At 47.3% G+C, this 46,590-nt stretch carries 37 protein-coding genes; 18 read left to right on the forward strand and 19 right to left on the reverse strand.

The features are described from left to right. Positions 1-140: 140 nt before the first annotated feature. Complete coding sequence (locus M3P05_RS17470) at positions 141-428, reverse strand: hypothetical protein (protein WP_249701351.1); 288 nt, start codon at positions 426-428, stop codon at positions 141-143. Between the two features lie 384 nt (positions 429-812). On the opposite strand from M3P05_RS17470, the gene M3P05_RS17475 reads away from it, so the two are divergent. Continuing rightward, the gene (locus M3P05_RS17475) at positions 813-1,178 is read left to right on the forward strand and encodes a DUF4870 domain-containing protein (RefSeq protein ID WP_249701352.1); all 366 of its coding nucleotides are present in this window, start codon (positions 813-815) and stop codon (positions 1,176-1,178) included. 65 nt (positions 1,179-1,243) lie between these two features. Here the strand turns inward: M3P05_RS17475 and M3P05_RS17480 are convergent, their stop codons facing one another. Beyond that, positions 1,244-1,996, reverse strand: coding sequence for a phosphatase (locus M3P05_RS17480; RefSeq protein ID WP_249701353.1), 753 nt, complete (start codon positions 1,994-1,996; stop codon positions 1,244-1,246). Between the two features lie 24 nt (positions 1,997-2,020). Continuing rightward, positions 2,021-2,842, reverse strand: a complete 822-nt coding sequence (locus M3P05_RS17485) for a pyridoxal phosphatase (protein WP_249701354.1) — start codon at positions 2,840-2,842, stop codon at positions 2,021-2,023. Positions 2,843-2,968: 126 nt separating this feature from the next. On the opposite strand from M3P05_RS17485, the gene M3P05_RS17490 reads away from it, so the two are divergent. From M3P05_RS17490 to M3P05_RS17495, 3 genes are all read left to right on the forward strand, one after another. After that, positions 2,969-4,024, forward strand: coding sequence for a LacI family DNA-binding transcriptional regulator (locus M3P05_RS17490; RefSeq protein ID WP_249701355.1), 1,056 nt, complete (start codon positions 2,969-2,971; stop codon positions 4,022-4,024). After that, a complete protein-coding gene (locus M3P05_RS21330) occupies positions 3,984-4,136 on the forward strand; it encodes a transposase-like zinc-binding domain-containing protein (protein WP_456299644.1) in 153 nt (50 codons plus the stop codon). Before M3P05_RS17490 ends, M3P05_RS21330 begins: the two co-directional genes overlap by 41 nt. Positions 4,137-4,241: 105 nt before the next feature. Continuing rightward, positions 4,242-6,563, forward strand: coding sequence for a molybdopterin-dependent oxidoreductase (locus M3P05_RS17495; protein WP_249701356.1), 2,322 nt, complete (start codon positions 4,242-4,244; stop codon positions 6,561-6,563). Positions 6,564-6,609: 46 nt separating this feature from the next. Here M3P05_RS17495 and M3P05_RS17500 read toward each other — a convergent pair whose 3' ends face one another. Further along, entirely contained in the window at positions 6,610-8,241 is a 1,632-nt protein-coding gene (locus tag M3P05_RS17500) for a hypothetical protein (protein WP_249701357.1), read from the reverse strand. Between the two features lie 164 nt (positions 8,242-8,405). Between M3P05_RS17500 and M3P05_RS17505 the strand changes: the two genes are divergently transcribed. Together M3P05_RS17505 and M3P05_RS17510 are read left to right on the forward strand one after the other, a co-directional pair. After that, on the forward strand, positions 8,406-9,605 hold the full coding sequence (locus M3P05_RS17505; protein WP_249701358.1) for a protein kinase domain-containing protein: 1,200 nt from the start codon (positions 8,406-8,408) through the stop codon (positions 9,603-9,605). Between the two features lie 131 nt (positions 9,606-9,736). Further along, the gene (locus tag M3P05_RS17510) at positions 9,737-10,561 is read left to right on the forward strand and encodes a hypothetical protein (RefSeq protein ID WP_249701359.1); all 825 of its coding nucleotides are present in this window, start codon (positions 9,737-9,739) and stop codon (positions 10,559-10,561) included. 110 nt (positions 10,562-10,671) lie between these two features. Here M3P05_RS17510 and M3P05_RS17515 read toward each other — a convergent pair whose 3' ends face one another. The 3 genes from M3P05_RS17515 to M3P05_RS17525 form a co-directional block, all read right to left on the reverse strand. Beyond that, the gene (locus M3P05_RS17515; protein WP_249701360.1) at positions 10,672-13,515 is read right to left on the reverse strand and encodes an FAD-binding and (Fe-S)-binding domain-containing protein; all 2,844 of its coding nucleotides are present in this window, start codon (positions 13,513-13,515) and stop codon (positions 10,672-10,674) included. 90 nt (positions 13,516-13,605) lie between these two features. Continuing rightward, positions 13,606-14,172: a hypothetical protein gene (locus M3P05_RS17520; protein ID WP_249701362.1), complete on the reverse strand. Its 567-nt coding sequence runs from the start codon at positions 14,170-14,172 to the stop codon at positions 13,606-13,608. 71 nt (positions 14,173-14,243) lie between these two features. After that, a complete protein-coding gene (locus M3P05_RS17525; protein WP_249701364.1) occupies positions 14,244-15,935 on the reverse strand; it encodes an L-lactate permease in 1,692 nt (563 codons plus the stop codon). Positions 15,936-16,166: 231 nt separating this feature from the next. Between M3P05_RS17525 and M3P05_RS17530 the strand changes: the two genes are divergently transcribed. The 4 genes from M3P05_RS17530 (at position 16,167) to M3P05_RS17545 (ending at position 20,126) form a co-directional block, all read left to right on the forward strand. Continuing rightward, entirely contained in the window at positions 16,167-16,916 is a 750-nt protein-coding gene (locus M3P05_RS17530; protein WP_249701366.1) for an FCD domain-containing protein, read from the forward strand. 421 nt (positions 16,917-17,337) lie between these two features. Continuing rightward, positions 17,338-17,526, forward strand: a complete 189-nt coding sequence (locus tag M3P05_RS17535; protein ID WP_249701368.1) for a hypothetical protein — start codon at positions 17,338-17,340, stop codon at positions 17,524-17,526. Between the two features lie 459 nt (positions 17,527-17,985). Next, positions 17,986-18,657 (forward strand): DUF47 domain-containing protein, encoded by a 672-nt coding sequence (locus M3P05_RS17540; RefSeq protein WP_249701369.1) that lies wholly within the window; start codon positions 17,986-17,988, stop codon positions 18,655-18,657. After that, on the forward strand, positions 18,657-20,126 hold the full coding sequence (locus M3P05_RS17545; RefSeq protein WP_249701370.1) for an inorganic phosphate transporter: 1,470 nt from the start codon (positions 18,657-18,659) through the stop codon (positions 20,124-20,126). Before M3P05_RS17540 ends, M3P05_RS17545 begins: the two co-directional genes overlap by 1 nt. Before the next feature lie 43 nt (positions 20,127-20,169). Here the strand turns inward: M3P05_RS17545 and M3P05_RS17550 are convergent, their stop codons facing one another. The 5 genes from M3P05_RS17550 to M3P05_RS17570 form a co-directional block, all read right to left on the reverse strand. After that, positions 20,170-21,777 carry an ABC transporter ATP-binding protein gene (locus M3P05_RS17550; protein WP_249701371.1) on the reverse strand — a complete coding sequence of 536 codons (1,608 nt, stop codon included), beginning with the start codon at positions 21,775-21,777 and terminating at the stop codon, positions 20,170-20,172. A gap of 2 nt (positions 21,778-21,779) precedes the next feature. Further along, positions 21,780-23,153, reverse strand: coding sequence for an ABC transporter permease (locus M3P05_RS17555; protein ID WP_249701372.1), 1,374 nt, complete (start codon positions 23,151-23,153; stop codon positions 21,780-21,782). Continuing rightward, a complete protein-coding gene (locus M3P05_RS17560; protein ID WP_249701373.1) occupies positions 23,153-24,130 on the reverse strand; it encodes an ABC transporter permease in 978 nt (325 codons plus the stop codon). The genes M3P05_RS17555 and M3P05_RS17560 overlap by 1 nt, the downstream gene beginning before the upstream one ends. 3 nt (positions 24,131-24,133) lie before the next feature. Next, positions 24,134-26,320: an ABC transporter substrate-binding protein gene (locus M3P05_RS17565; protein ID WP_249701374.1), complete on the reverse strand. Its 2,187-nt coding sequence runs from the start codon at positions 26,318-26,320 to the stop codon at positions 24,134-24,136. Positions 26,321-26,612: 292 nt separating this feature from the next. After that, positions 26,613-28,481 (reverse strand): WH2 domain-containing protein, encoded by a 1,869-nt coding sequence (locus M3P05_RS17570; protein ID WP_249701375.1) that lies wholly within the window; start codon positions 28,479-28,481, stop codon positions 26,613-26,615. A gap of 421 nt (positions 28,482-28,902) precedes the next feature. On the opposite strand from M3P05_RS17570, the gene M3P05_RS17575 reads away from it, so the two are divergent. The 3 genes from M3P05_RS17575 to M3P05_RS17585 all read left to right on the forward strand — a co-directional run bounded on the left by M3P05_RS17575 (position 28,903) and on the right by M3P05_RS17585 (position 30,314). After that, positions 28,903-29,601, forward strand: a complete 699-nt coding sequence (locus M3P05_RS17575) for a wax ester/triacylglycerol synthase domain-containing protein (RefSeq protein WP_249701376.1) — start codon at positions 28,903-28,905, stop codon at positions 29,599-29,601. 20 nt (positions 29,602-29,621) lie between these two features. After that, positions 29,622-29,849: a WS/DGAT domain-containing protein gene (locus M3P05_RS17580; RefSeq protein WP_249701377.1), complete on the forward strand. Its 228-nt coding sequence runs from the start codon at positions 29,622-29,624 to the stop codon at positions 29,847-29,849. Between the two features lie 96 nt (positions 29,850-29,945). Then, positions 29,946-30,314: a phasin family protein gene (locus M3P05_RS17585; protein WP_249701378.1), complete on the forward strand. Its 369-nt coding sequence runs from the start codon at positions 29,946-29,948 to the stop codon at positions 30,312-30,314. A gap of 114 nt (positions 30,315-30,428) precedes the next feature. Here M3P05_RS17585 and M3P05_RS17590 read toward each other — a convergent pair whose 3' ends face one another. Further along, complete coding sequence (locus M3P05_RS17590) at positions 30,429-32,150, reverse strand: AMP-binding protein (protein ID WP_249701379.1); 1,722 nt, start codon at positions 32,148-32,150, stop codon at positions 30,429-30,431. Positions 32,151-32,323: 173 nt separating this feature from the next. Then, the gene (locus M3P05_RS17595; RefSeq protein ID WP_249701380.1) at positions 32,324-33,346 is read right to left on the reverse strand and encodes a DUF2804 domain-containing protein; all 1,023 of its coding nucleotides are present in this window, start codon (positions 33,344-33,346) and stop codon (positions 32,324-32,326) included. Between the two features lie 570 nt (positions 33,347-33,916). Between M3P05_RS17595 and M3P05_RS17600 the strand changes: the two genes are divergently transcribed. Further along, on the forward strand, positions 33,917-35,557 hold the full coding sequence (locus tag M3P05_RS17600; RefSeq protein WP_249701382.1) for a WS/DGAT/MGAT family O-acyltransferase: 1,641 nt from the start codon (positions 33,917-33,919) through the stop codon (positions 35,555-35,557). A 137-nt stretch (positions 35,558-35,694) separates the two neighbouring features. On the opposite strand, the gene M3P05_RS17605 is transcribed toward M3P05_RS17600, so the two are convergent. Then, positions 35,695-36,204, reverse strand: a complete 510-nt coding sequence (locus M3P05_RS17605; protein ID WP_249701383.1) for a DUF2505 domain-containing protein — start codon at positions 36,202-36,204, stop codon at positions 35,695-35,697. 290 nt (positions 36,205-36,494) lie between these two features. Here M3P05_RS17605 and M3P05_RS17610 point away from each other — a divergent pair, with 290 nt between their 5' ends. Beyond that, entirely contained in the window at positions 36,495-36,875 is a 381-nt protein-coding gene (locus M3P05_RS17610) for a phasin family protein (protein WP_249701384.1), read from the forward strand. Between the two features lie 113 nt (positions 36,876-36,988). Here the strand turns inward: M3P05_RS17610 and M3P05_RS17615 are convergent, their stop codons facing one another. After that, positions 36,989-38,455, reverse strand: coding sequence for a wax ester/triacylglycerol synthase family O-acyltransferase (locus M3P05_RS17615; RefSeq protein WP_249701385.1), 1,467 nt, complete (start codon positions 38,453-38,455; stop codon positions 36,989-36,991). A 146-nt stretch (positions 38,456-38,601) separates the two neighbouring features. Further along, complete coding sequence (locus tag M3P05_RS17620) at positions 38,602-39,366, reverse strand: esterase/lipase family protein (protein ID WP_249701386.1); 765 nt, start codon at positions 39,364-39,366, stop codon at positions 38,602-38,604. 690 nt (positions 39,367-40,056) lie between these two features. Here M3P05_RS17620 and M3P05_RS17625 point away from each other — a divergent pair. Both M3P05_RS17625 and M3P05_RS17630 read left to right on the forward strand, forming a co-directional pair. Further along, a complete protein-coding gene (locus tag M3P05_RS17625; protein ID WP_249701387.1) occupies positions 40,057-42,990 on the forward strand; it encodes a hypothetical protein in 2,934 nt (977 codons plus the stop codon). A 205-nt stretch (positions 42,991-43,195) separates the two neighbouring features. Further along, positions 43,196-43,393 (forward strand): hypothetical protein, encoded by a 198-nt coding sequence (locus M3P05_RS17630; protein ID WP_249701389.1) that lies wholly within the window; start codon positions 43,196-43,198, stop codon positions 43,391-43,393. Positions 43,394-43,476: 83 nt separating this feature from the next. On the opposite strand, the gene M3P05_RS17635 is transcribed toward M3P05_RS17630, so the two are convergent. Together M3P05_RS17635 and M3P05_RS17640 are read right to left on the reverse strand one after the other, a co-directional pair. Next, positions 43,477-44,901: an ATP-binding protein gene (locus tag M3P05_RS17635; RefSeq protein WP_249701390.1), complete on the reverse strand. Its 1,425-nt coding sequence runs from the start codon at positions 44,899-44,901 to the stop codon at positions 43,477-43,479. A gap of 5 nt (positions 44,902-44,906) precedes the next feature. Continuing rightward, on the reverse strand, positions 44,907-45,629 hold the full coding sequence (locus M3P05_RS17640; RefSeq protein ID WP_249701391.1) for a response regulator: 723 nt from the start codon (positions 45,627-45,629) through the stop codon (positions 44,907-44,909). 268 nt (positions 45,630-45,897) lie between these two features. Here M3P05_RS17640 and M3P05_RS17645 point away from each other — a divergent pair, with 268 nt between their 5' ends. Then, positions 45,898-46,332: a hypothetical protein gene (locus M3P05_RS17645; protein ID WP_249701392.1), complete on the forward strand. Its 435-nt coding sequence runs from the start codon at positions 45,898-45,900 to the stop codon at positions 46,330-46,332. Positions 46,333-46,590: the final 258 nt, after the last annotated feature.

Consider the following 46,590-nt stretch of genomic DNA (forward strand, 5'->3'; position numbering starts at 1 on the left):
CTGATAAATCGAAACCAAAATTTCGATTTCAATGGAAGAAGACAATCCGGGCCTGAAAGCCTGGTGAGGATAGTGCCCGGATTTGCAGAATTAATGAAGACTCTTAACGACAGTTATTAATAACTCCTCTTAATAGAGAGCTACTCTGTACTCATAATTGGATAAAGAAAACAGGACACCACAACGACACGACGATAACTGGCCATATCCAGGTTTGCCAGGGTCTGGGGAAGGTTCAGTTGCACCGAACCCTTTTCAGCCATAGTTCTGATTACAGCCCGTGAATTGATGGATATTTTTACCGGATAATCAGGAAGGGCTTCACGTATATGTTCTGCCAGCAGCTCATAACGATCATGCTCTACGGCTGAACCACTGCAAGCCAGAGCAATAGCGGTATCTTGGTCAAAGTGCTGAAAATGAGGCATTTGTATATTCCACACCATAGGAAAGCATGAAATATAGAACTGACTCAGGCCTTTGTGCCAAAGAGATACCCCAGAGATTTACTTTCTGGAAAATGCTCTATCTCAAATAAGGAATGTCACACCTGAAATATAATTATCTCTTAATTTTTCACCTCCCTGAGGGATCAGGTAGATCCACATTCACAGATAAACTCAAAATGAACATCAAGTCCATTATTGAAGACACTGATACTAAGGCAGGTCGCATCTGCATTATCTAAAGCCAGGGAAATGGAAGACAGTTCCCACCATTAGTCTGTAAAAATTCGCTCTTTGACCTGAGCAGCTTTTCAGGCGTAAAATTGATCAGCTTGATTTACAAAATAAGAACAAAGCGGTCAAACAATGAACAATAATATTGCTGAGCAGGATGTTGCCAATCCTCCTGCAGAGATTCCCCAGGATTCCAAAAATCTGGCGCTGTTAAGCTGGGTCGGGACAATCTTCTTCGGATTTATTCCAGGGTTAATTCTGTACCTGTTAAAAAAAGATGATGGGTACGTTACAGATCAGGCAAAAGAAGCTCTTAACTGGTCAATTACAGTTCTTCTTGCGACGGTAGCAGCTTTTATTCTCACCTTTATTGTTATTGGAGCCCTGCTGTTCCCGGTTATCGGAATACTGAATCTGGTGTTCTGTATTATGGGTGCTGTTGCAGTGTCCAAAGGCCAGCCTTTCAGGGTTCCCTTTACCCTGCGTTTGCTGAAGTAAGTCATTCTATGGCTGGCCAGAATTTTTTCAGGTCAGCCATAACACAATTAGCTCAATCCAGCACCTCAACTAAAAAGTTGCTTCAGCTCTTTATCAAAAAGAGGTTTTCTGCCTCTTTGCTTCAGAAAATCCATAAACAGCTGTGGGTGAGAAGTCACTACTCGCTCCTGCGGGAAACCAACCCTATCAAGTACATCGGAACATGGTTCCAGAGCACCAACATCAAACGCGATATGGGAATCACTGCCGGTCGTTATATAGGCACCATAGTCACGGGCGCACTCGGCAATAGCTTCACATCGGGAAGCACTGCCGACACGGGACTGTTTGAACGATGATGCGTTCAACTCAATCAGTACATTATGGGCTGCGGCTGCTTTGATAACTTCTTCAAAATCAAAGTCAAAGTTCGGGTTACCAGGGTGGCCGATAGCATCGATCTTGCCATTCTTGATCGCATTCATCAGTGCCCGTGTATGACTGTCTTTACTGGTAGGGGGAAACACAGGTTCATGAAAACTACCAATCACCCACTCCATTGACCGCAGGTGCATATCGTTCAGATCAATGTCACCAGCTTCATTCAGAATATTGGCTTCAGCTCCACGCAGAACAGCAACCCCTTCAATAAAGCGTGGGATCACTTTCATATTGACGAAGAACCACTCGTGGGGAGAACCCGGCATGGCCGGGGCGTGGTCCGTCATGGCAAACATTTTCAGGCCACGCTGGGCTGCGACTTTGGCAATTTCCCAGACAGTGCTGTAGGCATGTCCGCTGGCAGTAGTATGGTTATGTGTATCGACTAGTAGTTGCATTATCACTCAGCTTGTATTGGCAGACTACAGAAGGAACTCTTCCACAATCCGTTCAATACTGTTCTCATCATTGGTGCCGATCACCAGATCAGCTTCACTTTCAACATAGCTCAGGCCTTTCATCGCCACTCCAAGGCCAGCAGCCCTGAGCATACTGATATCATTTTCGTTATCACCGACAGCCACGACTTCGCTCATATCGATGCCACACAGATCTGCAATCTTCTGCAGCGAATTACCCTTGGTATTGCCACTGTTGCAGATATCCACCCGGTCGATCCATGAGTACTCACTGCTGACAGCAACAACATCGTTCACACGACGAACACCTTCACGCAGAGTATCCGGATCGGAATGCGTGTAAATAATTTTGAAGATTTGATTGGCGTTTTCAGCCTCTTCACGCAGATTATTGATACGAACAACGGGCCGCAGATGTTCAGGCAAAGAGTCAGCCCAGGATTTCATTTTGCCAATGTAAGGAATCATTTCACCCATGGTCATGGCATCTGGCACATAGAGAGCCATACTGATGCCCAGTTCATCGCCAATATCCAGCATAGCCGTGGCCTGTTCAAGGCTGAGAGGGTTGGCGTTAAACACTTTCTGCTCAGCCATATCGAAGGAATATGTGCCATTGCAGCAGATCATTGGCGTATCCAACTGGAGCTGAACATGGTAAGGCCGTGCCGCGAGATGATGACGTCCGGTCGCAAGCACAATTTTGATGCCATTCTCTTTTGCTTTCTGCAGAGCTTTGAGAGAACTTTCAAGGATCAGGTGCTGGCTGTTAAGGAGGGTACCATCCATATCCAGAGCCAGAAGACGGTAGCTTTGTTGTTTCATTGTTTCCTGCTTTACATTTTTGCGGAAATTTCTTCCTGTTGCCCGCTATTGAGCGGTCACTCGCCCAGAAATAAAATACCTGCTGTATTCACATATTGTTTAATATCCAGCCCAGTATGGTGATGAATGGCTAAATCGATCCATGATATAGCACAGCTTGCCGGTGTATCTGTCACCACTGTCAGGCTGGTGATTAACGGCCAGCATAAGAAGTACCGTATTGGTGAAAAAACCCGGCTGAAGGTTCAGGCCATTATTGATAAGCATGGCTACTATATCAACCAGACAGCCCGCAGTCTCAAGCTTCAGAAAACCCATACTATTGGCCTGCTGGTTCCCCGGCTGACCAACCCCTTCTTCTCCACCCTGGCGCAGGAACTGGAGCGCCTGTGTCGTGAACATAAGTTCCAGTTAATTACCGTCTGTTCAAATGATGATGAGCAGGTCGAACAGGAAGTCACCGACAACCTGCTGGCCCGGGGGGTTGATGCCCTACTGGTGACATCGGTCTCCAAAGAACAGCAGCACAAGCTGGCCACCAGTAAACGTCGCTGCCCTACTTTGTTTATTGACCGTGATTTTCGGGTGGAGAATATTCCACTGGTTATGACAGATAACTATCATGGCGGTCGTCTGCTGGGGCAGGCGCTGGCTTCAACCACCCTGTCGTCCAATATTTTCTTCCTGGGTGGTAACGCGAACCTGCCGACTATTCAGGATCGTCTTGCCGGTTTTAAAGATGGCTTGCAGGAAAGTGGCATTACCTTGCCTGAAAATCAGATTCTCTGGGCTCAAAAAGGCTGGCGGGAAGACAGCTATGAGCTGATGGCAAAACTGATACAGAGTACAACCCTGACCTATCAGACACTGGTCACTGATTCCATTCCGGTTTTGGAAGGAACACTTCAGTGTTTGAAAGATAAGTTGGGTGTAATTCCAGCGGGTTTAAAAATCGGCACCTTCGATGATCACACTCTGCTGGAAGTTCTGGTCAACCCGGTTATCTCCATTCGTCAGGATGCCCATACTCTGGCCGATAAGGCTTTTCATTGTCTGGAAGCCATGTTGAACGGTACACAGAAGACGCCGGTTCGTCATGTTATTCCACCTCAGTTGATTATCAGAAATTGCCGCAGAGAAATTGTTACAGAACCACTTCTGGACAAGCTGCACCAGCTCTAACATCAAAAAATCAGGCCTCCGCCGGAGTGGAGAACAACGTTACTCCTGCAAAAATATCGTCATCGGAATGCTGATTAACAAGATCAAATTCGGCAGGGATATTTACGCATGAAACACACATTTGACCCACTACCCATAATATTTATCATTATGAAATTCCTCTCAAAACGCCCCGATTTCATTTAAAATGCCCCTTCAGCTTCAAGGGAGTCTGATAATGACAAAAGAAATAACAGTGCCCTGCCCTAAAGAAAACTGGAAACCTTCAGCCTGCATGCTCTGCTCGGTTAACTGCGGCATTCAGGTTTTGGAGAAAGATGGCCAGTTTCTTAAAATCCGTGGTGATAAAGCCCATGGTTCATCTCAGGGATATCTTTGCCAGAAAGCGGGGCAGCTGAATCATTACCAGAACCACAAAGGCCGACTGACTCACCCCCTCAAAAAACAGCCCGATGGCAGCTTTGATAAAATCAGCTGGGAACAGGCCATCAGTGAAATTGCAGGGAAATTTAAAAGTATTCACAAGAAACATGGCGGACAAGCCATCGCTTATTACGGAGGCGGCGGGCAGGGAAACCATTTGGGAGGAGCTTACAGCTCGGCTTTCCGTGAAGCTCTGGATATTGAATATGTTTATACTGCCCTGGCTCAGGAAAAAACCGGAGACTTTTGGGTAAACGGCAAACTGTTTGGCCGCCAGAGCTGTTTTGTATCCGAAGGAATGGACGACGCTGATTATATTATTGTGCTGGGTGCCAACCCCTGGATTGCCCATGGTCTTCCCCAAACCCGTACCGTACTACATGAGATTCGTAAAAACAGCAACCGAACTCTGGTTGTGGTGGACCCCAGAGTTTCTGAAACCGCCGGAATGGCAGACATTCATCTTCAGGTAAAACCGGGGCGGGACGCATTTCTTCTTTCAGCTATTATCGCCATTATTATTCGTGACGGACTGACTGACCAGGCGTTTCTGCAGCTTCATACTACCGGCTACCAGCAGGTCAAAAAAGTTTTTGAAAAGATAGATATTGACGCCTACTGCCAGCATGCCGGTATTCATATTGAGCAGGCAGAACAGGTTGCCCATGGTTTTGCCAAAGCAGAGAAAGCCACGGTTCGTGCCGACCTTGGCATTCAGCAAAGCCTGCACAGCACACTGAATTCATACCTTGAAAAACTGCTCTATCTGTTGACCGGCAATTTCAACCGGAAGGGGAGTAACTTTCTCGCTCCTCTTTTCGCACCATTGATTGCACATTCGCCCGACCCGGAAGAGGGTGGTTTAACTACAAGGGTGACAGGAGCGCGGGCAATTTCAAAGATATTCCCTCCCAATGTTCTCCCCCTTGAAATCAACAATAATCATTCAGATAGAATCCGAGCAGTCTGGGTGGACAGCGGCAACCCGGCCCTGACCGGTGCCGACACCCATGCCTACAGGGAAGCTTTTGAAAAATTGGATCTGCTGGTGGTTGTTGATGTGGCCTTCACCGAGACAGCAGAACTGGCTGATTATGTATTGCCAGCTCCATCCCAGTTTGAAAAAGCTGAAGCCTCTTTCTTTACCTTTAGCCATGATTTCAGGGGAAAACCCACAACATTCTTCCATTTGCGTAAGCCGGTAACTGAAGCAAAAGGAAATACCCTGCCAGAGCCGGAAATCTATCGCCGTATGTGCGTTGCCCTTGGCGCTGTTCCCGAGCGTTTCCCTCTGCTGGAGAAGCTCGCCCGGCTCTATTTACAATATCCTGCAACACGTGTTTTCCCCCTGGCTATTGCAGCTTACTTCAAAACTTCACCAAAAATGATTCCATATGCCTCCGCCATTCTTTACAGCACTCTGGGAAAGGCTCTGCCGAAAGGAATGGAGACTGCCGCGATTGTATGGGCCATCAGTCAGTTCTTTGTGCAGCGCTGGCCCTCGCAAGTACGGGCAACAGGCCTGAAAGGCAGTGGGCTGGAGCTGGGCTACAGGCTCTTTAAACGGTTTATTGAATCACCATCAGCGGCTCCCATTGCCTCCTTCTCCCACGATTCAGATACCTGGAAGCTGCTTCGCCACAAAGACAGGAAGGTTCATCTGGCTATTCCTGAGTTGATTCAACAGCTGCTGGCTCTTCCTGACGAACTTAACCAGGAACAGGATAATGAATATCCCTTTACCCTGATGGCCGGAGAGCGTCGTTCCTGGAATGCCAACCAGATTTACCGTAACCCTGACTGGCGCAAGAAAGATAAAGAGGGCACGATGCGCATCCACCCCCAAGATGCAGAACAGCTGCAGGTTCAGGATGGCAGCCTGCTGTTTTGCCAATCAAGAAGAGCCCGCATTCAGGTTACCGTACAGGTAGATGATACCGTACAGCCAGGGATGGTTACCCTTCCCCATGGTTATGGTATGAAGTACCAGAATAAAAGTGGTGACTGGAAGCAGAACGGCCCTGCAATCAACATGCTAACAGACTCCCTGCATGCTGATGAAATTGCCAAAACACCTTTTCATAAGACCGTACCAGTAAAGCTGATTCCAAATTAAAACCATGGCCCGGTGAAGCCTGTAGTTCTACAGGCTTACAACACCACTATTTGCGTGATTTGGCGCTAGGGCTTTGAAGCAACATAGGTGAACCATCTGGATTTTTTTTGATGAAGCCAAGGCTAATGGTATCACTTTTTCCAGTTTGCACGTTTATATACTCTTCGGTACTAACGTCACCGCCAGCCGCCCCTGTTGATGCTGTAGATGTTGAACTTACAGAAGAACTGACAGACATACTGCTGAGCTGTTGGGCCAGCGATGCAGCATCTGTAGAGCGAGGCTGTTTATCTTTATTCCACAAATGATAAGGGCCTGGCAAGTTAACTGCGGTAGCAATACGATCAGACATATCTGGATCGGGCAGAGCGGCAAGAACCTTTCCAACCTCAGTATAGCGTTTCAGCCTTACCATTTTATCCAGCAGCCCCAGATAGCCTCCAACGTCTTTATTAGCGAGGGTGGCAAGCAGTGCCTGCTTTTTATCGACAGAAGTTGATTTGCCTCCAATTGTCTGAGACTCGTACTGGCTCAAAACCCTCCAGATCTTTAATGCAACCATTACAGTCCCAATATCAGATTTATCTGAAAAATCACTGAGGCCTCTCTCAACAGCTATCTTCAAACTATCTCTATGCTCAAAGCTGACTTCAGCTTTTTCGCAAAGATTCCTGAGGTATGGATGCAAACCTTTTTCTTTTGCAATACATACAGATAAATCAGTGGAAATAATTTCGTCACTAGTCAGTCCAACAAATTCTCCAAGTTTGATGGCCTGCTCATTATCAGGAAATTGCTGCAGGATTCCTATTGCTATGTGTTTCCAGGGTATGACTCTTTTTATACCAATAAAAACTGCAAGGTAGCCTCCACATCCATCGTTTCTAAGCAATGCCAGCATTTCTGTATTTTCATCCCTAAATGTTACTTTTTCATTTATGCTACCCCTGAATTGATGATTTAACATATTCTTCGCGCTAAGCGTAGGGGTTATTCTTCTATATACAGGTAAATCCCAAAATCCAAACTTTTCAAAGGCAGTTTTAATACTCTCAAGAAGCATAAGATCCTTTTCCAGGCTCCACCCAAAAGTTTGATTGGCATTGGCGAGCTGGCTATCGGCAAATGGCTCTTGCTGGAAGTATTGTGTACCCCACCCTCGCTTAGTCAACCCTTCCACCATTTCCACATGGTGATGTTTTAGATGCTTTTGAACCAGATACACGAAATAACGGTGACCAGGATGCTCTCCTTGTTTTCGACGTCCTGGCTTTGCAATAGTTTCTAAAATGCCATTATATAAACGAAGATAGGGATAGGATTCCTCATCCTTATTTTGCTTATCAAGAATCTCTGTGCACACCAAAAAGCCTGGGGCATTCATAGAATCCCCAGCACACTCTTCAATTTCGAGAGCTGCTAAAAGATTTTGTTGCTGGCCGTCGGCTGCCCCTGCCTGTGCATTATTCTCTCTCACTTTTCTTATTTCATTCCATATAATCCAGGAGTGATGCCCTTCCATCACAAGAAGTTGACGCACTTGTTGATTAACAACCTGACTGTATAATTTTTCATAATTTGCAAGGCTGGCAGAAGGACAGAGAACCAAAACCGCGAGAAAACAAGAACAAAATAAACCCTCATTCTTTTTCTTCATAATTCGCATAAAGGGAAACATAAACACACCTTCTGGAATCTTGGGCATGCAGTATAGGTAGAGAAATGGCTTCAGGCAGGAAACCCGGAAATGTCAGTCACTCTGACAGCCTTGATAGAACTCCCCTCAACGTGAATTGTCTCAATAGAGTACGAACCCAAAGAGAATTTAGCGTGTATTGACCAATGGATATTTCACCCCCTTTAACACCGGCAGTGCTGCCAGCTCCTCTACCAGCCATCCCTCCATCAATGGAGTCGAGGTCTGATGAGACGCTCCCGCAAGTTAATCCTTCAATGTGTTCAGCCAAAACAGCCGTTGTGCCAATGGTTTATGTGCCTGTTGAAACACCGGTCTGGATCAAGGGGTATTCAAGTCCTCTATCTGCTCGATGTGTTGAAAACTACCTGAATGACACGCTAACAATGACATACGTTAATAGAATTGATGAGGGTGGTTTTTCAAAGATTTCTGCGTGGCAGGGGCCAGATGGCCACATTTATGCGGTGAAAATCATCGATTCTAAACATCGAGAAAAAACAAGCATGAAAGGTGAGCTTAAGGCTCTGCCTTTAAGACATCCCAATATTGTTAGAACTTATGGGGTTGTTTGTCAGGCTGACAAACAATTTCATGTAGTCACTGAAGATACGCTTGGTGCGACAAAAGCAGATGAAGTTGGTATTGCTGCCATTGTCACAGAGCTGGTTCCAGGTAAGGATGTAATGGAATTAAGAATAAGAGATGAATTACCAGATAATTTAGAAACATACCTCTCCATAGTGATCCAGACCTGTAAAGCATTAACCTACCTTCATCAAGAATGTCAACTCGTACATTTTGATGTGAAGGAAGAAAATATAATGTATGACAAAGAGACAGGGGCAGCAAAGCTGATCGATTTGAGTTTTTTAAGGTCATCATCTGATGAATCTTTTACTGCTGGTGTCATTGGAACCTATAAAGCTTTGTCCCCTGAGTTGATTCAAACCATCAGAGATGGCAAAAGAATGGTCAATGATCCAAGTGTTGATATATGGGCGGTAGGATCTTTGTTAATGTCATTATTAACATCTTCTCATTCCCCAGCTCAATTTAACAAGGCCGGGACTAGCTTTTTCCCTAACTTTGTCCCTTCCAAAACTGATCGAATAATAATCGAACAGCGAATACTTAATTTTGCCAAAACTCGACCAAATTTAAAAAAATTACTCATTAAAAGTAAAATTTACAATGAAAAAATACTTAAAATTAAAGACATTCTAGATCTTACCGTTAATCTTTTATCTGAAAAACCCGAGCAAAGATATTCCATTGATCAGGTAGTCAAACAATTGGAAGAGATCAGTGTCAGGCTCCCTGTCCCACCAGGAAAAATGAATTAATACAATAACTATCTGACTATGGGAAACTTTTTAACCCACCTGAGGTCACTATATAAAAGCGATTCCAGTTGAATGGAGCTTTTTAAGGTAAATGTTAAAGGTAACTCAACATAGAAAGAAGGGAATTTCTTATGAAGAAAATAGCAATTATCACTGTTTTTTATGCAATGTTGGCTGCTTCAATCAGCCTCGCAGGTGATGCGGAACCATTATCCTGCCGACCATATCTCACTGCCTCCGGCCCCCCCCCTGCAGTAGATCACGAACCTAAAAACCAGAAAGAGCTCAACGATAAAGTCAGGGGAATTATCGTTAACAACCAATTAAACTCTTTCTGCCGCAGTTTCATGAAAATAAAGTTTTTTCATTTGACCGACTATTATTTTGAGGCATATGAACACTACTTGGATGACCAACTAGAATACGCAAAAAAAACGCTGCAACAAAAAATCTCAAATGCCATGAATGAACTCTATAAGGAGTATCAAACTGCAGGAAAATTCCGTTACCCCTACAGTAAACAACTTATATCAATGACCAACGGTAAAAGTTTGAGCTGGTTACTTGATAAAAGTTTCTCTCATTACTTTGGAAGATCTTTTTCCAAAAAACACACAGGCCTGAGCAGGCGAGTATTGAACCAGTTCTCACTGAGTCAATCAAATACCTCTGTAACCGGGGTAACAGTAGCGCGCAAAAACGCGAATTTTGATTCGCTTTATAAGACAGAGGAGCTGGCTGTTAAAGTTGTCGTCGCCTTTTACCAGTGCAATAACGGTAACGGCTGCAACTCAAGTGTTTCTGGAACGAAGTACCGTACGCCCAGTGCCTTGTTTAACGAAAAAATGGAAGCTGCCAAAGGGAGAAATATCTTTGAGAAGATCCAAAATGGCTTACGACAAACTTTGGCAGAGATTAAGGAAACCACCAGAATCAAAGAACACACCGAATTTTAAAGCTTTACAGCTTTCCTGAAATCAACCGTTAACGGCTGAGATTCTCAAATGAACACGCAAAAATCAAGCCGCAGCCCGAAGGCTGCGGCAACACGTCCTTGATTACGGCTTTACCTGGTACAGCGATCGACCAGATAAGCCACAGAGTGATAAGGCACACCGCTATGGTGGGTCAAACCAATTTCACAGGTCTTATTGGCTGAAACACCTTCATTGCAGCCTTCAGGCACCTGCTCCTTCAGAGGCTCAAGGGCACTGGCATTCAGCTCAGGATGGGAGAAGCCCCGGTCACCGGCAAATCCACAACAGGTGATGCTTTTAGGGATAACCATTTGAGAAGTGCAGCGACTGACAATTGCTTTCATCTTATCGCCACCACCCAGCTTCTGCAGGCTACAGGGGATATGCACCATCACCGGTTCGTCAATGGGGGAAAACTCCAGTTTCTCAAGCAAATGGTCATGGATAAACTCCACCACATCCAGCACTGTCAGACCTTTGGTTCCCTTTTCTTTCTGCTGCCAACTGCAACTGTTGGTATCAGACAGAATAGGATGTTCACCGTTATTGCTGGCCTTCAGCAGAGCGTTATGCAGCTCTTCTGCTTTTTGCTTTGCGGCTTCCGGCTGTCCTTTGGAGGAGAAAGGCTGACCACAGCAGAGTGATGGCAGGTTCTCTGGCAGAACAACATTATAACCGGCTTTTTCCAGCAGACGGGTCATTACCGTAACCAGAGGCTCCTTTTCAAAGTCACTGCGGGAGGCTCCCATATTCCGACTGGCGCAGCTTGGAAAATAAACAATGGTGTCCTGCTTTTCTCTCTCTGGAGCTGAGGTGTTCAAAATCACATCAAAGGCTTTCTGGTCAACGGCGTCGGGCATAGCATCATTCCACAGGGGAATACGCTTACCGGAAAGGTTATGCGTTGCTTTGGTAACCGCCGTCATGGCCTTGGTGCCAATCAGACCGTGAATGGCATCCGCCACCTTCAGGGTTGTACGTACTGTGCTGGTTACCCCATCAAAGTGATCACCCACCCACTTGGCCTTGCCGGTATGACCCTTGCCATTTTCCTGACGCAGTTTCTTGGTCAGGCTGCCGGTATTAATGCTGACGGGGCAGCGCATGGAACAGAGCCCGCAGGCTGCACAGGTATCCAGACCCAGATAAGCGTAATCGCCTTCCAGTTCTTTCAGGCGGGCCTTGTCTTCTGACGTTGAAGCCTCACGCTTGAGACGGCTGATCTCCCGCCACAATACAATACGCTTTCTGGGTGTCAGAGTGATATTACGGGATGGACAAGCCGGCTCGCAGAATCCGCACTCAATACACTTATCCACCAGCTCATCAGCCGCAGGCATGGGCTTAAGGTTGGTGATATGGGAGTTTTCGTCATCATTGATAATGACGCCAGGGTTCAGCAGATTCTCCGGATCAAACAGGTCCTTGATCTGGCACATCAGCTGGTAGGCATCGCTGCCCCACTCCAGCTCAACATACGGTGCCATATTGCGGCCAGTACCGTGTTCTGCTTTCAGTGAGCCGCCGAACTCAACCGCAACCAGCTTGGATACATCGTCCATAAACAGACGGTAGCGTTCGATCTCTTCATCAGTATCAAAGGCCTGGGTAAATACAAAGTGCAGGTTGCCTTCCAGGGCATGACCAAAGATCAACGCTTCGCTGTACTTGTATTTATCAAACAGTTCCTGCAGGCGCAGAACACCTTCAGTCAACTGTTCAATCGGAAAGGCAACGTCTTCAATGATAACCGTAGTGCCCGTTTCGCGCACAGCACCAACCGCCGGGAACAACCCTTTACGAATAGCCCAGAGCTTGGCGTATTCGGATTCCACCTCAGTGAACTCAACAACTTCCAGAACGATGAATTCGCCCACAACCTTGTTGATTTCACCAATCTGACTGTGCAGGGTTTCTGAGTCTTCCGCACGGGTCTCAATAAGAAGCGCACAGGCATTCTTATCCAGGTTTTCATTAATAAATGCAGGCAGACCAGGCTTACCGACGACCGATGCCATAGCCCGGCGATCCATCAACTCAACGGAGGAAACCGGGGCTGGCTTAAGGGCTGTTACAGCACGGCAGCAGGTTGCCACATCAGGGAACACCACCAGGGAAGATGCTTTGTGGGCATGGTCCGGAACAGTGTTGTAAGTTACGGAGGAGATAAAACCAAGGGTACCTTCCGAGCCAACCATCAGGTGAGCCAGAACATCAACCGGATCAGTAAAGTCAACCAGCGCGTTAATACTCAGGCCAGTGGTATTCTTGAGGCGATATTTATGACGAATCTTATGAGCCAGCTCTTCATTACCCTGAACCTGTTTTGCCAGTCCCGCCACTTTGCTCAACAGCTTCCCATGGCTTTTACGGAACGCGGCCACACTGTCAACATCGCCGGTATCCAGCAGAGTGCCATCCGCCAGAATCAGACGAATACTGTCTAGCGTATGATAAGTATTCTGGGCCACACCACAGCACATACCACTGGCGTTGTTGGCAGTGATACCACCAATACGACAGGTGTTAATTGATGCAGGGTCAGGACCGATCTTTCTGCCCAAAGGGGCAAGAATGGCATTGGCTTCAGAGCCGATTACACCTGTTTGCAGGCAGATTTTCTCTCCGCCATTAATCAGCTCATGTCCGGTCCAGCCTTTATTGGCAACAATCAATACGGAATCTGTAATCGCCTGACCAGAAAGACTGGTGCCGGCAGCCCGGAATGTTACCGGCACCTGACGGCTATTGGCTTCATTCAGGATCAGCTGAATTTCCTGCTCGGTTTCAGCAAGAATAACCAGCTGAGGAATCAGGCGGTAAAATGATGCATCCGTACCGAAGGCCAACAACCGTGAGGCATCAGTCAGTAGTCTTTTTTCAGGTATCGATCCCTTGATGGCATCAAGCAATCCAGATACGGCATTGTTCATAAATTTTCTCTCTTCTGCTCTGAGGACAATCCGGTGATTAGGGGGAGTCCTCAAACAGCAGTACAATCAGTTCCCATTGTCCATAAGCACTTAAGCAAGAATGCGGGCAATACCCGCAGTTTTTGACGGACCGGGGATAAGCAGGGCATTGGCTGGCAGTTCCCCTGCCCAACCTTCTGCATGAATAACTTCAGATAATGTGTTGTGAATGGTGCTGCCTTTCTGACGGGTTGTCACCGCGTTAATATCGAAAAAAAGATCATCCTTGATCTTTTCGGGGGAGCCGGATACATCACACATCACAGTATCTGGCTCAACTTTTGAAAACCGCTGACCGGTTTCCTTTCCTGCTGATACCAGCAGTTGTTCAATTCCCTTGTCTTTCGGCAGCTGTTGCAGCTGCCCAGGCCATACTTTTTCTGTTGTTTTAATGACTTCCGTTTTATCAGCCATCATCAGCTGCTTGACGGCACTCAGCCCAGCTTCCGGCTGAAAGGATTCAATACGACAGGCACTGAATAGATAAACTTTTTTGGGATGAGAGGGATAAACGCGCGGGGATATGTGCTGTGAAGTATATTCCGGAGAGATGTCTTCACTCTGTTTGCCAGCAAAAACCACAATGGCATTGACATATACATCAGATTTGGAAGACATACACAATATACCTTAGTACAACTCGTTAGCACAGAAACCGGCCATCAGATGGCCGGTTTCCTAATCTGCCTTTACAGAGACAGAGGATCAGTAATTCCAAACACAGTCAGGGCAATGGTACCCAGCACACCAGCGAACAATACATAGTAGAGCGTTGGGATAATGGTCATGCGCAGTGTTGCGCCCTCTCTGCCCAGCAGCCCGACGGTTGCTGATGCTGCTACCACGTTGTGAATAGCAATCATGTTACCTGCTGCAGCTCCGACTGCCTGCATGGCAACCATCAGTGCTCCAGAGAAGCCGAGAGCTTCTGCCACACCGAACTGGAACTGGGACAGCATCATGTTACTGACGGTGTTAGAACCAGCGATGAACGCTCCAAGCGCACCGATAGCAGGTGCGAACACCGTGTACATCCCGCCGAAGGTATCAGCCACATAACGGGCCATGGCTACCGGCATACTGCTCAGGTCTGCGGCATTTACACCGGAGTTGATCAGAATCCGTACCATAGGAATGGTGAACATCAGTACAAAGCCCGCACCCAGCAGAGTTCGTGATGACTCACCAACGGCTTCTACCATATTCTTCAGAGAAACACGGTGGATCAGGATGGTCGCCAGAACAACCAGTACCAGGATACCGCCAGGCAAGTACATCGGCTGAATGCTGGCACCGATGCCCGCTTCACCCAGAATATTGCTAAAGCCCAGAGAGATGGATTTGCTCAGCGCCTTGATTGTGTCGTTTGTTCGGCTGAGAACCAGCAAGAGCGCAACCAGTACATAAGGAACCCAGGCTTTTACCAGGGACATATCCTTAGCATCAACCTTGTCCAGCTTGATTTCCAGCTTGCCAGCCCACTCTACAGGCCATTTGTCTGGTGAAGCGAACTGCCAGGTATTCTTGGGCATCAGGAAACCGGCTTTGGCAGCAGTTGTCACAATTGCCAGGCCAACCAGACCACCCAGGAGAGATGGGAATTCCGGTCCGAGGAACACACCGGTAAAGGCGTAAGGAACTGTAAATGCCAGACCCGCGAAGATGGCAAATGGTGCAACCTGCAGACCTTCAGACCAGGATTTGTTACGGCCGAAGAAGCGGGTCATCATCACAACCATGAACAACGGTATCAGGGTACCAACCACAGCGTGAATGATGGCAACTTCACTGGTAATCAGCTGCAGGAAAGAATCCCAGCTGGAACCATTACTTACCAGCTGCGCACCCAGAGCTTCAGTATCAAGACCTCTGTTTACACCAATCAAAATCGGAGTACCAACAGCACCGAAAGATACCGGAGTACTCTGGATCATCATACCGATCATAACGGCAGCCAGGGCAGGAAAGCCGATAGCAACCATCAGCGGGGCGGCAATAGCGGCCGGAGTACCAAAACCGGAAGCGCCTTCAATAAAAGAACCAAACAGCCAGGCAACAATAATCGCCTGAATGCGCTGGTCAGGTGTGATCCCAACAAACCCTGCTTTGATTTTGGTGATAGCGCCAGAGTGCTTAAGAGTATTCAGAAGCAGGATGGCACCAAAGATAATCCATAGTACGGAAATCGTGATAACCAATCCCTGGAGGCTGGAAGCCAATACACGATTAAAAGACACTTCCCATGCAAAAATTGCAATGCCAGCAGTCAGTGCGTAAACGGCAGGCATTGCAGTTCTTGCGGGAAGTCGAAAACCCAACAGCAGTATTGCTGTCACGAGTATTGGCGCAAACGCCAACAAAGCTTGTAGGCCCGGAGTCATCTACCTCTTCCCCCAAATTCATACATAAAATAGCAAATTGGTTATACCAATTGACCAATTTGTGCCGAGCATACAGAGTCTGAGCAAAAACAGTCAATACGGAAATGTGGGTATTTGTTTGAAATTGTTTAAGATAATTCAGGGATGCCTAGGCATGCTTATTGCAATACCAATATAATGTGCACTGTTGGAAGTATCATGAGGGACTGTCGTGAGTCAGTGGAGAAAGTAATGAAACAGTTGACTCTAGTAGAACAGATTACTACTCAACTTGAAAAAAGTATCGTTGAAGGGGTATACCGTTCCGGTGATCGCCTACCCCCAGAGAGAGTGTTAGCCGAAACATTAGAAGTATCCCGACCATCCTTACGCAATGCTCTCAAAGCACTTGCAGCCAAGGGAATTTTGCGTTCGCGTCAGGGAGGCGGACACTATGTGACTGATTTGCTGACCCGCTCCATGGCCGATCCCCTTCTGGAAATGCTCGGACAACACCCCGATGCCAGGGAAGATGTTCTTGAGTTCCGCTCTCTTCTGGAAGGTGCCTGTGCTTATTACGCAGCCCTGCGGGCTACGGATGCAGATCGCTCGAATCTAGAGAAAACTTTCTCTGCACTTGAAGATAGTATGATTGACGCTGATCAGGAAAAAGAAAGTCAAGCTGACCTCGCCTTCCATATCGCGATCGCCGAGGCTTCTCACAACCTTGTTCTTCTGCACACCATGCGCGGTATGTTCAGCCTGATCCGCAATAACATCCACACAAACATTGACGATCTTTATCATAATGATGTGACTGGTGTATGCCTGTACAAGCAGCATCAGCAGATTCTGGATGCCATTCTTACCCGTGACCCGGAAAAAGCCCGCGCTGCTGCCGAGAAACACATTATGTTTGTGCAGGAAACATTTAAGGATATTGAACTGAACCAGCTCCGCTCTGAACGGGCCAAACGTCGGATGAAAGAGTGGCAGTGGTGATTGGCTGCAGTGCCAAAGAACATGCGATAATTTCTCAAATCTACTCATGCTACTTCCTATCTCACAAAGTTGTGGGGACAACTCAGAAATAGGAAGTAGCTGGGTAGATCCATGGCAGGCAAAGCCAACCATTCATGACCACGCCCTAAGGACGTGGGTTTTCACATCAAACTAAAAACCGATGACGCCAGCGGAAAGGTGTCTTTAGGTCTATGCCACATTCGACCGCAGCCGGGCGTTGAGTCATCAGTGCGTGAGTCATGCCCGATAAGTACTGATTCCACTTTTCGGGATAGTGAAGGCCAGATAAAGGTTTACCAGTAAAAGCCGTAAAAGAGCACCCACAGGACTTGCAGCGATAGCGTTGTCGGTTATTTCAAATACCCCGGCAAATGACCTCACTACCCTTGCAGAAAGAGCAGTGAGGTTGCTCGGAAAACCTTTCGAGGAGTGGGAGAGCAATGATCCTGAGTTGCAAGAGTTCGAGGCTCGTATTGATGCCCTTGATTCAGGCATCGCTACACTCAAGGTGCTTATGGATCAGTACCAACTCAAGCTTCATGACCTCAAAGACGAACTCGGTGGCAAGAGCAATGTATCCATGGAATGATACTCGTCAGCTTACCAAGGATCACATTACGACTCTGTCACGGAGGTTCGGTATATCTCCGGCTCTGTTCTTCTGAGAGTGCCAGCGAAACCACCCACCCCGGCCATAGTGTCTGAATTCGCCAAAGAGCTGCAAGTAGCAGCAGAGTTTCCCCTCCCAGAATCCTTTGATGCCTTTTATCGAAACATTCTGGAGGAGTAGATAAAAGAAGCTGTCACGCAAACCGGCCGAGCCAGTGTTCGTACTCGCCGCTTTCCCGCTGAACAGGCTGTTTATAAGCCCATAATACCATGGAATTTATTATTCATTATGCAGGCTGTGAACTAAATGTTTCAAAAATATTAACATGTTGACGTATATCAATAGATGGAGATGCTGATTTGTCCAGACTTTTAAGTCGGTTTTCAGGGGCCTTATGCCCTGCTGAATTAAAAGAATATTAAAAGGTCATTAAATCATATGCTCAGTGCCGGTAAGCAGCAGCACAGTCTATTTGGAAAAAAGAATCAGGTTATTCAGGATATTGATCACTTTTTTGATCTGGTCAGCGACTCTTCTGATCTTTTTGGCAAGCTGCTAAAGGTTTATCTGAGAAACGGAAAGCCAACTGATGAGTATGAGGTCTGTTTACAGCAACTTTGCGAACTGGAAACCCAGGCAGATAGCCTCAGGCGAGGAATTAAAACATTTCTCTATGAAAAGACATTGATTCCTGACTTTCGCCGCGATGTTCTCAGAATGCTTGAGGAAATCGATGATCTTATTGGTGCCCAGCAGGCACTGGCTTTTGCCCTGGAAACGGAAACACCTTATTTCCCCAAGGAAATGCATGAAGGGTTGCTGGATCTGCAATCAATAGCAAGTCGCTGTGTTGACCATCTGCTGCTGGCAGCCAGGGCCTTCTTCAGGGATATTCATGCTGTTAAAGATCACAGCCACAAAGTTATCTTCTTTGAAAGTGAAGCAGATCTTGAATGTACCCGTATGAAACGGATGGCTTTCAGTTCTGATCTTGAACTCGCCCAGAAAACCCATATTCGATATTTCGTCGACCGAATCGATGGTGTGGCCAACATGGCTGAGGATATTGCGGATTCACTGACTATCTATGCAATCAAGCGGGCCATGTAATGACATTTTTGTTTTTCCTGTCATCAGGTCTGTTTCTAGGATGGTCTCTCGGAGCTAACGACGCGGCGAATGTTTTTGGGTCTGCAGTCGGCAGTCGGATGATTCGTTTTACCACGGCAGCAATTATCTGTTCCGTGTTTATTATGCTGGGGGCCGTTGTTAGCGGTGCGGGTGCAGCTCATACATTGGGCAAACTCGGAGCAATTAATGCACTGGGTGGTGCTTTTGCTACGGCACTGGCGGCAGCCATTACCGTATATGCAATGAGCTATATGAAGCTCCCAGTTTCAACCAGTCAGGCGATTGTCGGGGCAATTATCGGCTGGAACTTCTTCTCCGGATCAAATACCGACTTTACAGTTCTACAAAAGATTGTAATGACCTGGGTTCTCTGCCCGATTTTATCTGGTATCACAGCCGTACTTCTTTACAAATTGGTTGGCTGGATTCTGGACAGGGCAGGTTTGCACCTGATCACTCTGGATGGAATGGTCAGATATGCACTGATTGCAGCGGGAGCCTTTGGCTCATTTAGTTTGGGCGCGAACAATATTGGTAACGTAATGGGGGTTTTTATCGCCTCTTCGCCGTTTTCGGAAATCTCATTCGGGCCAATGATTTTTTCTCCCGTTCAGGTGTTGTTTATGCTGGGTGGTCTGGCTATTGCTCTCGGCGTCTTCACCTATTCAAAGCGTGTAATGATGACAGTGGGCAGTGGTCTTATGCCTCTGACACCAGTAGCTGCTTTTGTGGTTGTTATCGCTCACTCAATCGTGTTGTTCCTGTTTGCGTCGGAAGGTCTGGAATACTTTCTGGCCAGCAATGGCATGCCGACAATTCCACTGGTGCCATTGTCTAGCTCACAAGCTGTTGTGGGTGCCATTATCGGGATTGGCTTGTTAAAAGGCGGTCACCAGATTCACTGGAGAGTCGTTGGAAAAATTGCCTGCGGCTGGGCGACAACCCCTGCCATTGCTTTCGCCTTGTCCCTTTTTACATTCCTCCTGGCCCAGAACCTGTTCATGGTCAAGGTTTTTGAGCCGATCAGTTATCAGGTTACCCCGCCTGTGATTGAAAAGCTGGCAGATATGGGAGTTCATGACCATATGCTGAAAGGTATGGAGGGCGAAGTTTTCTCAGACGCTGAGGTCTTTAAAGACAGCCTTCGCGAGGAAACAGATGTTGAGGATAGTCATCTCTCGATGGTTGTTGATCTATCCCGCAAGTTTTACCTTGAAGTGGATCTTGATCGTCTGGATATGGATCAGCTGGATCTGGAACCTCAGCAGCTTGAAGCTCTCAATAAGCTGAACGGCAAAACCTATGAGTACTCATGGCAGCTAACTGACGAGTTGACCAAAGAATCAAAAAACTGGGCATTCCGTGAAAAGACGGTTTTGAACAAACCCTATAACCGACATCTGGAAACACAGTTTGAACAGTTGTTCAGAGCCTTTTCAATTCTGTAGTCATGTATAGTTGGCATGGCTGATTTAGGGGGGGGGGGAGGCATCACTCCTGACAGCGGGGGACTGCGCTCAGTAGTTCCCTCGTATAATTTTGCCGTGGTTTCGTCAGCACATCTTCAGTTGCACCGGTTTCAACAATCTTGCCATCTTTCATAACCGCAACCCGGTGAGCCAACTGGGGAATAATGGACAGATCGTGGGTGATAAAAAGATAAGAAACACCCAGTTCATTCTGAAGCTCCTGCAACAACGAGAGAACCTCTGCCCTAGTGGAAACATCCAGGGCACTGGTGGGCTCATCGCAGATAATCAACTCTGGTGATACAGCCAGTGCCCGGGCAATGGCAATTCTCTGCCTTTGACCTCCGGAAAACTCATGGGGATAGCGGAAGCGATGTTCAGGTTCGAGTTTGACTCTTTCCAGTAACTCAATGACACGCGCTTCCCTCTGCTCATGGGATAGATCCATTTTCAGGCTGACCATACCCTCTTCGATAATCCGCTGAACTGTCATACGCGGGTTCATGGATGAATAAGGATCCTGGAATATCACCTGAATTCTACGGCGAAGAGGCAGCATACCTCTGCGAGATAATTTATGAATATGCTGGTTGTTATAACTGATGGTGCCACTAGTAATTTGATCCAGCCTGAGAATGGCCCGGCCGGTTGTGGTTTTACCGCAACCGGATTCCCCAACCAAAGCCAGAGTTTCTCCTCGACCAATATGAAGGTCGATATCATCCACTGCTTTTGTCCAGACATGAATGCGTTGGAGGATACCTTTTCGAAGTGGAAAGTGAACTTTGAGTCCTTTGATGGTGAGTAGGTGATCAGGCTGTTCGCTTGGTAAAAAGTTATCCTGGTTTGGCAGGCTGGCAATCAGGCGGCGGGTATATTCCTGTTGAGGGTGACGAAAAATCTGCTCGCAATTGCCTTCCTCGATAATTTCACCGCGCAGCATAACCCCAACCCGCTGGGCTGTTTCCCGAACTACACCCATATCATGGGTGATCAGAAGGACTGCAAGCTGTCGTGTTCTGGCGAGGGTACGAATCAGGTTGAGAACCTGTTTCTGTATGGTGACATCGAGGGCTGTTGTTGGCTCATCTGCAATCAGAATATCCGGCTCACAGGCTAAAGCTATAGCGATCATAACCCGTTGCTGCTGGCCTCCAGAAAGCTGGTGCGGATACCAGTCGATACGGGTTTCCGGATGAGGCAGGCCAACTTCCGATAACAGGTCAATGATTTTTTCCCTTCTGGCCCTGGCATTCAGCTGTGTATGCAGAAGTAGTGCTTCTTCAATTTGGACACCGACTTTCTGCACCGGATTCAGTGAGGTCAGAGCTTCCTGAAAAATCATGGCAACCCGGTTACCACGAACGGCAGTCATCTCCCGTTCGGTGGAATGAAACAGATCGGCTCCATCAAACAGAACTTTTCCCTGGGTCACTTTCAGGGCATCAGGCAGTAGTCGTATAGCGGCAAGGGATGTGACAGATTTGCCACTGCCTGATTCGCCCACCAAGGCAAAAATTTCACCGGGGTTCAGCTGGAACGAGACATTCCGAAGTATTGGATCCTGCTGCGGGTTGTTTACGCAGACACTCAGGTTTTCTACTGACAGAACAGGAGCTGAGTTATCCATGGTTATGCACCTCGCTCCTGTCTCTTTTTCGGGTTGAACGCGTCGTTAACCAGATCAGAAAACAGGTTGGCTGCCAGCACCAGGGTGAACATAAAGGCAAATGCACCAATCAGGTTCCACCAGACCACCGGTTCCCGGGACATTTCTGTGCGGGCCAGGTTAATCATATTGCCCCAGCTCGGCATGGTGGAATCAACTCCAACTCCGATATAGGAGAGAACTGCCTCAGCCAGCACCAGCCCGCTGAAATCCAGAACAAAGGTAATCAGAATAATATGCATCACATTGGGCAGAACATGACGGTGCAGAATACCAACCTGGCTGACACCAAAGGCATGAGCCGCCTGAACATAAGGCAGCTGACTGATTTTCAGGGTCTCTGCACGCAGCAACCGGCAGAGCCCGGCCCAGCTGGTGATTCCCAGAATAAAGCAAAGGCCGAGGAAGCGGGCATCAGCCTTTTCCAGCCCTACCTCAAAGAAATCCGGGTTCAGATCGATAAAAACCTGGAACTGCAGGATCGCAGCAGCAATCAGAAGAATTCCGGGAATTGAACTCAGAGTGGTGTAGAGGTACTGAACCACATCATCTACCCAGCCCTTAAAGTAACCAGCGCAAATACCCAAGGTGATGGCAATGGGCATCATAATCAGGGTGGCCAGGGTTCCGATAAGAACGCCGGTGCGGATGCCTTTTATCGAATGGTAGAGTGTGTCATTACCGGCTTTATCCGTTCCCAGTACATGGTAGAGATTGCCTACATGTAGCAACCAGCCAAGCAGAGTGCAGACCAGCAGGATGGTGACCATGGCCGAGCTCCAGGGCAGATCCTGTCTATGGGTGAAAACCTTTAGAAGAGCACAGAGCAGAAGGCCGATGAAAAGTCCTTTTCCTGCACCTTTCAGACTTTGAATCAGCAGGTCTTTTGAGAAATCAGAGTTATCGGATAAATGACTGCCGGCATATTTCAGATCCGGATAATCCCGGTAAATATGGCCGCTTTCATCAGTCATATTTTCCTTGGCGTAAGACTTCAGGGAAAAGGGAGCAGAGTAGGTACGCTCTTTGGTCTCGCCCATTTCCCCAAGAAAAATATCCAGAACACTGTTTACCGTATTGGAATAATAAGTTGTGTTCTGTCCAGGGACAGGAGGCAAAGCCTTGCGAAAATGGAGAGAATCGATCAGTGCAATCGCTATATACGACAGAATGATAACAAACGTGACCATGCCGGTGCGGGAGCTGAAGACCTGATGCCACTGCTCACGGCTTTCTGGATTTTTTCGCAGCTGCGACAGGAACAGGGTAATGGAAATCACCAGCAGCCATATCAACACATCGGTCCAGAGAATAACGGGCTTGAGCATCATATCCATCAGTTCAGCCTCACTCTCGGGTCAGCAATGGTGTAGGAGATATCCGTCAGAATCAGACCGATGATGTAAAGCACTGAACCCACAAACACCATGGTACGGACAATGGCAAAGTCCTGGGCACGGATGGCATCCAGCATATAACTGCCCAAACCGGGAATACCGAAGAACGCTTCCATCAGCAGGCTGCCCATAAACAGTGTCGGAATCACCACGACCACACCAGTCAGAATGGGCAACAGAGCATTGGGTAAAACATGGCGGAACAGAACTGCCAGCTCACTCACACCTTTGGCCCGGGCGGTGCGGGCAAAGTCCTGGTCGGCGGCTTCAAGGAACAAAGTGCGGTACCAGCGGGCACCCAGTCCAATTCCGGAAACAATACCTATCGCCACCGGCAGTATTAAAAACTTCCAGGCAGACAGTGAAGTTTGATAGCCAGAAATTGGAACCAGCTTCCACAGAGTGGCTACAAGATATTGCCCGCCAATAATGTAAAACAACCCGGAAATCGACATCAGAGTAACAAACAGGACAACGGCCGCTTTATCAAGCCGGGTGCCACGAAACATCACAATAATCAGTGCTACACAGATATTGACCCAGATACCAACAATAAAGGTGGGAATGGCCAGGGCCAGACTGGGGCCCATTCGGGTACGAACATCGGTGGTAATATCCCGGCCATCATCGGCCTGACCAAAATCGAATGTGAACAGGCTGAGGGATTTATGAAAGAAAATGGTGTCAGTGAATTTGCTGAAGCCTGCAGCGTTCGGGTTATATATCAGTGGATTGTCGTAGCCCTTTTCTTTCACCCAGTGATCGATGGCATCCTGAGTGACATACTTTTCTCCCAGATGGGCACGGGCAATATCCTGAGGGCTGTTCACCACGAAAAACAGAATGAAGGTAATCAGGTTAACCCCGATAAGGATCGGGATGGCATACAACAGACGGCGGATGATATAAGCAAGCACCTGTTAGTCCTCCCTTTCCTGAACAGAGCTGACGCGCATATTCTGGCGGCGGCGATAAGCGATCACTGCGGGCAAAACAATCAGCAGGCAGATAACAGCAATAGTAATCAGAGGCCAGATAACCGGTTTATTCCATTCCCTCTGGAGCTGTCTGCGCTGCTTGGTGTCGATGCGGAGATATTTGAGGGTGTCCTGAGCAATGCCATGTCGCTTAGTGTTGTAAACCCAGCTGTTGTTCAGATAGTACTCTTTGGTGTGGTAACCCCATATCCAGGGATTATCCCGGCGAACGAGATCGATAGCCTTATCAAGCAGGGCTATACGCTGGGGCGAATCCGGCATAACCTTGATCTGGCGGAATAATTTATCGAACTCAGGGTTTTCATAATTGGTGCTGTTATTGCCATCGCACTTACAGTTGCCGCTGGTCTGAGCACTGTCGAGCAGGAACAGGAAATTCTCCGGGTCGGGGTAATCCGCCAGCCAGCCCCAGCCAAACAACTGGGTATTCCCGTCACGAATTTTTTCCTTGAAGCGGACATAGTCACTGGTGCGATACTCCAGCTGAACGCCGATGTTTTCCAGTTGCCGGCGACGCCAGTCGGCTACCGGGCCTGAGCTGCCTCCAGTGGTATCGAGATAAAGCACCAGGGGTTTCCCTGTTTCAGCATCCCGGCCATTGGGGTAGCCTGCTTCTGCCAGCAGTCTTTTGGCTTCGTCTATGGATTTACGCTCTGGCTGGCCATTGACCCAGTTATAGATATAAGGGTTGATGCCTGCTTTGCCTTCCTTATAACCGGGGATGCCGGGAGGAATCGGCCCCATGGCTGCCTGCCCGCGGCCATTGGTAAAGATTTCCAGAAACTCTTCCATATTCCAGGCGATAGTAATGGCCTGACGGAGTTTCTGTTTCTTCTCGGAGTAACCACCAACAACCGGATCAAGCATATTGAAACCGTAGTAATAAATAGAAGGCTTGATCTCTGTGCTGATATTAATACCGCGTTGTTTCATATCAGGGCTGAGGTCTATTCCTGAGCCTGAAACAACAAAGGCCCGGTCAAAGTTATCCGAACTGATATTGTGGGTATCGTCACCGGAGCGGTCATACCAGCCCTGCATAAACTTTGACCACTGGGGCAGGCTCTCTTTTTCCAGTCGAAAAGTGGCGCGATCAATAAATGGCATGGGTTTACCGGCGTCTTCCAGTAATCCCTGCTCTCTATCTAATTCAGCCCCTTCAGAAGGGTAAGGGTCAAACCAGTAGTTAGGGTTACGCTCCAGAGTGATGCCCTTGTTTGGATCATTCTGGGTCATCATAAAGGCACCGGTTCCAACCGGATGCCAGTCCAGGGTCAGGTTACGCTTTTGAAAACCGGGGTTGTGATAAAACCGGTCAGCCTCCCAGGGGATCGGAGCAAAGAAATGCATTGCCAGCCAGTAAAGAAACTGGGGGTACTTTCCCTTTATCCTGATGGTAAATGTCCGTTCATCAACAACATTGATACCGCCCAGGGAAAACTTGCGCAGATCCAGCCACTGATCACGGGGGACATCCTTTACCGTTTGGGAAAACTCAGACATTCCATCGATGTAATTCGAGAGGAAACCCAGAAGAGGTGATTTATTGGCCGGGTCTGCAAGACGTTTTATGCCATAAATAAAATCTTCGGCCTTGAGCAATCTTTTTCCTGAAACGGGAAAGTCAGACAATGTTTTGAAATGCTGTGAAGCCTCTTTGGTTTCAAACAGATAAAGAGGAACACCATCACTTTTTTGGGCAAAAGCCGGATGAGGCTGATAGAACACGTCAGGTTTCAGGGTGATGGTATAAAGACTGAAGGCCAGATCAGGGCTTTGCGCCGAAACTGACTGCAGCTCTTTATCAAGATATCTGACCGAAGGCATTGAATCGGCCAGTGCCGGCTCCAGAACATAAGGGCGCTTTAGGAAGTGATAGCGAAGCGGAGATTCATAAATCTGATCAATAAACAACGCTTCTTCGGCGCTGTAAGATCGGGCCGGGTCAAGATGCTGCAGGCGGGAGGAGTAGCTGCCATAGTAAACAGTTTCACCGGGTTTTTCTGGCTCATTTGGGTCATTCCATGGCCCGGAGCATCCTGCTAACAGCAGTGTTACCCCCAGAGAACGAATGAATTGATTTGCTGCGCGCATCCCAATTACGGGCATGGCATCACTCTTTTTGTGATTTTTATTGTTCTTATTATGGTTAATGTCGCACTTTTTTGCTGTTGGGTACAGGAAAGCTAACGGTCCGGTTATACAACTGGAAAAGTGAGTCCGATAGATTCAACGTCAAGATAGATAAGGGAAGGATTCCCGGGGATCAGGAACGAACCCTGTTTATCTGTCGACTGCCGCCAGGGCCTCAGGAAAGCGCTCAGGGGAATTGTGATGTAAGCCATCACTCTGAATTGCATTCCTGGGGCCCTGGTATGGCAGTTTTATGTTTTTAACCTTCCTATGGAAGTATTTTTCCTTTGGGTTCAGTGAGATTTCCTTTTATCCAGCTGACGATATGCCCCTTGATATTTTGGTAGGAACGAATATCAGTGCTGCGATAATGGGTTTCCATAATCTTAATGCACTCTTCTACAGCTGTACTAAGTTCAGGGTCTGTTATCCCATAGTTTCTAAGAACATCATCAATTAACTTCATGAATATTGTTTGGTAACTTTCATCACAATCTTCATCATGCTGCATGCCCAAAGGGCTGAGTATTTCCGTAACGTGGGGAATAAATTCTCTCACATTGTCTACGATATCCTTTGCCAACCTCGCTGAGAAAGATTGATCTTCTTGCCCTCGGGCTGCATCAAGGGCAGATGTCTCTTTCGTTTCCACTTTCTTAAGCTTCTTGGTTGTAAAGTTGTGGATTTGGGCTTGCATCAATTCCATGGGAGTAAGTACTTTTACTTCTGGTTTCATATCTTCTCGGGGAGCTGTGGAGCTTCTCAGTACTACTCCCGCCCTTATTGCTTCAAAAATTGCCTGATCTTTGGATTCTTTAGGCATTTTATCGGTTTCATTCACTTTCCTGAGTTTGAAACCAGCAGCTATCTCGGCAAGCAGTGCATCATTATTCGGCTCCTTAGCAATAACAGTTGATGGTTTTGCTACACCACCAGCTAGTGGTGGAAGCCCAGGCATAGGTGGCGGAGGAGGTGGAAGTTTAAACAGCGGTGCTGTTGGAATCGGTACCATAGGTACTGTAGCTGAACACGCCCCCTCTGAGTGGTAACCGAACAGCTTAGCCATCAGGGCATCACATACCTCTTTTTTCAGAGTATCACTTCCCTGAGCTGCATCTTTGGGCAGAAGTTTAGCGGCTTGATCAACAAGAGCCGAGATCTCCTGATAGCGCTCTGCTTTCAGTTTACGACAGGCTTCTGCTTTTTCTTGGCGAGCCTTTTCAGCTGCAATCTCGAGCTTTTCATCGTACTTGGCATGAACTCTGGCACGGGAATCATCAGCAAACTTCTCCATTTTTGCTGTTAACTTCTTGTGAGACCTCCTGGCAAAATCTGATTTCCGCTGGTGTCTCATAGCTTCAATATGATCCCTTAATTGTTGAAGCTGCTCCGTGTTATGAGTGGTTTTGGTAGAACTGCTTTCTTTAGGCTGGTTCTCAGCAGCTTTTTCTGCCTTGGCCTTTTGTTTACGCCTTTTAATAGCTTTGATGACTTTTGAATCAAGATCTTCGGGCTGAAGCTGACTCAGTTTCCTCATGAAGAGCATACCGGGGGGCGTCAGTGCATTATCAGCAAACTCTTGTTCTTGTTCGGCAGCCATATACTCTTTCTCAGCTGCTTTATAGAAGTGTTCAGTGTCGGAGGATGATTGCCGTTCTCTTTTTTCCATGCGCTCAACGGAGTTCTTTTGTCTTCTCTTGTCCCTGGCTATTTTTTTCCTCATCTTCGGTGACATTTGCTCGGTAGCAAGAGCAAGTTCCTGTTCGTCATCTTTTGAAAGCAGCTGCTCTAACTTCTCCTCATAAGTCAGTTCTTTTTCTACAGCATTGATGGCAGGAGTAGATGTCTTATGTGGTTCCTTTGTTTTCAGAACTTCTTGCTTCTGTTTTTTGTGTGTTGTTGAAACTTCACTTTTAGCTACTTGAGAGGTAACTGTTACTAACGAATTTGTTTTCGGTGTATCAGCTACCCTGTATTGATCTGCTGCAGGGGTAAGAGGATGGGTCTTCGCAACTTTCTGCGATAGTAATGGTTGAATACGACGACCGAACCATTTAACAGGTGCATAAAGGTATGAAATGCATGAACCAACAAAATTTGTGGCTTGTTGTAGACCATAAGAGATAGTAAGTGGCATGGCTCCTGCCTCCTTGCAGTAAGTCAAAAATTCCTAACACAATTGTTCAGACATTAATAAAAGGCCGGGAGTTCCAGCCCAAAAAACTGAGAACAGGGCTAATCAGGCAGGGTGGTTAAAGAAGGCTGGATTATCAGGGTTAAAGGCAAACTAACAGCATTGTTAGTGATTCTAACAAGGAGGACTGTGCGCCCGAAGAAGGCTGGATATGCGTGATTTCTCCATTTTACCCCTTATGAAAAGCCGTTTCTGGCCAATTTGACCCATATCAAGGCTTTACTGTTGTCTCAGGAGTATCAAGGCAGGTAATGGAAAGAAAGCCAATAAATATCAAGCAATAAGAGAGCTGGCTATGGAGCAGTTATCGGCCCTTGATACCCTTATATGAGACGCCCTCCCTGGGAACTGTATGTTATAGGGGGTGGATAATGTAGAGGGCGTTTCCCCAGGCGGTGTTGCCCTGGTGCTTAAGGTGCACCATGCCCTGCTGGATGGGGCTACTGGTGCTCATCTTCTCTCTATACTGCATGATCTCAGACCGGAAGGGAGCCACCCCGTCGAGGTTGGACAGTGGGTTGTTGACAGGGTGCCAACCCAGTTCGAGCTTCTTGGTCGGGCTGGTGTCAACGGAGTTCGCAGTCTTTGGGAAAGAGGACGGGTGGTGGCCCGCTACACATTGCCGGTTTCCCGTGGGTTGTTTAAGCGCGCTGTGAAAGGTTGCAATGGCTGTGCGCTGATGCATGCACCAAAAACCCGTTTTAACGGCAAGGTCTCTCCCCATCGTGTTTTTGAGGCTGTTGGTTTTGATTTGAAAACCCTGAATAAAATCAGGGATGCATTTCCTGAAGTGACCGTGAATGATGTCATCGTGTCGGTTGTTTCAGGGGCACTGCGTCGATACCTTATTCATAAAGATGAGCTGCCGGAACAATCGCTGACAGCGATGTTACCAGTCAATATTGATCCTGCTCTCAGCGGCGCACAAGGAAACAACCTGTCGCTGATGGTTCCCAAGATTCATGCCGAACTGGCCCATCCGGTAGATCGATTAAAAGCTGTTCAGGAAGCTGTAGCAGAAGCCAAGCACAGGAACCTGTTTATCACGCGGGAGCAAGACTGAAACAGTTTTATGGGGGAGGGTTGAGTTACGACTCGGTGGGGCTGTGTCATGTTGTATTCAGTTATAACGACACCCTCACAGTCAGCATTACCTGCTGTCGTAACATGATGCCGGATCCGGAGTTTTATGCACACTGTCTCCGAAAATCCTGGCAGGAATTACAGCTGGAAGTTCTCCCCGATAAATCTGTAAAGCCGAAGGGGAAGAAAGCCGCAGCTCCAAAGAAAAAGCAGGCTGAAGAAGCCTGAGTTAACCGAAGGGCTGGGTTTTTTCAAAGTCCATTGGGACTGGGTGAGAGAAACGTGGCGTCTGCCATGGCGGGTATAAAAAAGAGAGGAAGTATTATGTACGAAAAAATCTGGCTGGCAGGTCTGGGTGCCTATGCACGTTATGAGAAGCTGGGTCAGGAAGGCAAGAAGCTTTTTGATGAGCTGGTTAAGGATGGCGAAGAAATCAAAGGCCGCGCTACTGACCAGGTTGATGACCTGAAAACCAAGGCTCGTGAGCGCGTGAATGAAGTTGTTGATCGTCTGAAAGATATGGTCACCAGCGATGACAAGAAAGAAGACGAAGTTGCTGATCTTTCTGTTCAGATTGAAGAGCTGACCAAAGCTGTTCAGGCTCTCGCCGCTGCCGAGAAAAAACCTGTGAAACGTGCCGCTCCACGTAAAGCTGCCAAAGTTGAAGAAAAGAAAGTTGCTGAGCCTGCCTGATACTCAGCAGTCTAAATAATCAAAACGCAGTTGCCTGAAAGGCCGCTGCGTTTTTCTTTGTTGGGCCCGAACATTTTTGTAAACGTACGGGCCGTAAATCAGGCGATGCGGGGATCAGGCAATAATTGGTTCGCCCATATCACATTTCTTTAGCTCTTCATCACGTAACTCTCTGCGCAAAACCTTTCCGACAGAGGTTGTGGGAAGTTCCCTTCGAAACTCGATAATCCTGGGGATCTTGTAAGCAGCCATATGATGACGGCAATAGCTGATGATCTCTTTATCAGTCAGTTTCGGGTCTTCTTTCACCACAAAGGCTTTGATGCTTTCCCCTGTTGTTTCATTGGGAAGGCCGATAATGGCACATTGGCTGATATGAGGATGTTTAACCAGCAGCTCCTCGACTTCATTTGGGTAAACATTGAAGCCGGAGACGATAATCATATCTTTAACGCGGTCAACAATGCTGACAAAGCCATCTTCACAGATGGTGGCGACATCTCCTGTTCTTAACCAGCCATCTTTGGACAAGACTTTTTTAGTGTCTTTCTTCCTATTCCAGTAACCCGCCATAACCTGAGGACCACGAATGCAGAATTCTCCACGGTCTGTTGGTTTAGTCAGAGTCTGGCCATCGCTGCCGATGATTTTGACTTCGGTTCCGGGTAAAGGCTGGCCCACTGTTCCCAGCCGGACATTATCCAGCCTGTTCACGCAGGCAATGGGGGAGGTTTCTGTCATGCCGTAGCCTTCGCAGACTTCACAGTGAGTGATTTCTTCCCATTGTTCGGCAACACTTTGCTGTAATGCCATGCCGCCGGAAAATGTCAGCTTCAGATGGCTGAAGTCAACGTGGTGAAAACCAGGCTGTCGCATAAGTCCGGCAAAAAGTGTGTTCAGCCCGGTAAGCAGGGTGAAATCATGCTTGTTCAGTTCTTTAATAAATGCGGGCATGTCCCTGGGATTGGTGATCAGAATATTATGGGCACCCAGAAACATGCTGACCATGCAGTGCAATGTGAATGAATAGATGTGATACATGGGCAGGGGGGCAATAAACAGTTCTGCGCCGCTGTGAACGATATCTCCGCAGATGCTGCGGGTTTGAAGCATATTCGCCACCATATTGCGGTGGGTCAGCATAGCTCCCTTGGCCACGCCGGTGGTTCCCCCCGTGTATTGCAACAGGGCAGTATCATTGTTTTCTGGTAAATGCTCCTCGAGGTGCAGGTATTTTCCAATGGCCAGAATATCGAGGAAACGATGGCTTCCATGAATATGGTAGGGAGGAACCATTTTTTTGATATAACGAATAACACCGTTAATTAGAATACGTTTGGGGGCAGGTAACATGTCGGCAATATCAGTGATGATGACATGCTTGATCTGAGTATCCGGAATCACCTCAGCAGCAATATAAGCAGCGTTGGCAAAGGTCATGATAGCTTTTGCACCGCTGTCTTTTATCTGGTGTTCCAGCTCACGTGCTGAATACAAAGGATTGGTATTAACGACTATCAGGCCTGCGCGCAATGCTCCGAAAACAGCAACGGGAAACTGAAGAATATTGGGGAGCTGGATAATAATGCGATCACCGGGAACCAGGTCGGTTCTGTTTTGAATCCAGGCTCCAAAATACCGGCTGTACTTTTCAATATCCCGAAAAGACAGGGTATGGTCCAGATTGGTAAAAGCAGGCTTAGAATCATACTCATGGCAGGCATAGTGAAAAATATCGGAAATGGTTCGAAATTGACCATTAATCATCGGATCCAGAGCTCTATCTTCGAGAGACCCGTTCACTTCTGCTGAATATGCGCAGTTATCCCTTTGCATTGTGTTCTCCGAGAATACACTGTGGCCAGATTAGGATTTGGCCAAGCCTTCGTTGTTATTTATTTCTTTGCCTGCCTGTATTTGTCTAATCACTAGACTTATCGGATCCGTTTTTAACAGGCAGCAAGAATAAAGTTGTAGTTATTGTGATTTTCTTGCTTATGACTTTTGAATCACCACTTGGCGTAATGCTCTTCGGTGAAGCCATATAGTTTTTCAATTTCAATTTTTTCTCCGGAAGAGGTAATTAGATTCCCGGAAAACCGACCAAACATCTGATGGAAGTTGCTGGCCATTATTATGAAATTATTACGCTCTGTTTGAGTGCCTTCTGGCTCGAAGGTTAAGTCTATCATGCCGTCGGTGGAGTAAATATGCCATGGCTTGTAAAGATCAAAAGAGTCGTAATTAAAGGCAATTCCGGCGGTTTTATTCAGCTTTCCATCAATCCAGAATCCGTTTTCAGTGAAACTTGATTCATTGGTAAAACAGGCTCCATTTAAACCAAGGCTTCTTCCGTCAGGTAAAACACTTGAAAGGCAGATCCAGTTCCAGAAACAACGTCGTTTAAGATACCCAGCCGTCCAGTCAAGCGATGCGCAGGCTTGAATCTCAGCAAGATCATATTCACCGGCTTTACAGGAAACACGTCCCTGGCAGGGTATACCCGCCATTTTTTGTGTGTAGGAAAAACCGTTCAGGTCAGCCCGTGTTGCGCAGCGTATGGGTTCGAAGTCATGATCCTCGAATGTCATATCAATGACTGTACCGTCTTTGAGGCGAACGAGCAGTGTTCTTTTGTGGTTCTGGCACTTTATCTCAACGGTGTTTTTCCCCATCCGGAAAAACCAGTGACCATTGTCTGGCTGCAGTGATGTCTGGGAAAAGCTGCCAAAGCCGGGAGCCTTGAACTGGTAATTGTAAAGTTTCCCGGTTGATGGGTGGTATATATACACGAAACTAATAACAGCAAGTTTCGTGTCAACAATCGCTGTGCCAACAATCAATTCAGGACTGATGATTGAAGTGAATTGAAACTGGTTAAAGCCAAACCACTGCCTGAGAGCACCAGCCTTGTGCCCCATGGGAGTGCGTAAATGGAAGTCCCTGTAGTTAATCTCGCTCACAGGAATTTGATGTAACCCCTGGCGTAATCGTCCCTGGTTGTCGATTAGCTGAATGGCATTCTCTGTCATCGGTTATTTCTCTTTAATCATGGAAATACCTTTTCTATCTCCTCGGGGTGATGAAAAAGCTATTTCACGATTATGTTTACTCATTCATGTGGATTGGCTCATAAATCAATCGTATATCCGTTTTTACGGATACAATGAGAAATCAAAATGTAGTTTACATTCAAACATTTGCACGAATAAATATCAGACGATCTGCGTGGTCATTTTATGCTTTTGTAGTCGTCTTTAACGGCTTTATGATTCAGTTATTGGTTCATCTGGATGAAAGAATGTTTAGTAACTGGTATAGATGCTGCATTCAAAAATTGTGCAATATATGAAGTAGTTCACAGTTTTGAAATTGAACATGTCAGGAAAAATAGTGCTTTTGATTCAATGCATTGACCTGACTTTCAGTAAGCATAGAATATGCAGATACAAAAATAATTGATCGTGTAGTGTCGCAGTTAAAATAATAAGTACCCATAAGCAGAGAATGCCCTTTCAGAGGATTAAAATGTAAAGGGTGTTTCCGTGGTACCAAAGTTCACTACCGGCAGTGACCTCATCGTTTCATGAAGGACGGGGAAAATGGAACAGCTATCGCCACTGGATACTGCATTCTTGAATATGGAAACCGGCAGCACACCGATGCATGTTGGTTCGCTTGGCATTTACGATATGTCCACTGTCCCAGGTACCCGCCTGGGATTTAAGGATATTCTCCATTATTTTGAAAACAGGCTGCATAAGGTTCCTTCGCTGCGCTATCGGGCAGTAGAAGTTCCCATGGGGCTTGATTACCCCTACTGGATAGCTGATCCGGATTTCGATATTGAGTTTCACATCCGTCACATAGCATTGCCTCAGCCTGGTGACTGGCGCCAGCTTTGTATTCAGGTTGCCCGCATCCATTCCCGCCCTCTGGATATGGGGCGCCCACCCTGGGAGATGTACATTATTGAGGGGCTGAACAATATCGAAGGGATTTCAGAGGGTAGCTTTGCCGTTGTTATGAAAGTTCACCACTCGCTGGTGGATGGTGTTTTTGGTGCCCAGTTGCTGGCAGCCATGCATGACCTTGGCCCCAATGTAAAACCGGGTCTGCCTGATAAGCCCTGGATCGTTGACCGCATGCCGACAGGCGTTGAGCTTCTTAGCCGTGCCGCACTCAATGGTGTGCGCAACGTAGCCAAGAAAGGAAAGGCAGTTACCAACCATGTTCTTCCCAGTGCTTTTGGTTTAGCGAAGAACCTGCTGAAAGGAAATACCACGGATACTTTCAGTGCCAATAACCTGTTCCGCGCTCCGAAAACACGCTTTAACCAGCCGGTCAGTGTTCACCGGGCATTTGAGGGCGTGGATTTTGCTTTGGATGATATCAAAGCCATTAAGAACGCTCTGCCGAATATTACTTTGAATGATGTGATGATGGGGGTTGTCTCCGGGGCGCTGCGTCGTTATCTGAAAACTAAGGGGGAACTGCCGGAAGAGTCGCTGACGGCCATGGTTCCTATTAATGTTCGGGAAGAGCAGACCCAATCGGTGCAGGGTAACAAGATCTCCTTTATGTTCCCGAAAGTGTTCACAGATATTGCTGACCCGGTGAAGCGCCTCGAAGCTATCCATGCAGCGACCACTAACGGTAAACATGATAATGAAGTCAACAGTGGCAGCCTGTTCCTTGATACAGCCCAGCTTCTACCAACGACGTTGACCAATCTGGCACTGCGTTCAGCTCTGAAGTATCACCTGACCAATTATCTGAAGACCCTGTTTAACACCTGTATTACCAATGTCCCTGGCCCACAGTTCCCGCTCTATTTTGCTGGAGCCAAGCTGGTGCAGTTCTATGGCACAGGGATCAGTTATGACACTATGGGGCTGTTCCATATTATCTTCAGCTACAACAAACGCATCAGTATCAGCGTCACCTGCTGTCGCAATATGATGCCTGATCCGGCTTTCTATGCTGACTGCCTGCGTTACTCCATGCGTGAGATTCAAAAAGCAGTCCTGCCGAAAGAGGAGATCAAACCGGCTGCGAGCAAGCCAAGAGTTGTGAAAACTGAAGCAAAAGCAGCTCCCAAGGTTGAGGCGGTGAAGGAAAAGCCTAAAGCTCAGGCCAGTGAGGCCAAGCCCGCTGCGGTCAATAAGACAGTTGCAAAAACACCGGAAAAGCCGGAAACGAAAGAGCCCAGTGAGAAGAAAATCGTTGAGGCAGTCTCCTGACCTTGACCAAATTTTCTGACGGCCGTTTCCGTCTATTTAAAGCCTGGACTATCCAGGCTTTTTTTTCATAACAGAACCTAAAAGAAATCCCCGCTGGGCGGGGATTTCTTTTGAACGTCACCACCGGTGAGAGAACATCAGGCTGGAGAAAGCTCCTTGGTTTCGCTCAGAATGTATTGGTACTCAGCTTCCATTTGATGCTCAATATTTTCCGCTACAAAGCTGGCAGCCACTTTACCCACTAGAGGAATTGAGCTGCTGATTTCCATGGTGACATGGTTCACACAACCATCACCTGTTGGGCAGAGCAGCATTTCGCCCTGAACTTTTACCGGGACACCATCTATATCAACCCGCATGGTGCAAAGGCGGCTGCCATCGTCCTGGGAGACCCAGCTCTCACGCTGGCGAACCCTGTTGTACTCACCTAGGAACTTACGCAAGGCTGCTGGGATTTCACTGCCTGCAGGAACCTCCCGGCGGGAGTCCATGGTCAGACTGCCTTCTGCTTCAGACAGTTCCCTTAGTCGGAATTTACGAGCCCCAAGTGCCTCGTATTTTGTAGATATTATCTCTTCGGATGAGAAAAAACGATAAACGTCGTTTACTTGGCAGTTATAGTGATGTTCAACGGTTACAATTTTCATCGTAAAATATCTCTTTAATTTGCTCTGTTTATTTAAAGCTTTTTATTAGCGACTTTACTGTTTATGTATTAGATATCCTGTGTGTCAATGTTAGATTGAAAACCCTGTCATTGTCACCGTGGAAATTGATTTATTCATTTTTTTGGACTGGTTTTTAACAAGAAAAATATTTGCTTGCTCTATAAGCTTAAATGACAGGTTTTGAAGAAAATATGAAGGTTTACCAGAAAAATGTGCGTTCGTATAATGGTTTAGCAGATTATAGTGAAGCGAATTAGGGGAGTGAGATTATGTATGAGAAAATCTGGTTAGCTGGCCTAGGCGCTTATGCTCGCTATGAAAAGTTTGGAACGGAAGGTAAGAAACTTTTTGAAGAACTGGTAGAAGATGGCGAAGATGTTCGTGATCGTGCCAATGATAAAGTTGATGACCTTAAGCAAAAAGCTCAAGAGCGTATCGGCGAAACTGTAGGACGTCTGAAAGAAGTTCTGCGCATCAGCAAGGGCGAAGAAGAGAAGACTGATATTCAGGCTCTTTCCGAGCAAATTGAAGAACTTAGCAAAGCTGTAAAGGCCCTGAGTGCTGCCGAGAAGAAGGCTGCTCCTCGTAAGCCTGTTGCAAATCCAGCTGTAAAAGCTGCGGTTAAGCCAGCCGAAAAAAAAGCCTCTTGATTCAAGAGCAATAAAAAAGGCAACCTTTAATTAATTATTCAGGTTGCCTTTTTTACTTATCTATTCGCACTAATGGCTAATCTAACCAAAACGGCTAGTTCAGAACATCTCAATCATTCTTGATTAATATCAACTGTTATCGTCTTTTGAGAGATTTTCCTTCTAGTTTTTCTTTCCTTCTTCAATAGTGATTTGAATGAATCATTGATGCATTCAATATAAAAGTCAGGATCAGGCATCATATTTCGACAGGCATTCACAGTAATATTCAGCATGCCGTTATAACTGAATGCGTTATGTGCCAACCCGACATTGTCATAAATAGAATCAATACCAAAGCAGGATTCAAGTTTGGCACCGCAATGGTAAAGTGGAATATGAGGGCCAGCCACACTGCTTATAAAAGTATTGAAGAAGGGGCCGGTATGGCGGGCATTCTGATAACCAACTGCCCCGCGGATAAACAGATCTGCCAGGGTGTTGGGGAACAGCCGAGCGGCATCATCTGCAAACTGCCAGTCCAGCCAGATAGACTGCCTGCGTGCTTTCTCAAGGTGAACGATAAGTTTGTCCAGGCGCTCTTTGTCGTCTGCTATCTCTGTGTACAGGCGAGGGAAGATATGCGAGAAACGGTGAATACGATCGCCCGATCCCTCTTCCGGCTGGTTAATAACAGGGTACATGGCCGTCATGGACGCAATAGGCAGTTCGTCCTTGCTGGACAGATAGCGATGCAGGGCACCGGCGATAATTGCGATCACCACATCATTAAAGCGGGCATCATTATGCTGACTGCGAATGGTGTTAACCTGTTTCAGTTTGAAGCTTGTACCTTCAAATACCCGGTGAGGTGAGAGCTTGTTGTTAAACCGGGTATGAGGTGAGTGGGTGAAGGCACAGGACTGGCTCTTGCAGGCCGCATCATAAAGCTTACGAGCGGCAGGAACGGCGTACCTTCTGGCAACAGAAGCGTAGGAACTGAAGATTTTTACTCTGTTAATTGCTGCTCTGCTTAACAGTTCGATACTGGTGGGAACACGGTCGACAGTGGTGGGATGCTCCGGTAGTGAGGTAATGCTCTCTGCGCCCAGATCATGCAGGGCTGCCATTAGCTGTCCGCCAATTTCCCGGTTATAAATAGCCCGGTGCATTTTAAACTGCACGGCGAAGCAAGCCTTGGGAAGACCTTCAATATTATCAAGACCTTCTATCACCGTAGCTTCCCACAGGGGGCGGTTCATATCGAGTGGGCGGGCGTGGAGTCGTGCGACCTGAATACACAGCTGTCGCCAGTCACCTGGTGTAGGTAGTGCAATATGTCGGATGTGATATTCGATATCAAAGTCCGGGTCGACGATCCAGTAGGGGTAATCAAGGTGCAGTGGTGTGGATACTGCGCGATTACGCAACGCGGGTACTTTGTGCAGGCGTGCTTCAAAGGTCTTGATAATATCTTTGAATCGAACCTTGCCATCTTCGGCTGTTGACTGGTTGTAGAGACACAGTAACCCGATATGCATCGGAGTTGTGCCGGACTCCATATGAAAGAAGAGATTATCCTGAGGTGATACCTGATACATGCAGTGCTTCCCTACTTCCAGTCAGTCGCAGATGAGTTCTTTCCACTTGTTTATTTTATTGGTGCACCAACAACAGAAGCAGAGCATTTATGCGGAAAAACAGGTCATAAGCACCCGAAATACAGTTTGTACAGCTTTCCTTGATATCAGCCAAGAACACGCTGGATACTTTCATCCAGACGGAGCCATTTTCCATCAGGCTGTGCAAGGCGGTCGGCAATAACGTAGAGAACTCTGGGGTTAAAAATTATTCCAACATGGCTTGCCCGGACATTAATGTTCTGAGACATATCAGTTTCTTCCACATGGGAAATCTGCCAGGCAACAATGCCATCCTGCTTGGTATAAATCGAAGTAAATGGAACATGGGGAACGGGCTGGCAGGCTTGCTTGAACCGCTCTTCCAGTTTTTCAATGCTGACATTGCGGCCAAAAACTTTGACATACAGATCCCACAGGCTAGTATTTTCCAGCGAACCGCTGACAGGGCTTCCAAGGGTAATAACCTGGCGGATCATATCCGGGAAGCGTCGTGCAGCCTCACGGGCCAGAACGCCACCAAGGCTCCAGCCCACCAGGCTGATGCGGTGCCCGGATGTCAGATACACTTCCTTGATACGCTCAATCAGAAGATTTTCAATATCGCGCCCATTGGCAGGGCCCAGGTTTATACCAAGGCGCCATGGTTGTGCGTTGTAGCCAAGTTTACGAAGGCGGTTACGAATAAAGGAAGTTGCAGGGTCACTGGTAAGGAAGCCAGGAATAACCATAACGGTATGGCCATCCCCTTTAGGGGCTTTTTTTAGCAGGGAGCGTTCGCTGACAAGGCTGGCAACATCTTTCACCGCACGCAGCGCATCCAGTGCTGTGTCCAGCTTGGTTGGGGGCTTTATAGCTTTCTGCTTCTGCATACGTAGGCCTGATAATTATTATTTTTCCATGCAGCCTGGGGCATTACATCTTAATTCATCTACCAATGACCATATCAAGCTGTGGATTGTTATGTTGACATATTAATTCGAACTATCGTCCGTAGTACACGAAAAAATTGCCTTATCCATAAAGTATATATTGCTGAGTAGTCATATAAGACGTTAAACGACAATGATGTCAGTTATTTACGGCCAGAACTGTTCGTTATACGGGTGGACTAAAATGCGTCTGTATAAAAAATAAACAGTTCTCGTGAGCCCTTGGCATTTCTGGAAAGAGTTTTCCATTTCGGAGAAGCTAACAGGGTTACCCACAGAAATTGTGCATAACTGGTGAACTCTCTAATTACTTGAAAAGTAAGCTTTTGTTCGCTTGTGTCGTTTTTCGGAATGTGGGCTCTGACAAAATTTACTGGCAGGCCCTGCTGTCGCTACCGAAATCTGTATGCTGGTGGAAAGAGTTGAATTGTGCAAATATCAGGGTGATTATAATTCACTTCCTTAAGAAGTTGCTTTCCGGGACAGGGGTGATTGTGAGGACTTTATTATTACTTCCCTAATAACCACCCATTTTCCAAACATTCCCCATTACTGGAACTATCGCCCTCATTGACTACTTTTAGCCCTCAGGCCATGCAGGAGAGGCTAACAGGTGGTGTGCCAGTGCGGATGAAATTTGATGTTAATCATAAAAAAATAATTATTCTGGCTTTTATCTGCTCATGTGCTGTGACTCATGCTCAGGCGCACTCCGGCGATGAAGCTCGGGAAGAGCTTCTGCAGCAGCTTCCCCAGTGGAAGTTGAATACCTTCCAAAAGGGTGTTTACTCCCTCAATAACAGGATTTGGGATTTTGCCTCCCAAGAGGCGGCTGCTGCAGGAGCAACTCTCTCATTTCTGGCCGCATCCTATGCAGTGAAGGGAACTATGCAGCAGGTCTTGGGTGAGACATTAGGCAGTTATGGAAGTTTGCTGAGTGATCTTGCTGTTGACGGGCTGACATCATACAGCTGGCAGGATTTTGGGGGGCGAGCCGGTATAGCGGTTGCAAACTGGATGGTGTCAGATCACCTGAATCCATCAATTAGTTTTGTTCTAAGGTACCTGCTGAACCATTGGTACCTTTTCTCGGAGACTTTTCCAGATATCTGGCAGATGATCCTCCCAACTCTTCGGGGGGAAACAACAGTACTCTGTGGTCGCGGAGGCAGCTGCCAGGCTGTCCAGATTAAATATCAGCTGCCGGGCGGCGAGTATACACCGGATACTGGTCAGCCTTGGCTGGAGCTGGCTTTTCCATTCAAGACTGAAGTCACCGAGGTGGAGAGTGACTACGACCGTGCTCTGGTAACTCTCAGGGAATGGGCCGCTAAGGAAAAAATTTCCAAGATCCACCTTTACCCAGATACTGATAACGGACACAGAAAGCTTTGGCTGCGCTATTGGGTTGATGAAGCTCCCAGCCAACTCATTCAGTTTCCTGGTGTCTTCTCACAGGGAACAAGATCCTGGTGGTGGACTGATGTAATGGCAGAGAAGAATCCTGAAGTCCGCATTGCTGCCCGCAGGCTTATTAACCCTCTCCACTATGAAGTGATTGCAAACCTTCCGGCCATTATCTCGGGCGAAGCCATTGACACTATTCATATAGCTGGAGATGATCAGGTCGTCGGTGAGTTAAGAAATCTGGTGGCGGTTTCCGTAGGAGGTATGGGTTTCCTGGTGTTTGACCGGCACCAAAGTCAGGGATACGAGTTACCGGAAATATGGATGATCAACTCACTGCCACTGGATCATGTTATGCGTCAGGCAATAAGAGGGCTGGATTTATACCGTGCTCCGGCATCCTGGAGAGGCCCCTGGAAGTTGGGGGCTTCCCTGCTTCGGTCAAGCGTTCACAAGGGAATAGTTGATTGGGCTGTATCACGAATTAAGACAGAGCCGAAACCAAAGCCGGCCCCCAAAAAGCCGGATACAAAATCTCAGAGACAGGGGTTACATACAGCAAGTACCAGTACTGCCGTGGAAGAGAGTACGAACCGTGAACAGATTCATGCCGGAAGAAAACCTGATCAACCCCAACCCGTACCGGCTGAACCCGCACAGAAAGAGAAAAGGAAGGTTGATCTCAAGAAAGTTGTTCTTGATTTTATTTCCAGATTTAACGTCCGCTCCCTTTTAATACAATCTGAGCATCTGGCAAAAGAAGCGCAAGAAAAGGAAAAGCAGGAAGCAGAGAAAAAGAGAAAAGAAAGCAAAAAGCCAGAGAAAAAGTCTGAAAAGCATGTTCACTGGGTTGATGAAGCATCTTCCAAGAAAGCACAACCTGAAACATGCAAAGAGATAGAACCTGCAGAGGTACCAGAGCCTGCAAAAGCGCAAACAGAACAAGGGCCTCAGACCAGCCCATCACCTTCGTCATCAAAACAACCCGATTCTGGAAGGTTTACATCAGGCATAGATGATATACCTGAGGTTACGGCACCACCTCCTGCACAGGTAAATAATGAAACCATTACACTTGTCAGCAGTGATTCTGAAAAGTCACTCACTGACTCTCAGGGCATTGTAAGTCCTGTTCAGAAAACGAGTGTTAATGTTCAAACAGATCCTGTAGAACCTCCATACCCCCCCCTGCCCCCAGCACATGAATCCCGAAGCGTTCAGACTCAGCCCCCTCCATCCGTGCCTAAGGGTGTTCAGACAACACTGTCTAAGCCGGATACAGTCAGCATTGGAACTCAGGTTGTAATGGAAGAAATGCCTCTGCCTCCTGTTAATAAGAGCGTGACAGTTGAAAGCGCTGGCAGTGAAGTTGGAGAAACTTCACCAGAACTAAGGAAAGTGCTGGTGCTTGGCGAAGCTGGAAGCAGTAAATTTTCTGCTATGAACTGGATGGCTAATGGGATGTTGGGAACCAAGAAGTTTCCGGTTGGAAGTGACAGGATTGCAGAGTATGACTCTGTAGATATTGGCGGGGTCAATATCCAGTTTTCCACTATGACAGTATCAGACAGTGATTTGAACAAGGCTTCAGCGAATTCTGGAGCACTGTCCAAAAGAGTTGCAAAGTCTATTGATGATGCAGATAAGGTTATCTGGTGTCGTAACCTGAAAAAGGCGCATGAGTCCGCAATAAATAGTCCGGATGATAACTTCTTCAAAGTGATTTCAGAGTACTCGAGAGAGAAGGGAAAACCTGTCTACAGCAACTTTACTCACAGTGATGAAGCATTAAGAGACCATCCACCAAGTATCAATGGAACCAACCCTGTCTTAAAACACGCTGCGGGTCAGTATCAAAAGATCGTTCAGCCGGGTATTGGCTCTTTAAGTTTAGGAATTTCGGGCTACGCTCCCTTCCAGGAACCTTCCGTGGCCTTTGATAGTCACTACGACTCAAAAAGGTTGGGAATGGAAGATATGAGCTGGGTTGACTTCTGGCAGACTGTCTTGAAAAGGGATGAACAGGCTCAAAATGAAAAGTCAGATGAAATCGTTCAGGAAGGGCGGGACTATCAGAAAAAAGGCTACTCGAACGTTTGGGAGAGTCTGAACAGTCTTAAGAATCTGGCTAAGCAAATGGGCATTTCTGTTCAATAATTAAAGATTTTGTGTGCCATATTGTTTTATCGTCAACTATTTTATAGTTCAAGTCACTTTTTTTGATTATGTCTGTTATTTAAGAGGCGTACACATGCTGTTTGCAGAGGACGGTAACGTCGCAAAAGCGTTCGAGGAGAGCATTCTGCGCTCTATCGTCGAACGTGAAGCGAAAATTTGCGATACCTGAGACTATGACAAGGTCATGGGGCTCCCGTGGGGAGTTAAGGAAACTGTTGCGGCTGACCATGCAGCTGTTGTTGCTGACTTTATCGCTAAATCTGAAAATACTGAACTGCCTTTGGGTGGCGATAGTAAGTTCAAAAAGGCAATTCTTCTCAAGGGTGGCCTGAAAGAGATGAAGGGTAAGCATCTTTTGATCTACCGCTACCAGCTTACTTAAGCCGGTACTTCATCGACCTAAAGCCCCGGATTCTCTGTCAGTTCCGGGGCTTTTTTATTGGCCTGTGTTTTTCAGAGTGTGGTTTATAAAGGAAGAGTGACCTCTATTATTAACCCGCCTTCCGAGCGATTTTTCAGGTGAATATCACCACCATGTGCGTGAATAATATTCCTCGCTATCGCCATGCCAAGCCCTATTCCACCGGTATCCCGGTTACGTGAGTTTTCGAGGCGTACAAAGGGTTCGAAAATCCGCTCCATATCCTCTTCACGAATGCCAGGGCCATTATCTTCAATGATTATGGTGGCGGTTGTTTTGCTTAAGTCCATAGATACTTGGGCGTAGCGGCCATATTTAACAGCGTTTTCTATCAGGTTCCTCAGGGCTCTTTTCAAACTTATAGGACGACAGATGGTTATTACTTCCGGGCTGTCTGTGTACCTGATATCTTGTCCAATATCGGCCAAATCTTCACACAGGCTTTCAACAAGTGCCCCAAGGCTGACCTTGCGAGAGTCTTCCTTCATGGCACTTTCGCGTGCAAACGAAAGAGTGGCTTCCGCCATCTGCTGCATCTCATCAAGAGTGGCCAGAAGTTTCTCTTTATCCGGTGAGTCTGGCAGTAACTCAATGCGTAACCGCAATGTGGTGATTGGGGTGCGCAGATCATGTGACAGAGCCGCCAGCATACTGGTTCGGTCTGCCAGGAAGCGGTCTATCCTTTCATTCATCTGGTTGAATGCACGCGTTGCCCGACGAATGTCTTTTGGTCCCGATTCCTCCAGAGGTTCAACGTGCTCGCCACGGCCAAGTCTGTTTGATGCCTGGGAGAGAGCACGAATAGGACGCGTAATTCTCCGCACCATGAACACCATGGCAATCATGACCAGCGCTGAAGAAATCAGCAGATAAATGATGGTCTGCCAGGCTGTCAGGGGAGGAGAAACGGGAGCCCGGGAAATCAAGTTAAGCCAGGTTTTATCCGGCAGCTGGATTGAAAGGGCAATAAATGATGAGCGGCCATCGTCGTCAAGGAACCGATCTCTTTTTTCATTGAACATATGTCGACAACCCATTCGCTGACTGAAGCTGCCATCATCGTTCGTGCAAATGTACCCCCAGACCTCGCGGCGGTCGTACTCTTTCATCTCCACACGGACTTTGCCTTTAAAGTCAGGGCCAAGCTTTTGCTCAACTTTGCGGACAAAGACGCTTTCAAAAACCATATTGTGGGTGCGTTTCAGAATCGGCTTTGAACTCAGTGTGAATTCGGCCCGGGGAACGCTGGCAGCTTTAACCATGCTCTGATGAAACATCTGAGGCGTATGCAACAGTTGTCTGGTCAGGCTCATAGCCCGGTTAACCTGCTGCCACTGGTTACTGTTGTACAGGTTGGCCCTGTGGGCATCCAGCATGATCCAGGCCGTCAGTATCTGTGCCAGCAACAGGGCGAGGAGAATGACCACAATCATCTGTGCGGTCAGGCTTGTGGGGGAAAAACGCCTCATCATCATTACTGCGTGACTTCAGGGGTAAACATGTACCCGCCGCCCCAGACAGTTTTGATAAGTGTCGGATTCTTTGGATCCTGCTCAACCTTTCGGCGCAGGCGGCTGACCTGATTATCAATACTGCGGTCAAACGGCATCGCCTCACGGCCCTGTGTAATATCCAGCAGTTGGTCGCGGCTGAGAACACGCCGGGGGTTGCTGGTAAAGGCGCTGAGTAGTCGATACTCGGCAGTACTCAGGGGGATAACCAGCTCCTTATCGTTTTCCAGCTGACGCAGGTTATTGTCGAGCGTCCAGTTTTCAAAATGAAGGCGCCCGGAAGATTCGGTGCTTTTCTCCGGTTTGCCCTTACGGCTGGATCGACGAAGAACAGCCTTGATTCTGGCCAGCAGCTCTCGTGGGCTGAAGGGTTTGGCAATATAGTCGTCCGCTCCCATTTCAAGGCCAACAATCCGGTCGGCTTCTTCCCCCATGGCTGTCAGCATAATAATGGGAGGGCCATCAATAGAGCGCACATGGCGACACAGGCTTAAGCCATCTTCGCCCGGCATCATCAGATCGAGCACAATCAAATCAAAATCGTCATGCTTCTTGAGTTGCTCACGCATGGTTGTGCCATCAAGGGCCAGGGTGACTTCCATGCCGTGGCGGGTCAGGTATTGGCCCAGAAGATCCCGGATTTCATCGTGATCATCAACAACAAGGATATGTTCTGCCTTTTCCATCCGGAACTCTCCTTTGAAGGCTTCTTGTGAACAGATGCTTAAGAATGCTGACCCTATCAATAAATCAGCAGGCTCTTTGCTCTGACTCCATTATATGGATTTAAGGGGTCGAAGGTTGTACCAAATTATTGCATTGCTGATGCTTTTGGCGGGTAACTGCGACAAATTGCGACAAAGTCAATTTCACACGGGATATTTCTGCGACAAAAAAGTTCTTTAATGAGGGTGTCGAAAGCAGCAGTAGTCAAACAGAAAAAGGAGAGAAAGCATGAAATCAACAGGTAAGGCAGTTGGCGCAATCGCGCTTGGTATGATTGTTACAAGTACAGCAATGGCATGGCAAGGGGGAGGCCCAAACGGCGGTAAAGGATTCAGGAATCCAGAAGGATGCGCAATGATGAGCGCAGAGCAGCGCGAGCGTGAGCTGACTGCTGCCGAGTTGAAGGATCTCATCAAATCCCGCATGTGGAATGACAACCTGACCGTTGGCGAAGTGACTCCTACGGATAAGGGATACACTGTAAAAATTGTCACCGTTCAATCTGGTGATCTGGTTCGTGAAATGGACTTTGCCAAGAATGGTTTGCCAGCCAGAGTTATGCAGCGCTTCGAAGATGGTGTCATGTTTGGTCCCCGGGGTGGAAAAGGGCACCATGGTGGTCACCGTTGGCAGAATCAGCCCCAGCCAGAAACGCAGAGTTAGTATTTTATAGCTGAGCTTTTGTTGAACGCAGTTTCAAGATTACAGGAGGGGATATTTGATTTGAAAATCCCCCCCCTTCCGACCCCATTAAGTACTTAGAGAGTACAGGAGGAAGCCTGAGCAATAGCTAATCAGTTGACTGTTTCTACTACCCCCAGGAGAGCAGCTCCTCCCCAGATGGAGGAATCTTGAGCCATAGTTTGATTGCAGGAGGTGAGAGACCCTGCAGAGAGAGGTCAGACTATGGCTTTTTTTATC

This window comes from Parendozoicomonas callyspongiae, assembly GCF_023502345.1.
Taxonomy (GTDB): Bacteria; Pseudomonadota; Gammaproteobacteria; order Pseudomonadales; family Endozoicomonadaceae; genus Sansalvadorimonas; species Sansalvadorimonas callyspongiae.

What these genes read in the sequence shown, in the direction of transcription:
- M3P05_RS17480 (WP_249701353.1), bottom strand. Translation starts at nt 1,996, where the DNA reads ATGCAACTACTAGTCGATACACATAACCATACTACTGCCAGCGGACAT.
- M3P05_RS17600 (WP_249701382.1), top strand. Translation starts at nt 33,917, where the DNA reads ATGGAACAGCTATCGCCACTGGATACTGCATTCTTGAATATGGAAACC.
- M3P05_RS17515 (WP_249701360.1), bottom strand. Translation starts at nt 13,515, where the DNA reads ATGAACAATGCCGTATCTGGATTGCTTGATGCCATCAAGGGATCGATA.
- M3P05_RS17615 (WP_249701385.1), bottom strand. Translation starts at nt 38,455, where the DNA reads ATGTATCAGGTATCACCTCAGGATAATCTCTTCTTTCATATGGAGTCC.
- M3P05_RS17565 (WP_249701374.1), bottom strand. Translation starts at nt 26,320, where the DNA reads ATGCCCGTAATTGGGATGCGCGCAGCAAATCAATTCATTCGTTCTCTG.
- M3P05_RS17475 (WP_249701352.1), top strand. Translation starts at nt 813, where the DNA reads ATGAACAATAATATTGCTGAGCAGGATGTTGCCAATCCTCCTGCAGAG.
- M3P05_RS17520 (WP_249701362.1), bottom strand. Translation starts at nt 14,172, where the DNA reads ATGTCTTCCAAATCTGATGTATATGTCAATGCCATTGTGGTTTTTGCT.
- M3P05_RS17530 (WP_249701366.1), top strand. Translation starts at nt 16,167, where the DNA reads ATGAAACAGTTGACTCTAGTAGAACAGATTACTACTCAACTTGAAAAA.
- M3P05_RS17470 (WP_249701351.1), bottom strand. Translation starts at nt 428, where the DNA reads ATGCCTCATTTTCAGCACTTTGACCAAGATACCGCTATTGCTCTGGCT.
- M3P05_RS17630 (WP_249701389.1), top strand. Translation starts at nt 43,196, where the DNA reads ATGGGGCTCCCGTGGGGAGTTAAGGAAACTGTTGCGGCTGACCATGCA.
- M3P05_RS17645 (WP_249701392.1), top strand. Translation starts at nt 45,898, where the DNA reads ATGAAATCAACAGGTAAGGCAGTTGGCGCAATCGCGCTTGGTATGATT.
- M3P05_RS17605 (WP_249701383.1), bottom strand. Translation starts at nt 36,204, where the DNA reads ATGAAAATTGTAACCGTTGAACATCACTATAACTGCCAAGTAAACGAC.
- M3P05_RS17505 (WP_249701358.1), top strand. Translation starts at nt 8,406, where the DNA reads ATGGATATTTCACCCCCTTTAACACCGGCAGTGCTGCCAGCTCCTCTA.
- M3P05_RS17540 (WP_249701369.1), top strand. Translation starts at nt 17,986, where the DNA reads ATGCTCAGTGCCGGTAAGCAGCAGCACAGTCTATTTGGAAAAAAGAAT.
- M3P05_RS17570 (WP_249701375.1), bottom strand. Translation starts at nt 28,481, where the DNA reads ATGCCACTTACTATCTCTTATGGTCTACAACAAGCCACAAATTTTGTT.
- M3P05_RS17490 (WP_249701355.1), top strand. Translation starts at nt 2,969, where the DNA reads ATGGCTAAATCGATCCATGATATAGCACAGCTTGCCGGTGTATCTGTC.
- M3P05_RS17545 (WP_249701370.1), top strand. Translation starts at nt 18,657, where the DNA reads ATGACATTTTTGTTTTTCCTGTCATCAGGTCTGTTTCTAGGATGGTCT.
- M3P05_RS17555 (WP_249701372.1), bottom strand. Translation starts at nt 23,153, where the DNA reads ATGGATATGATGCTCAAGCCCGTTATTCTCTGGACCGATGTGTTGATA.
- M3P05_RS17610 (WP_249701384.1), top strand. Translation starts at nt 36,495, where the DNA reads ATGTATGAGAAAATCTGGTTAGCTGGCCTAGGCGCTTATGCTCGCTAT.
- M3P05_RS17595 (WP_249701380.1), bottom strand. Translation starts at nt 33,346, where the DNA reads ATGACAGAGAATGCCATTCAGCTAATCGACAACCAGGGACGATTACGC.
- M3P05_RS17550 (WP_249701371.1), bottom strand. Translation starts at nt 21,777, where the DNA reads ATGGATAACTCAGCTCCTGTTCTGTCAGTAGAAAACCTGAGTGTCTGC.
- M3P05_RS17620 (WP_249701386.1), bottom strand. Translation starts at nt 39,366, where the DNA reads ATGCAGAAGCAGAAAGCTATAAAGCCCCCAACCAAGCTGGACACAGCA.
- M3P05_RS17590 (WP_249701379.1), bottom strand. Translation starts at nt 32,150, where the DNA reads ATGCAAAGGGATAACTGCGCATATTCAGCAGAAGTGAACGGGTCTCTC.
- M3P05_RS17500 (WP_249701357.1), bottom strand. Translation starts at nt 8,241, where the DNA reads ATGTTTCCCTTTATGCGAATTATGAAGAAAAAGAATGAGGGTTTATTT.
- M3P05_RS17485 (WP_249701354.1), bottom strand. Translation starts at nt 2,842, where the DNA reads ATGAAACAACAAAGCTACCGTCTTCTGGCTCTGGATATGGATGGTACC.
- M3P05_RS17635 (WP_249701390.1), bottom strand. Translation starts at nt 44,901, where the DNA reads ATGAGGCGTTTTTCCCCCACAAGCCTGACCGCACAGATGATTGTGGTC.
- M3P05_RS17525 (WP_249701364.1), bottom strand. Translation starts at nt 15,935, where the DNA reads ATGACTCCGGGCCTACAAGCTTTGTTGGCGTTTGCGCCAATACTCGTG.
- M3P05_RS17585 (WP_249701378.1), top strand. Translation starts at nt 29,946, where the DNA reads ATGTACGAAAAAATCTGGCTGGCAGGTCTGGGTGCCTATGCACGTTAT.
- M3P05_RS17640 (WP_249701391.1), bottom strand. Translation starts at nt 45,629, where the DNA reads ATGGAAAAGGCAGAACATATCCTTGTTGTTGATGATCACGATGAAATC.
- M3P05_RS17510 (WP_249701359.1), top strand. Translation starts at nt 9,737, where the DNA reads ATGAAGAAAATAGCAATTATCACTGTTTTTTATGCAATGTTGGCTGCT.
- M3P05_RS17495 (WP_249701356.1), top strand. Translation starts at nt 4,242, where the DNA reads ATGACAAAAGAAATAACAGTGCCCTGCCCTAAAGAAAACTGGAAACCT.
- M3P05_RS17625 (WP_249701387.1), top strand. Translation starts at nt 40,057, where the DNA reads ATGAAATTTGATGTTAATCATAAAAAAATAATTATTCTGGCTTTTATC.